Source organism: Streptomyces sp. NPDC088747 (assembly GCF_044751025.1).
Lineage (GTDB): Bacteria > Actinomycetota > Actinomycetes > Streptomycetales > Streptomycetaceae > Streptomyces.
In genome coordinates, this window is sequence record NZ_JBIVKZ010000020.1 from 57,672 (window position 1) to 114,896 (window position 57,225).

General features: G+C 71.3%; 53 protein-coding genes and 1 riboswitch (2 of these 54 running past the window's edge). Of the genes, 46 read left to right on the forward strand and 7 right to left on the reverse strand.

From position 1 onward, the window contains the following. The 4 genes from ACIP79_RS35355 to nusB form a co-directional block, all read left to right on the forward strand. Positions 1-152 carry the final stretch of a Pro-rich N-terminal domain-containing protein gene (locus ACIP79_RS35355; protein WP_401230183.1) on the forward strand. The gene continues 715 nt to the left of window position 1, outside the view, so the window shows 152 of its 867 coding nt (coding positions 716-867); its start codon lies off the left edge, out of view; the stop codon is at positions 150-152. Between the two features lie 72 nt (positions 153-224). Then, positions 225-1,328: a M24 family metallopeptidase gene (locus ACIP79_RS35360; RefSeq protein WP_401230186.1), complete on the forward strand. Its 1,104-nt coding sequence runs from the start codon at positions 225-227 to the stop codon at positions 1,326-1,328. Between the two features lie 59 nt (positions 1,329-1,387). Then, the gene (gene efp, locus ACIP79_RS35365; protein WP_266824751.1) at positions 1,388-1,954 is read left to right on the forward strand and encodes an elongation factor P; all 567 of its coding nucleotides are present in this window, start codon (positions 1,388-1,390) and stop codon (positions 1,952-1,954) included. Positions 1,955-1,956: 2 nt separating this feature from the next. After that, the gene (gene nusB, locus ACIP79_RS35370) at positions 1,957-2,397 is read left to right on the forward strand and encodes a transcription antitermination factor NusB (protein ID WP_383686837.1); all 441 of its coding nucleotides are present in this window, start codon (positions 1,957-1,959) and stop codon (positions 2,395-2,397) included. A 196-nt stretch (positions 2,398-2,593) separates the two neighbouring features. On the opposite strand, the gene bldD is transcribed toward nusB, so the two are convergent. After that, positions 2,594-3,094, reverse strand: coding sequence for a transcriptional regulator BldD (gene bldD, locus ACIP79_RS35375; protein ID WP_067366005.1), 501 nt, complete (start codon positions 3,092-3,094; stop codon positions 2,594-2,596). Between the two features lie 244 nt (positions 3,095-3,338). Between bldD and pyrR the strand changes: the two genes are divergently transcribed. The 14 genes from pyrR (at position 3,339) to ACIP79_RS35445 (ending at position 20,229) form a co-directional block, all read left to right on the forward strand. Beyond that, positions 3,339-3,938, forward strand: a complete 600-nt coding sequence (gene pyrR / locus ACIP79_RS35380) for a bifunctional pyr operon transcriptional regulator/uracil phosphoribosyltransferase PyrR (protein ID WP_401230191.1) — start codon at positions 3,339-3,341, stop codon at positions 3,936-3,938. Positions 3,939-4,030: 92 nt separating this feature from the next. Beyond that, a complete protein-coding gene (locus ACIP79_RS35385; protein ID WP_383688794.1) occupies positions 4,031-5,008 on the forward strand; it encodes an aspartate carbamoyltransferase catalytic subunit in 978 nt (325 codons plus the stop codon). A gap of 4 nt (positions 5,009-5,012) precedes the next feature. Continuing rightward, positions 5,013-6,299: a dihydroorotase gene (locus tag ACIP79_RS35390; protein WP_383688793.1), complete on the forward strand. Its 1,287-nt coding sequence runs from the start codon at positions 5,013-5,015 to the stop codon at positions 6,297-6,299. Beyond that, entirely contained in the window at positions 6,296-6,874 is a 579-nt protein-coding gene (locus ACIP79_RS35395; protein ID WP_401230195.1) for a hypothetical protein, read from the forward strand. The genes ACIP79_RS35390 and ACIP79_RS35395 overlap by 4 nt, the downstream gene beginning before the upstream one ends. Then, on the forward strand, positions 6,871-8,022 hold the full coding sequence (gene carA, locus ACIP79_RS35400) for a glutamine-hydrolyzing carbamoyl-phosphate synthase small subunit (RefSeq protein ID WP_401230197.1): 1,152 nt from the start codon (positions 6,871-6,873) through the stop codon (positions 8,020-8,022). The genes ACIP79_RS35395 and carA overlap by 4 nt, the downstream gene beginning before the upstream one ends. Beyond that, positions 8,015-11,323, forward strand: a complete 3,309-nt coding sequence (gene carB / locus ACIP79_RS35405; RefSeq protein WP_401230200.1) for a carbamoyl-phosphate synthase large subunit — start codon at positions 8,015-8,017, stop codon at positions 11,321-11,323. Before carA ends, carB begins: the two co-directional genes overlap by 8 nt. A gap of 71 nt (positions 11,324-11,394) precedes the next feature. Next, the gene (locus tag ACIP79_RS35410) at positions 11,395-12,501 is read left to right on the forward strand and encodes a quinone-dependent dihydroorotate dehydrogenase (RefSeq protein ID WP_401230425.1); all 1,107 of its coding nucleotides are present in this window, start codon (positions 11,395-11,397) and stop codon (positions 12,499-12,501) included. Continuing rightward, positions 12,498-13,340 carry an orotidine-5'-phosphate decarboxylase gene (gene pyrF / locus ACIP79_RS35415; protein ID WP_401230203.1) on the forward strand — a complete coding sequence of 281 codons (843 nt, stop codon included), beginning with the start codon at positions 12,498-12,500 and terminating at the stop codon, positions 13,338-13,340. The genes ACIP79_RS35410 and pyrF overlap by 4 nt, the downstream gene beginning before the upstream one ends. Positions 13,341-13,912: 572 nt before the next feature. After that, positions 13,913-14,236, forward strand: coding sequence for an integration host factor (locus ACIP79_RS35420; RefSeq protein WP_016638838.1), 324 nt, complete (start codon positions 13,913-13,915; stop codon positions 14,234-14,236). Between the two features lie 37 nt (positions 14,237-14,273). Continuing rightward, positions 14,274-14,831, forward strand: coding sequence for a guanylate kinase (gene gmk, locus ACIP79_RS35425; protein ID WP_383687219.1), 558 nt, complete (start codon positions 14,274-14,276; stop codon positions 14,829-14,831). 36 nt (positions 14,832-14,867) lie between these two features. Continuing rightward, positions 14,868-15,140 (forward strand): DNA-directed RNA polymerase subunit omega, encoded by a 273-nt coding sequence (gene rpoZ, locus ACIP79_RS35430; protein WP_003982715.1) that lies wholly within the window; start codon positions 14,868-14,870, stop codon positions 15,138-15,140. Positions 15,141-15,274: 134 nt separating this feature from the next. Next, entirely contained in the window at positions 15,275-16,477 is a 1,203-nt protein-coding gene (gene coaBC, locus ACIP79_RS35435; protein ID WP_401230207.1) for a bifunctional phosphopantothenoylcysteine decarboxylase/phosphopantothenate--cysteine ligase CoaBC, read from the forward strand. 273 nt (positions 16,478-16,750) lie between these two features. Further along, the gene (gene metK, locus ACIP79_RS35440) at positions 16,751-17,959 is read left to right on the forward strand and encodes a methionine adenosyltransferase (RefSeq protein WP_383687223.1); all 1,209 of its coding nucleotides are present in this window, start codon (positions 16,751-16,753) and stop codon (positions 17,957-17,959) included. 122 nt (positions 17,960-18,081) lie between these two features. Then, positions 18,082-20,229, forward strand: a complete 2,148-nt coding sequence (locus ACIP79_RS35445; protein WP_401230210.1) for a primosomal protein N' — start codon at positions 18,082-18,084, stop codon at positions 20,227-20,229. Positions 20,230-20,363: 134 nt separating this feature from the next. On the opposite strand, the gene ACIP79_RS35450 is transcribed toward ACIP79_RS35445, so the two are convergent. Continuing rightward, positions 20,364-20,912 (reverse strand): hypothetical protein, encoded by a 549-nt coding sequence (locus ACIP79_RS35450; RefSeq protein ID WP_383686072.1) that lies wholly within the window; start codon positions 20,910-20,912, stop codon positions 20,364-20,366. 442 nt (positions 20,913-21,354) lie between these two features. On the opposite strand from ACIP79_RS35450, the gene fmt reads away from it, so the two are divergent. Beyond that, positions 21,355-22,287, forward strand: coding sequence for a methionyl-tRNA formyltransferase (gene fmt, locus ACIP79_RS35455; protein WP_401230213.1), 933 nt, complete (start codon positions 21,355-21,357; stop codon positions 22,285-22,287). 201 nt (positions 22,288-22,488) lie between these two features. Beyond that, on the forward strand, positions 22,489-23,913 hold the full coding sequence (locus tag ACIP79_RS35460; RefSeq protein WP_401230215.1) for an RsmB/NOP family class I SAM-dependent RNA methyltransferase: 1,425 nt from the start codon (positions 22,489-22,491) through the stop codon (positions 23,911-23,913). 56 nt (positions 23,914-23,969) lie between these two features. Here ACIP79_RS35460 and ACIP79_RS35465 read toward each other — a convergent pair whose 3' ends face one another. Next, on the reverse strand, positions 23,970-26,069 hold the full coding sequence (locus tag ACIP79_RS35465; protein WP_401230217.1) for an MMPL family transporter: 2,100 nt from the start codon (positions 26,067-26,069) through the stop codon (positions 23,970-23,972). Between the two features lie 248 nt (positions 26,070-26,317). On the opposite strand from ACIP79_RS35465, the gene rpe reads away from it, so the two are divergent. The 8 genes from rpe to ACIP79_RS35505 all read left to right on the forward strand — a co-directional run bounded on the left by rpe (position 26,318) and on the right by ACIP79_RS35505 (position 33,580). Further along, entirely contained in the window at positions 26,318-27,004 is a 687-nt protein-coding gene (gene rpe / locus ACIP79_RS35470; protein WP_383686064.1) for a ribulose-phosphate 3-epimerase, read from the forward strand. Positions 27,005-27,082: 78 nt separating this feature from the next. Then, positions 27,083-28,126 (forward strand): sugar-binding transcriptional regulator, encoded by a 1,044-nt coding sequence (locus ACIP79_RS35475; RefSeq protein ID WP_383686061.1) that lies wholly within the window; start codon positions 27,083-27,085, stop codon positions 28,124-28,126. 49 nt (positions 28,127-28,175) lie between these two features. After that, positions 28,176-28,604, forward strand: a complete 429-nt coding sequence (locus ACIP79_RS35480; RefSeq protein WP_383686059.1) for a ribonuclease domain-containing protein — start codon at positions 28,176-28,178, stop codon at positions 28,602-28,604. Further along, the gene (locus ACIP79_RS35485) at positions 28,601-29,026 is read left to right on the forward strand and encodes a barstar family protein (RefSeq protein WP_401230222.1); all 426 of its coding nucleotides are present in this window, start codon (positions 28,601-28,603) and stop codon (positions 29,024-29,026) included. Before ACIP79_RS35480 ends, ACIP79_RS35485 begins: the two co-directional genes overlap by 4 nt. Positions 29,027-29,195: 169 nt before the next feature. Continuing rightward, the gene (locus ACIP79_RS35490; protein WP_383686076.1) at positions 29,196-30,638 is read left to right on the forward strand and encodes a GuaB1 family IMP dehydrogenase-related protein; all 1,443 of its coding nucleotides are present in this window, start codon (positions 29,196-29,198) and stop codon (positions 30,636-30,638) included. A gap of 138 nt (positions 30,639-30,776) precedes the next feature. Beyond that, a complete protein-coding gene (locus ACIP79_RS35495; protein WP_401230225.1) occupies positions 30,777-30,956 on the forward strand; it encodes a hypothetical protein in 180 nt (59 codons plus the stop codon). A 694-nt stretch (positions 30,957-31,650) separates the two neighbouring features. Continuing rightward, entirely contained in the window at positions 31,651-33,117 is a 1,467-nt protein-coding gene (locus ACIP79_RS35500; protein ID WP_401230227.1) for an amino acid permease, read from the forward strand. A 10-nt stretch (positions 33,118-33,127) separates the two neighbouring features. Beyond that, entirely contained in the window at positions 33,128-33,580 is a 453-nt protein-coding gene (locus ACIP79_RS35505) for an Lrp/AsnC family transcriptional regulator (protein ID WP_387188058.1), read from the forward strand. Positions 33,581-33,688: 108 nt separating this feature from the next. Here ACIP79_RS35505 and ACIP79_RS35510 read toward each other — a convergent pair whose 3' ends face one another. Further along, positions 33,689-34,429 carry a GntR family transcriptional regulator gene (locus tag ACIP79_RS35510; protein WP_401230230.1) on the reverse strand — a complete coding sequence of 247 codons (741 nt, stop codon included), beginning with the start codon at positions 34,427-34,429 and terminating at the stop codon, positions 33,689-33,691. 210 nt (positions 34,430-34,639) lie between these two features. Here ACIP79_RS35510 and ACIP79_RS35515 point away from each other — a divergent pair, with 210 nt between their 5' ends. From ACIP79_RS35515 to ACIP79_RS35545, 7 genes are all read left to right on the forward strand, one after another. Next, complete coding sequence (locus tag ACIP79_RS35515; protein WP_401230233.1) at positions 34,640-35,794, forward strand: ABC transporter substrate-binding protein; 1,155 nt, start codon at positions 34,640-34,642, stop codon at positions 35,792-35,794. Further along, positions 35,791-36,687 carry an ABC transporter permease gene (locus tag ACIP79_RS35520; protein ID WP_401230236.1) on the forward strand — a complete coding sequence of 299 codons (897 nt, stop codon included), beginning with the start codon at positions 35,791-35,793 and terminating at the stop codon, positions 36,685-36,687. Before ACIP79_RS35515 ends, ACIP79_RS35520 begins: the two co-directional genes overlap by 4 nt. After that, the gene (locus ACIP79_RS35525) at positions 36,675-37,499 is read left to right on the forward strand and encodes an ABC transporter permease (RefSeq protein ID WP_401230239.1); all 825 of its coding nucleotides are present in this window, start codon (positions 36,675-36,677) and stop codon (positions 37,497-37,499) included. The genes ACIP79_RS35520 and ACIP79_RS35525 overlap by 13 nt, the downstream gene beginning before the upstream one ends. Positions 37,500-37,503: 4 nt before the next feature. After that, entirely contained in the window at positions 37,504-38,586 is a 1,083-nt protein-coding gene (locus ACIP79_RS35530; RefSeq protein ID WP_401230242.1) for an ABC transporter ATP-binding protein, read from the forward strand. A gap of 55 nt (positions 38,587-38,641) precedes the next feature. Further along, a complete protein-coding gene (locus ACIP79_RS35535; protein ID WP_401230245.1) occupies positions 38,642-40,117 on the forward strand; it encodes an HAD-IA family hydrolase in 1,476 nt (491 codons plus the stop codon). A gap of 362 nt (positions 40,118-40,479) precedes the next feature. Further along, positions 40,480-41,268: a carbon-nitrogen hydrolase family protein gene (locus tag ACIP79_RS35540; protein WP_401230248.1), complete on the forward strand. Its 789-nt coding sequence runs from the start codon at positions 40,480-40,482 to the stop codon at positions 41,266-41,268. Between the two features lie 93 nt (positions 41,269-41,361). After that, the gene (locus ACIP79_RS35545; protein ID WP_401230251.1) at positions 41,362-43,056 is read left to right on the forward strand and encodes a flavin monoamine oxidase family protein; all 1,695 of its coding nucleotides are present in this window, start codon (positions 41,362-41,364) and stop codon (positions 43,054-43,056) included. Between the two features lie 40 nt (positions 43,057-43,096). Here ACIP79_RS35545 and ACIP79_RS35550 read toward each other — a convergent pair whose 3' ends face one another. Continuing rightward, complete coding sequence (locus ACIP79_RS35550) at positions 43,097-43,771, reverse strand: DUF5995 family protein (RefSeq protein WP_383689190.1); 675 nt, start codon at positions 43,769-43,771, stop codon at positions 43,097-43,099. Positions 43,772-43,943: 172 nt separating this feature from the next. On the opposite strand from ACIP79_RS35550, the gene ACIP79_RS35555 reads away from it, so the two are divergent. Further along, a complete protein-coding gene (locus ACIP79_RS35555; protein ID WP_401230428.1) occupies positions 43,944-45,074 on the forward strand; it encodes a glycoside hydrolase family 6 protein in 1,131 nt (376 codons plus the stop codon). Here ACIP79_RS35555 and ACIP79_RS35560 read toward each other — a convergent pair. Beyond that, positions 45,056-46,447, reverse strand: a complete 1,392-nt coding sequence (locus ACIP79_RS35560; RefSeq protein WP_401230258.1) for a uracil-xanthine permease family protein — start codon at positions 46,445-46,447, stop codon at positions 45,056-45,058. The genes ACIP79_RS35555 and ACIP79_RS35560 overlap by 19 nt on opposite strands. A gap of 121 nt (positions 46,448-46,568) precedes the next feature. Here ACIP79_RS35560 and ACIP79_RS35565 point away from each other — a divergent pair, with 121 nt between their 5' ends. Both ACIP79_RS35565 and ACIP79_RS35570 read left to right on the forward strand, forming a co-directional pair. After that, a complete protein-coding gene (locus ACIP79_RS35565) occupies positions 46,569-47,834 on the forward strand; it encodes an alginate lyase family protein (RefSeq protein WP_401230261.1) in 1,266 nt (421 codons plus the stop codon). Between the two features lie 95 nt (positions 47,835-47,929). Then, positions 47,930-48,388: an acyl-CoA thioesterase gene (locus ACIP79_RS35570; RefSeq protein WP_401230264.1), complete on the forward strand. Its 459-nt coding sequence runs from the start codon at positions 47,930-47,932 to the stop codon at positions 48,386-48,388. On the opposite strand, the gene ACIP79_RS35575 is transcribed toward ACIP79_RS35570, so the two are convergent. Then, positions 48,348-49,559 carry an MFS transporter gene (locus tag ACIP79_RS35575; protein WP_401230267.1) on the reverse strand — a complete coding sequence of 404 codons (1,212 nt, stop codon included), beginning with the start codon at positions 49,557-49,559 and terminating at the stop codon, positions 48,348-48,350. The genes ACIP79_RS35570 and ACIP79_RS35575 overlap by 41 nt on opposite strands. A 138-nt stretch (positions 49,560-49,697) precedes the next feature. On the opposite strand from ACIP79_RS35575, the gene ACIP79_RS35580 reads away from it, so the two are divergent. The 8 genes from ACIP79_RS35580 to ACIP79_RS35615 all read left to right on the forward strand — a co-directional run. Further along, positions 49,698-51,191, forward strand: coding sequence for an ROK family protein (locus tag ACIP79_RS35580; RefSeq protein ID WP_401230270.1), 1,494 nt, complete (start codon positions 49,698-49,700; stop codon positions 51,189-51,191). A gap of 1,196 nt (positions 51,192-52,387) precedes the next feature. Next, positions 52,388-52,518, forward strand: a riboswitch (FMN riboswitch). 153 nt (positions 52,519-52,671) lie between these two features. Next, complete coding sequence (locus tag ACIP79_RS35585) at positions 52,672-53,274, forward strand: riboflavin synthase (RefSeq protein ID WP_401230273.1); 603 nt, start codon at positions 52,672-52,674, stop codon at positions 53,272-53,274. Further along, positions 53,271-53,915, forward strand: a complete 645-nt coding sequence (locus ACIP79_RS35590) for a nicotinamide riboside transporter PnuC (RefSeq protein WP_401230276.1) — start codon at positions 53,271-53,273, stop codon at positions 53,913-53,915. Before ACIP79_RS35585 ends, ACIP79_RS35590 begins: the two co-directional genes overlap by 4 nt. Further along, a complete protein-coding gene (locus ACIP79_RS35595; protein WP_401230279.1) occupies positions 53,912-55,201 on the forward strand; it encodes a bifunctional 3,4-dihydroxy-2-butanone-4-phosphate synthase/GTP cyclohydrolase II in 1,290 nt (429 codons plus the stop codon). Before ACIP79_RS35590 ends, ACIP79_RS35595 begins: the two co-directional genes overlap by 4 nt. Positions 55,202-55,288: 87 nt before the next feature. Beyond that, positions 55,289-55,774 carry a 6,7-dimethyl-8-ribityllumazine synthase gene (gene ribH, locus ACIP79_RS35600; RefSeq protein ID WP_383685832.1) on the forward strand — a complete coding sequence of 162 codons (486 nt, stop codon included), beginning with the start codon at positions 55,289-55,291 and terminating at the stop codon, positions 55,772-55,774. Between the two features lie 34 nt (positions 55,775-55,808). Then, positions 55,809-56,081: a phosphoribosyl-ATP diphosphatase gene (locus tag ACIP79_RS35605; RefSeq protein ID WP_401230281.1), complete on the forward strand. Its 273-nt coding sequence runs from the start codon at positions 55,809-55,811 to the stop codon at positions 56,079-56,081. Between the two features lie 70 nt (positions 56,082-56,151). Next, positions 56,152-57,009, forward strand: a complete 858-nt coding sequence (gene hisG, locus ACIP79_RS35610) for an ATP phosphoribosyltransferase (RefSeq protein WP_401230284.1) — start codon at positions 56,152-56,154, stop codon at positions 57,007-57,009. Positions 57,010-57,022: 13 nt separating this feature from the next. Next, positions 57,023-57,225 carry the beginning of a PH domain-containing protein gene (locus ACIP79_RS35615; RefSeq protein ID WP_401230285.1) on the forward strand. It continues 253 nt past the right edge of the window, so only the first 203 of its 456 coding nucleotides appear in the window; it begins with the start codon at positions 57,023-57,025; the stop codon falls past the right edge of the window.

Genomic DNA, 57,225 nt, shown 5'->3' on the forward strand with positions numbered 1-57,225 from the left:
ACGAGGAAGTCGCCCGCATCCACGGCCGGATGGCCGGGTGGTACGGCTCCGGGCTCCCCATCATCGACAACTCGCAGCTCGACGTGCCGACCACCGCCCGCGTCCTGGACGACGTGCTCGCACGGTCGATCGCCAGCCCGCCCCAGTGGTAGTCCCGCCGGGCCCGCCGCCCGTCCAGCCCCTCTGAACCGGCGCCATCGTCCCGCCGCTCGTACGCTCGGTCTATGTCAGAGGTGTACGCGGCCCGCCGAGAGCGGCTCCGGGAGCGCTGTACGGCGGGCGGCAGTGCCACGGCACTCGTCACCCGCCCGGCCAACGTGAGGTATCTCGCAGGCGCTGCCCCGCGCGGCGCCGTCCTCCTGCTCGGCAGGGGGGAGGATCTGCTGTTCTGCGGCGGCCGGCCGACCGGCGACGAGGAGGGCCGCCCCGACCAGGCGCTGCGGGTGCAGGCGCTGCCGGGCCCCGGCGGTGACCCGGCCGTCGCCGCGGCCGACGTGGCCCTCGCCCAGGGCGCCGAGTCCCTCGCGGTCGAGGAGCACCACCTGACCATGGCCCGGCACCGCGCCATCGGCTCGGTCGCGCCGCGGCTGCGCCTGGCGGACCTGGGCGGCGCGGTGGAGCAGCTGCGGGTCGTCAAGGACGAGGAGGAGATCTCCTGTCTGCGGATCGGCGCCGAGATCGCCGACCAGGCGCTGGGCGAACTCCTCGAATCGATCCTGGTGGGCCGCACCGAACGCCATCTCGCGCTGGAACTGGAACGGCGGCTCGTCGACCACGGCGCCGACGGACCGGCCTTCGCGACCTCGGTCGGCACCGGCCCGAACTCCGGGCGCCGTGGCCACCGGCCCACCGACCGGCGGGTGGAGGAAGGCGATTTCCTCTCCGTCTGCCTCGGCGCCGCCTACCGCGGCTACCGCTGCGAGATCGGCCGAACGTTCGTCATCGGGACCTCTCCCGCCGACTGGCAGATCGAGCTGTACGACCTCGTCTTCGCCGCCCAGCGGGCCGGACGCGAGGCGCTGACACCGGGCGCCGCCTACCGTGACGTGGACCGCGCGGCCCGTCAGGTACTGGACTCCGCGGGGTACACGGAAGGCCTTCCTCCGCTGACCGGGCACGGTGTGGGGCTCGAAATCGACGAGGAGCCGCAGCTCGCCCCCGCGGCCATGGGTAAACTGGACGCTTGCGTGCCGGTCACCGTCGAACCGGGGGTCCACCTCCCGGGCCGGGGCGGTGTCCGGATCGATGACACGCTCGTCGTACGCCCCGAGGCGGACGGCGGACCCGAGCTACTCACCATTACGACCAAGGAACTGCTCGCGCTCTAGCCTTCGAGCTGCGCGTGTGCCCCGGGGTCGTCCACGTCAGTCCAGGAGATTCCGCAACCGTGGCTTCCACGAACGACCTCAAGAACGGCCTGGTGCTCAAGCTCGACGGAGGCCAGCTCTGGTCCGTCGTCGAGTTCCAGCACGTCAAGCCCGGCAAGGGCCCGGCCTTCGTGCGCACCAAGCTGAAGAACGTGCTCTCCGGCAAGGTCGTCGACAAGACGTTCAACGCCGGCGTCAAGGTCGAGACGGCCACGATCGACAAGCGTGACATGCAGTTCTCGTACATGGACGGCGAGTACTTCGTCTTCATGGACATGGACACGTACGACCAGCTGATGGTCGACCGCAAGTCCGTCGGCGACGCCGCCAACTTCCTGATCGAGGGCTTCACCGCCACCGTCGCGCAGCACGAGGGCTCGGTGCTCTTCGTCGAGTTGCCGGCCGCCGTCGAGCTCGTCATCCAGGAGACCGAGCCCGGCGTCCAGGGCGACCGCTCCACCGGTGGCACCAAGCCCGCCACCCTGGAGACCGGCCACCAGATCAACGTGCCGCTCTTCATCACCACCGGTGAGAAGATCAAGGTCGACACCCGCACGAGCGACTACCTCGGCCGGGTGAACAGCTAACCGTGGCTGCCCGCAACACGGCCCGCAAGCGCGCCTTCCAGATCCTCTTCGAGGGTGACCAGCGCGACGCGGACGTCCTGACGGTCCTCGCGGACTGGATCCGGCTCTCCCGGTCCGACACCCGGCAGCCGCCGGTGAGTGAGTTCACGATGCAGCTGGTCGAGGGCTACGCCCCCAGGGCGAGGCGGATCGACGACCTGATCGCGCAGTACTCCGTCGGCTGGACGCTGGACAGGATGCCGGTGGTCGACCGCAACATCCTGCGCCTCGGTGCCTACGAGCTGATCTGGGTCGACGAGACCCCCGACGCCGTGGTGCTCGACGAGGCGGTCCAGCTCGCCAAGGAGTTCTCGACGGACGAGTCGCCCGCGTTCGTGAACGGCCTGCTGGGCCGCTTCAAGGACCTGAAGCCGTCGCTGCGCCGGGACGAGTCCCCGGCGTAGGGAACACCCGTACGTCAGTGACGAGGAACGCGCGAAAGCCAGAAAACGCCGGAGGGCCCGCAGCACGTCCGCTGCGGGCCCTCCGGCGTTCCGGTACCCGGGAGGTCTCCGCGGGCCGCAGAAAGCCGCCGGGGTGGCCGGAACGATGTGTTCCGGCCACCCCGGCGGCACGTTTCTGCTCAAGCGCTGGTTGGGATCAGCCCTCGTCGTGGGAGACCGCGCGACGCGCGTCCGCGTCCAGGACACCCCAGCTGATCAGCTGCTCGGTGAGGACCGAGGGCGACTGGTCGTAGATGACGGCGAGCGTGCGCAGGTCGTCCTGGCGGATCGACAGCACCTTGCCGTTGTAGTCACCGCGCTGCGACTGGATCGTCGCGGCGTAGCGCTGCAGCGGGCCGGCCTTCTCGGCAGGCACGTGGGCCAGCCGCTCCAGGTCCAGGACCAGCTTCGGCGGCGGCTCGGCGGCCCCGCCCGGAGTGGTGCCCGGCAGCAGCTCCTGCACCGGAACCCCGTAGAAGTCCGCGAGCTCGGCAAGACGCTGCACGGTGACGGCGCGGTCTCCGCGCTCGTACGAACCGACCACGACGGCCTTCCAGCGGCCCTGGGACTTCTCCTCGACGCCGTGGAGGGAAAGGCCCTGCTGGGTGCGGATGGCCCGGAGCTTGGCCCCGAGCTGTTTGGCGTATTCGCTGGACATATAGCTCCCCGGACGCTGTATCAACGTGCGGCTCGGCCGCGCGGCTGGTGACTCACTGTGAGGTTACGCAGCGTTACTCTGCCCCGTCAAGCCGAATGGTCCGGACCGGCTCTTCCGCGGGCGTCGCCGACGCCGGCTCGAAGGGGGGTGATCAGGCGCGTTGCGGGGCTGGTAGCGTGGATGGCGCAATTCCGACGTCCTTTAATGATCCGTCCCGTGAGGCGGAGAAGGAGGTCCGTTTCCTATGGACACCGAGCAGGACAAGCAGGACAAGCAGGATTACGAATCCGATGCGCGGCCGGTTCTCGAAGGCCCCGACATCGCGCGGGTGCTGACCCGCATCGCCCACGAGATCGTCGAGCGCGCCAAGGGTGCCGACGACGTGGTGCTCCTCGGCATTCCGACCCGGGGCGTCTTCCTCGCCCGGCGGCTCGCCGTGAAGCTGGCGGAGATCACCGGCCGCGGCATCCCCGTCGGCTCCCTCGACATCACCATGTACCGCGACGACCTGCGCATGCATCCGCCGCGAGCGCTGGCCCGTACGGAGATCCCGGCCGACGGCATCGACGGCCGCCTCGTCGTGCTCGTCGACGACGTGCTCTTCTCCGGCCGGACCATCCGCGCGGCGCTCGACGCGCTGAACGACATCGGCCGTCCGCGCGCGGTGCAGCTGGCGGTCCTGGTCGACCGCGGTCACCGTGAACTGCCCATCCGCGCCGACTACGTCGGCAAGAACCTCCCCACGTCGTTGCGGGAGACGGTCAAGGTCCAACTCGCCGAGGAGGACGGTCGCGACACCGTCCTGCTCGGGGCGAAGCGGACCTCCACGGGCGGCGAGCGGTAGCCACGCGTCGGCGTACGTCCCTGTCGTACGCCCTCGCGCCGCCGCGCGCCCGAATTCTCCCGCGAACTGAACTTCCTTACGGAGCCTGAAAGATGCAGCGTCATCTCATCTCGGCCGCCGACCTCACCCGCGACGACGCCGTCCTGATCCTCGACACCGCCGAGGAGATGGCCCGGGTCGCCGACCGGCCGATCAAGAAACTGCCGACCCTGCGCGGCCGCACCGTCGTCAACCTCTTCTTCGAGGACTCGACCCGCACCCGGATCTCCTTCGAGGCCGCCGAGAAGCGCCTCTCCGCGGACGTCATCAACTTCACCGCCAAGGGGTCGAGCGTCTCCAAGGGCGAGTCGCTCAAGGACACCGCCCAGACCCTGGAGGCCATGGGGGTCGACGCGGTCGTCATCCGGCACGGCGCCTCCGGAGCCCCGTACCGGCTCGCCACCTCCGGGTGGATCGACGCCGTCGTGATCAACGCGGGCGACGGCACCCACCAGCACCCCACGCAGGCCCTGCTCGACGCCTTCACCATGCGGCGCAGGCTGGTCGGCCGGGACGCGGGCATAGGGCAGGACCTGACCGGCAAGCGGATCACGCTCGTCGGCGACATCCTGCACAGCCGGGTCGCGCGCTCCAACGTCGACCTGCTGCACACCCTCGGCGCCGAGGTCACCCTCGTCGCCCCGCCCACCCTGGTGCCGGTCGGCGTGGAGACCTGGCCCTGCGAGGTCTCCTACGACCTCGACCGCACGCTCTCCAAGTCCGACGCCGTGATGCTGCTGCGTGTGCAGCGGGAGCGGATGAACGCGGCGTTCTTCCCCACCGAGCGCGAGTACTCGCGGCGCTACGGCCTCGACGGCGACCGGATGGCGAAGATGCCGGAGCACGCCATCGTGATGCACCCCGGCCCCATGGTGCGCGGGATGGAGATCACCGCCGAGGTGGCCGACTCGGACCGCTGCACCGTCGTCGAGCAGGTCGCCAACGGCGTCTCGATCCGGATGGCCGTCCTCTACCTGCTCCTTGGCGGCAACGAGCCCGCCGTCACCCACACCCGTACCGAGGAGAAGTAAGCACATGAGCAAGATCCTTATCCGTGGTGCGCGGGTGCTCGGCGGCGAGCCGCAGGACGTACTCATCGACGGCACGGTCATCGAGGCCGTCGGCACCGGGCTCTCTGACGAGGGCGCGGAAATCGTCGAGGCCGACGGCAAGGTGCTGCTGCCGGGCCTCGTCGACCTGCACACGCATCTGCGCGAGCCGGGCCGCGAGGACTCCGAGACCGTGCTGACCGGCACCCGGGCGGCGGCGAGCGGCGGCTACACCTCCGTGTTCGCCATGGCCAACACCTTCCCCGTCGCGGACACCGCCGGTGTCGTCGAGCAGGTCTACCGGCTCGGCCAGCAGCACGGCTACTGCGACGTGCAGCCCATCGGCGCCGTCACCGTGGGCCTGGAGGGCAGGAAGCTCGCCGAACTCGGCGCGATGCACGAGTCCGCGGCCGGCGTCACGGTCTTCTCGGACGACGGCAAGTGCGTGGACGACGCCGTGATCATGCGCCGGGCGCTGGAGTACGTGAAGGCCTTCGGCGGGGTCGTCGCGCAGCACGCGCAGGAGCCGCGGCTGACCGAGGGCGCCCAGATGAACGAGGGGGTCGTCTCCGCCGAGCTGGGCCTCGGCGGCTGGCCCGCGGTCGCCGAGGAGTCGATCATCGCCCGCGACGTGCTGCTCGCCGAGCACGTCGGGTCCCGCGTCCACATCTGCCACCTGTCGACCGCCGGGTCCGTCGAGATCGTCCGCTGGGCCAAGTCCCGCGGCATCGACGTCACCGCCGAGGTGACCCCGCACCACCTGCTCCTCACCGACGAACTGGCACGCACGTACAACCCGGTCTACAAGGTCAACCCGCCGCTGCGCACCGAACGTGACGTGCTGGCCCTGCGTCAGGCGCTCGCCGACGGCACGATCGACATCGTCGCCACCGACCACGCCCCGCACCCGCACGAGGACAAGGACTGCGAGTGGGCCGCCGCGGCCATGGGCATGGTGGGCCTGGAGACCGCGCTGTCCGTCGTGCAGCGGACGATGGTCGAGACCGGGCTGCTCGACTGGGCCGGTGTCGCGGACCGCATGTCCGTCAAGCCCGCCGAGATCGGCCGGGCCGTGGGGCACGGCCGTCCCGTCTCGGCAGGTGAGCCCGCCAACCTCACGCTGGTCGACACCGAATACCGTGGAGCCGTGGACCCCGCGGGCTTCGCCTCGCGCAGCCGCAACACCCCCTACGAGGGCCGTGAGCTGCCGGGCCGTGTCACGCACACCTGGCTCCGGGGCAAGGCCACCCTCGTGGACGGGAAGCTCGCGTGACACCTCAGATGATGATCGCCGCCGAACAGAAGTCGGCGGAAGTGACCGACTGGGCCGCCCGCATCGGCTGGCTCGTCGGCCTCGCCCTCTTCGTCGCGCTCCTCTACTGGCTGATGCGCGAGGGCTGGAAGTGGCGCGGGACCCTCCAGGGCGACCTGCCGGAGCTGCCCACCGCGCCGTCCGAGCCCGGTCCGGTGAGACTTGAACTGACCGGCCGCTACCACGGCTCCACCACCGCAGGGCAGTGGCTGGACCGGATCGTCGCGCACGGTCTGGGTACCCGCAGCCGGGTCGCGCTGACGCTGACGGACGCGGGCCTGGACGTCGTACGGCCGGGAGCCGCCGACTTCTTCGTCCCGGTCGCGCAGCTCCGTGAGGCACGGCTCGACAAGGGCATCGCGGGCAAGGTCCTCACCGAGGGCGGACTGCTCGTCGTCACCTGGGCGCACGGCGACAGGCTGATCGACTCGGGGTTCCGCTCCGACCGCGCGGCCGAGCACAACGAATGGGTCGACACCCTGAACAACATGATCGACACGAGTGACCAGAGCATCGACACGGAAGGCGCACGATGACCACCTCCACCCGGGGAGCCGCGAAGGTTCCCGCCGTACTCGTCCTGGAGGACGGCCGGGTCTTCCGCGGCCGTGCGTACGGGGCCGTGGGGGAGACCTTCGGCGAAGCGGTGTTCTCCACCGGCATGACCGGCTACCAGGAGACCCTCACCGACCCGTCGTACCACCGCCAGGTCGTCGTGATGACCTCCCCGCACGTCGGCAACACCGGCGTGAACGACGAGGACCCCGAGTCGAAGCGGATCTGGGTCGCCGGATACGTCGTACGGGATCCCGCGCGCGTGACCTCCAGCTGGCGCTCCCGGCGCTCGCTGGACGAGGAACTGCGCGACCAGGGCGTCGTCGGCATCAGCGGCATCGACACCCGGGCGCTCACCCGGCACCTGCGTGAGCGCGGCGCCATGCGCGTCGGCATCTTCTCCGGCGCGGCGCTGCCCGACGAGGGCACCATGCTGGCCGAGGTCCGCCGGGCGCCCGAGATGAAGGGCGCGAACCTCGCCGCCGAGGTCGCCACCAAGGAGACGTACGTCGTCCCCGCGATCGGCGAGAAGAAGTACACCGTCGCCGCCGTCGACCTGGGCATCAAGGGCATGACCCCGCACCGGATGGCCGAGCGCGGCATCGAGGTGCACGTGCTGCCCGCGACGGCCACCGCCGAGGACGTCTTCGCCGTGAACCCCGACGGGGTGTTCTTCTCGAACGGTCCCGGCGACCCGGCGACCGCCGACGGCCCGGTCTCCGTCATGCGGGAAGTGCTCGCGCGCCGGACGCCGCTCTTCGGCATCTGCTTCGGCAACCAGATCCTGGGCCGCGCGCTCGGCTTCGGCACCTACAAGCTGAAGTACGGCCACCGCGGTATCAACCAGCCGGTGCAGGACCGTACGACCGGCAAGGTCGAGGTCACCGCGCACAACCACGGCTTCGCCGTCGACGCGCCGCTCGACAAGGTGTCCGACACCCCCTACGGCCGCGCCGAGGTCTCCCACGTCTGCCTGAACGACCAGGTCGTCGAGGGGCTTCAGCTGCTCGACCAGCCGGCCTTCAGCGTCCAGTACCACCCCGAGGCGGCGGCGGGCCCGCACGACGCGGCCTACCTGTTCGACCGCTTCGTAGAGCTCATGGCAGAAAAGGGAGCCCAGCGTGCCTAAGCGCACCGATATCCAGTCCGTCCTGGTCATCGGCTCCGGCCCGATCGTCATCGGCCAGGCCGCCGAGTTCGACTACTCCGGCACCCAGGCGTGCCGCGTCCTGCGCGCCGAGGGACTGCGGGTGATCCTGGTCAACTCCAACCCGGCGACGATCATGACCGACCCGGAGATCGCCGACGCCACCTACGTCGAGCCGATCACCCCGGAGTTCGTCGAGAAGATCATCGCCAAGGAGCGGCCGGACGCGCTGCTGCCCACCCTGGGCGGTCAGACGGCGCTGAACACCGCCATCTCCATGCACGAGCAGGGCGTGCTGGAGAAGTACGGCGTCGAGCTGATCGGCGCCAACGTCGAGGCGATCAACAAGGGTGAGGACCGCGACCTCTTCAAGGGTGTCGTCGAGGCCGTCCGCCAGAAGATCGGGCACGGCGAGTCCGCCCGCTCCGTGATCTGCCACTCCATGGACGAGGTCATCGAGGGCGTGGAGACGCTCGGCGGCTATCCGGTCGTCGTCCGCCCCTCCTTCACCATGGGCGGCGCCGGTTCCGGCTTCGCGCACGACGAGGGGGAACTGCGCCGCATCGCCGGGCAGGGCCTTACGCTCTCGCCGACCACCGAGGTGCTCATCGAGGAGTCCATCCTCGGCTGGAAGGAGTACGAGCTGGAGCTGATGCGCGACCGGAACGACAACGTCGTGGTCGTCTGCTCCATCGAGAACTTCGACCCGATGGGCGTGCACACCGGCGACTCGATCACCGTCGCGCCCTCGATGACGCTGACCGACCGCGAGTACCAGCGCCTGCGCGACATCGGCATCGCGATCATCCGCGAGGTCGGCGTCGACACCGGCGGCTGCAACATCCAGTTCGCGGTGAACCCCGAGGACGGCCGGATCATCGTCATCGAGATGAACCCGCGTGTGTCGCGTTCCTCGGCTCTCGCCTCCAAGGCGACCGGCTTCCCGATCGCCAAGATCGCGGCCAAGCTCGCCGTCGGCTACACGCTCGACGAGATCCCGAACGACATCACGGAGAAGACCCCGGCGTCCTTCGAGCCGACGCTCGACTACGTCGTCGTGAAGGCCCCGCGGTTCGCCTTCGAGAAGTTCCCGTCCGCCGACTCGACGCTGACCACGACCATGAAGTCGGTCGGCGAGGCCATGGCGATCGGCCGCAACTTCACCGAGGCGCTGCAGAAGGCGCTGCGCTCGCTGGAGAAGAAGGGCAGCCAGTTCACCTTCGTCGGCGAGCCAGGCGACAAGGCCCTTCTCCTGGAAGAGGCCGTGCGGCCGACCGACGGGCGCATCAACTCCGTCATGCAGGCCATCCGCGCGGGCGCCACGCCCGAGGAGGTCTTCGAGTTCACGAAGATCGACCCGTGGTTCGTCGACCAGCTGTTCCTGATCAAGGAGACCGCGGACGAGCTGGCCGCCGCCGACAAGCTGGACCCCCAACTGCTGGCGGACGCCAAGCGGCACGGGTTCTCCGACGCGCAGATCGCCGAGATCCGCGGGCTCCGCGAGGACGTCGTCCGCGAGGTGCGGCACGCGCTCGGCATCCGCCCGGTCTACAAGACGGTCGACACGTGCGCCGCCGAGTTCGCGGCGAAGACGCCGTACTTCTACTCCTCCTACGACGAGGAGACGGAGGTCGCCCCGCGCGAGAAGCCGGCCGTCATCATCCTGGGCTCGGGACCCAACCGCATCGGCCAGGGCATCGAGTTCGACTACTCCTGCGTCCACGCCTCCTTCGCGCTCAGCGACGCCGGCTACGAGACCGTGATGGTCAACTGCAACCCCGAGACCGTCTCCACGGACTACGACACCTCCGACCGCCTGTACTTCGAGCCGCTGACGCTGGAGGACGTGCTGGAGATCGTCCACGCGGAGACGCTGGCCGGTCCGGTCGCGGGTGTGATCGTGCAGCTCGGCGGCCAGACACCGCTCGGCCTCTCGCAGGCGCTCAAGGACAACGGCGTGCCGGTCGTGGGCACTTCGCCCGAGGCCATCCACGCCGCCGAGGACCGCGGCGCCTTCGGACGGGTCCTCGCGGAGGCCGGCCTGCCCGCGCCCAAGCACGGCACCGCCACCACCTTCGCCGAGGCCAAGGCCATCGCCGACGAGATCGGCTACCCCGTCCTGGTACGTCCCTCGTACGTGCTCGGCGGACGCGGCATGGAGATCGTGTACGACGAGACGCGGCTGTCCTCCTACATCGCCGAGTCGACCGAGATCAGCCCCTCCCGGCCGGTCCTCGTCGACCGGTTCCTGGACGACGCGATCGAGATCGACGTCGACGCGCTGTACGACGGCGAGGAGTTGTACCTCGGCGGCGTCATGGAGCACATCGAGGAGGCCGGGATCCACTCCGGCGACTCGGCGTGCGCGCTGCCGCCGATCACCCTCGGCGGGTTCGACATCAAGAGGCTGCGGGCCTCGACCGAGGCCATCGCCAAGGGCGTCGGCGTACGCGGACTCATCAACATCCAGTTCGCGCTGGCCGGGGACATCCTGTACGTCCTCGAAGCCAACCCGCGCGCCTCGCGCACCGTCCCCTTCACCTCGAAGGCGACCGCGGTGCCGCTGGCCAAGGCCGCCGCCCGCATCTCGCTGGGCGCGACCGTCGCCCAACTGCGGTCCGAGGGGCTGCTCCCGGCCAACGGCGACGGCGGCACGCTGCCGCTCGACGCGCCGATCTCCGTCAAGGAGGCCGTCATGCCGTGGTCGCGCTTCCGCGACATCCACGGCCGCGGCGTCGACACGGTGCTCGGCCCGGAGATGCGCTCCACCGGTGAAGTCATGGGCATCGACTCGGTGTTCGGCACGGCGTACGCCAAGTCCCAGGCGGGGGCGTACGGTCCGCTGCCGACCAAGGGCCGCGCCTTCATCTCCGTCGCCAACCGCGACAAGCGCTCGATGATCTTCCCGGCGCGTGAACTGGTCGCCCACGGCTTCGAGTTGCTCGCCACGTCCGGCACGGCCGAGGTGCTCAGGCGCAACGGCCTCAACGCCACCGTCGTACGCAAGCAGAGCGAGGGCGTGGGTCCCGACGGCGAGAAGACCATCGTCCAGCTCATCCACGACGGCCAGGTCGACCTGATCGTCAACACGCCGTACGGCACCGGCGGCCGGCTCGACGGCTACGAGATCCGTACGGCGGCCGTCGCGCGGTCCGTGCCGTGCCTGACGACGGTTCAGGCGCTCGCCGCCGCCGTCCAGGGCATCGACGCGCTCAACCGCGGTGACGTGGGCGTGCGTTCGCTCCAGGAACACGCCGAGCATCTGACCGCGGCCCGCGACTAGCGGCCTTCGAGGGGGACACCGGAAACGGTGTCCCTCTCTTCGTGAGGACTCCAGTCTTCGTGAGGACACCCATGTACAAGATCTTCTTCAACCTCGTCTTCAAACGCATGGACCCCGAGCGGGCCCACCACCTGGCCTTCCGCTGGATCCGCCTCGCCGCCCGCGTCCCCGTGCTGCGCACCTTCGTCGCGGCCGTGCTCGCTCCCCGCCACGAGGAACTGCGCACCGAGGCGTTCGGCCTGCGGATGCACGGCCCGTTCGGGCTCGCCGCCGGCTTCGACAAGAACGCCGTGGCGATCGACGGGATGTCGATGCTCGGCTTCGACCACGTCGAGATCGGCACCGTCACCGGGGAGCCGCAGCCAGGCAATCCCAGGAAACGGCTGTTCAGGCTCGTGCCGGACCGGGCGCTGATCAACCGCATGGGATTCAACAACGAGGGTTCCGCGGCCGTCTCCGGGCGGCTTGAAGCCCGTACGCCCGTCTTCAGGACCGTCGTGGGCGTCAACATCGGCAAGACCAAGGCCGTACCGGAGGAGGAGGCCGTCGGCGACTACGTGAAGTCGACCGAGCGGCTGGCCCGGCACGCCGACTACCTCGTGGTCAACGTGAGCTCGCCGAACACCCCCGGGCTGCGCAACCTCCAGGCCACACAGGCGCTCAGGCCGCTGCTCAGCGCCGTCCGGGAGGCCGCCGACCGCGCGGTCACCGACCGCCGGGTGCCCCTCCTGGTCAAGATCGCGCCCGACCTCGCCGACGACGACATCGACGCGGTCGCCGACCTCGCCGTGGAACTCGGCCTGGACGGGATCATCGCCACGAACACCACCATCGCGCGCGAGGGGCTGGGTCTGACGTCCCCGCCCTCGCTGGTCAAGGAGGCCGGCGGGCTCTCCGGCGCGCCGCTGAAGGCCCGCTCCCTGGAGGTGCTGCGCCGGCTCTACGCGCGCGTGGGCGACCGGATCACCCTGGTGGGCGTCGGCGGCATCGAGAACGCCGAGGACGCCTGGCAGCGCATCCTGGCCGGCGCCACGCTGGTCCAGGGCTACAGCGCCTTCGTCTACGAGGGCCCGTTCTGGACCCGCGCCATCCACAAGGGGCTGGCCGCCCGCCTCGGCACGAGCCCGTACGCCACCCTCGCCGACGCGGTCGGCGCCGACGTGAGGAAGCCCGTATGACCCCGGAACCCTTTGGCGCGCGCCTGCGCCGTGCGATGGACGAGCGGGGCCCGCTGTGCGTCGGCATCGACCCGCACGCCTCACTGCTCGCCGAGTGGGGCCTCGCCGACGATGTCGCGGGGCTGGAGCGCTTCAGCCGCACGGTCGTGGAGGCGCTGGCCGACCGGGTCGCCGTCCTGAAACCGCAGAGCGCGTTCTTCGAGCGCTTCGGGTCCCGCGGCATCGCCGTACTGGAGGAGTCGGTACGGGAGGCGCGCGAGGCCGGGGCGCTGGTCGTGATGGACGCCAAGCGCGGGGACATCGGCTCGACCATGGCCGCGTACGCGGAGACCTTCCTGCGCGAGGACGCGCCGCTGTTCTCGGACGCGCTGACCGTGTCGCCGTACCTGGGCTACGGCTCGCTGAAGCCGGCGGTCGAGCTGGCCCGTGAGAACGGGGCGGGCCTCTTCGTCCTCGCGCTCACCTCCAACCCGGAGGGCGGCGAGGTGCAGCACGCCGTGCGCGCCGACGGCCGCGATGTCGGGGCGACGATGCTGGCCCACCTCGCCGCCGAGAACGCGCGGGAGACGCCCCTGGGCTCCTTCGGCGCGGTGGTGGGTGCCACGCTGGGCGATCTCTCCTCGTACGACCTGGACATCAACGGGCCGATCCTCGCGCCCGGAATCGGCGCGCAGGGTGCCACCGCGGCCGATCTGGCGGGCGTCTTCGGCGCGGCGGTGCGCAATGTCGTCCCGAACGTCAGCCGGGGTGTTCTACGTCACGGTCCGGACGTCATCGCGCTGCGGGAGGCGGCGGCGGGCTTCGCCGAGGAGATCAGGGTCGCGGTGACGGCCGCCTGAGCCGTCCGGAGGCCCGTGGGAGACCGCCGGCGGTCCGTCGGCGGACCGCGGGCAGCCCTTTCCCGGACCGTCCGCGAGCCTTCACCGGACAGCGGACGGTCCTTCCTCGGACCGTCCGCGGGTCTTCACGGGACAGCCGACGGCCCTTCTGCGGACCGTCTGCGGGCCTTCACCGGACAGCCGACGGTCCTTCCGCGGACCGTCGGCGGCCCATTCCCGGACCGTCTGGGGCCCTTTCCAGGGCCGTCGGTGGCCGCTTCTCGGTCCGTCGGCGCTCTCCGGGAGTCCTTCGGCGGGTGTATTCGGAGGCCCTCGATCCTGGATACATCCTCAAATCCAGGGCAGTTTGTCGGAAATGTCTGGCTCCAGGGAGGCTGACCAGGACTTTTCCGCTGTTCTCGCTGACTCTGGCGCACTTGCCCGCTAGTCTCCGACGAGTGGGGGCCCCTCCCGCCCTGTCAGGGCAGTGGGGGACAACGGGCAAGCGTGTTGCTCGCGGCTCCCCAGGTGTGGGGCGACTAGGTTCCTCACCGGTCCGTATCCGACAGTTCGACATCCGAGGTGACGTAGGCGTGGCTCTTCCGCCCCTTACCCCTGAACAGCGCGCAGCCGCGCTCGAAAAGGCCGCCGCGGCTCGCCGGGAGCGGGCCGAGGTCAAGAATCGACTCAAGCACTCCGGCGCCTCCCTTCACGAGGTCATCAAGCAGGGTCAGGAGAACGACGTCATCGGCAAGATGAAGGTCTCCGCTCTCCTTGAGTCCCTGCCGGGCGTGGGCAAGGTCCGCGCCAAGCAGATCATGGAGCGACTCGGGATCTCCGAAAGCCGTCGTGTACGCGGCCTCGGCTCGAACCAGATCGCCTCCCTGGAGCGTGAGTTCGGCGGCTCGGGCGCCTGAGTTCTGGGCATCCCGGGATTGCTGGAATAATCGCTGCATGAGTGAACGTCCGCGGCTGACCGTGCTCTCCGGCCCCTCAGGGGTCGGCAAGAGCACGGTCGTCGCTCATATGCGCAAGGAACACCCCGAGGTCTGGCTCTCCGTGTCGGCGACGACGCGCAGGCCGCGCCCCGGTGAGAAGCATGGAGTCCACTACTTCTTCGTCAGTGACGAGGAGATGGACAAGCTGATCGCCAACGGCGAGCTCCTGGAGTGGGCCGAATTCGCCGGCAACCGCTACGGGACCCCGCGTGCCGCCGTTCTGGAACACCTGGAGACGGGTGTACCGGTTCTCCTGGAGATCGACCTCCAGGGCGCCCGGCAGGTCCGCGAGTCCATGCCGGAGGCCCTGCTCGTGTTCCTGGCTCCGCCCTCCTGGGAGGAACTGGTGCGCAGGCTCACCGGCCGGGGCACCGAACCGCCCGAGGTGATCGAGCGCCGCCTGGAGGCGGCCAAGATCGAACTGGCGGCCGAGACCGAGTTCGACGTCACCCTTGTCAACACCTCCGTCGAGGATGTAGCACGTGAGCTGCTAGCCTTGATGGAAGTTGTTTGATCTTTCAGGTCTTTTTCCCTTTTCGGAAGGCAGAGCGTGTCCTCTTCCATCACCGCTCCCGAGGGCATCATCAACCCTCCGATCGACGAGCTCCTCGAGGCCACCGACTCGAAGTACAGCCTGGTGATCTACGCGGCCAAGCGCGCCCGTCAGATCAACGCGTACTACTCGCAGCTCGGTGAGGGCCTCCTCGAGTACGTCGGTCCCCTGGTGGACACCCACGTCCACGAGAAGCCGCTCTCTATCGCCCTGCGCGAGATCAACGCGGGTCTGCTGACCTCCGAGGCCGTCGAGGGCCCCGCTCAGTAGGCGCTGCGCTCGTCGTTCTTCGTAGTTCTTCTTCATCCCGGGCCCGGCAGCGCGACTGTCGGGCCTGTGGTGTGTCATGGGACCGTCCGGCCCGGAGTTCTTCGGCGTCGTCGTTTCGAGTGTGGGGAGGCCCGGTGGACAAGCCACAGGTCGTGCTGGGGGTCAGCGGTGGCATCGCCGCCTACAAGGCCTGTGAGCTGCTGCGCCGGCTGACCGAGTCCGGCCATGACGTACGCGTCGTGCCGACGGAGGCCGCCCTGCACTTCGTCGGCGCCGCCACCTGGTCCGCCCTCTCCGGGCACCCGGTCTCCACCGAGGTCTGGACGGACGTCCACGAGGTGCCGCACGTCCGCATCGGCCAGCACGCCGACCTGGTCGTCGTGGCCCCCGCGACGGCCGACATGCTCGCCAAGGCGGCCCACGGCCTCGCCGACGACCTCCTCACCAACACCCTCCTCACCGCCCGCTGTCCCGTCGTCTTCGCGCCCGCCATGCACACCGAGATGTGGGAGCACCCGGCGACACAGGAGAACGTGGCGACGCTGCGCCGCAGGGGCGCCGTCGTCATCGAGCCGGCCGTGGGGCGGCTCACCGGTGTCGACACCGGCAAGGGGCGGTTCCCCGAACCCTCGGAGATCTTCGAGATCTGCCGTCGGGTGCTCGCGCGCGGTGTGGCCGAGCCGGATCTCGCCGGGCGCCACGTCGTCGTGAGCGCGGGCGGCACACGTGAGCCGCTCGACCCCGTCCGCTTCCTCGGCAACCGCTCCTCGGGCAAGCAGGGGTACGCCCTGGCCCGCACAGCTGCCGCGCGGGGCGCCCGGGTCACGCTGATCGCCGCCAACACCGGTATGCCGGACCCGGCGGGCGTCGACGTCGTCCAGGTCGGAACCGCCGTACAACTGCGTGAGGCGGTGCTGAAGGCGGCCCCGGACGCCGACGCGGTGGTCATGGCCGCCGCCGTCGCGGACTTCCGCCCGGCGGCGTACGCGACCGGGAAGATCAAGAAGAGGGACGGCCAGGAGCCGGAACCGGTCGCGCTGGTCCGCAACCCGGACATCCTCGCGGAGATCTCCGCGGAGCGGGCCCGCCCCGGCCAGGTGGTCGTCGGTTTCGCCGCCGAGACCGACGACGTACTCGCCAACGGGCGCGTGAAACTGCGGCGCAAGGGCTGCGACCTCCTGGTGGTGAACGAGGTGGGGGAGCGCAGGACCTTCGGTGCCGAGGAGAACGAGGCCGTGGTGCTCGGCGCCGACGGCAGCGAGACGCCGGTGCCCTACGGCCCGAAGGAGGCGCTGGCCGACACGGTGTGGGACCTCGTGGTTCCCCGGTTCCGGTGAACGTCTCAGTCATGTGAAATCCCGGCGGGCGGGGAATGTCCTGACTGCCCCGGCCGCGGCCTCGGGACCCGCAAGAACGGGCGTGGCGGCCCTGGCGAAAATCTAGCGTCATAGCGCAGAATGCCCGTGCCGCAGGTCACAGGCTTCCGAGAAGCGAGACAGATGGGCCTGCGGGCAAGCGCGACCGATAAACTGTTCGCGGACGACGCCGGGCGCAGCCCCCGGCCGTTCACCAATGATCAGCCAGCAGCCGCTGCAACCTCAGGGAGCGTTGTGTCCCGTCGCCTGTTCACCTCGGAGTCTGTGACCGAGGGTCACCCCGACAAGATCGCTGACCAGATCAGTGACACCATTCTCGACGCGCTTCTGCGGGAGGACCCGAAGTCCCGGGTCGCCGTGGAGACGCTGATCACGACCGGCCTGGTGCACGTGGCCGGAGAGGTCACCACCAAGGCGTACGCGCCGATCGCGCAGCTCGTGCGCGACAAGATCCTCGAGATCGGTTACGACTCCTCGAAGAAGGGCTTCGACGGCGCCTCCTGTGGCGTCTCGGTGTCCATCGGCGCGCAGTCGCCCGACATCGCGCAGGGCGTCGACACGGCGTACGAGAACCGTGTCGAGGGTGACGAGGACGAGCTCGACAAGCAGGGCGCGGGCGACCAGGGCCTGATGTTCGGCTACGCGACGGACGAGACGCCGGCACTGATGCCGCTCCCGATCCACCTCGCCCACCGTCTCTCGCGCCGCCTCTCCGAGGTCCGCAAGAACGGGACCATCCCGTACCTGCGCCCGGACGGCAAGACCCAGGTCACCATCGAGTACGACGGCGACAAGGCGGTCCGCCTGGACACCGTCGTCGTCTCCTCGCAGCACGCCTCGGACATCGACCTGGAGTCGCTCCTGACTCCCGACATCCGCGAGTTCGTGGTCGAGCCCGAGCTGAAGGCTCTCCTGGACGACGGCATCAAGCTGGAGACCGAGGGCTACCGCCTGCTGGTCAACCCGACCGGACGCTTCGAGATCGGCGGCCCGATGGGCGACGCCGGCCTCACCGGCCGCAAGATCATCATCGACACCTACGGCGGCATGGCCCGCCATGGCGGCGGCGCCTTCTCGGGCAAGGACCCGTCCAAGGTCGACCGCTCCGCCGCGTACGCCATGCGCTGGGTCGCCAAGAACGTCGTCGCCGCGGGCCTCGCCACCCGCTGCGAGGTCCAGGTCGCGTACGCCATCGGCAAGGCCGAGCCCGTCGGCCTCTTCGTCGAGACCTTCGGCACCGCCAAGGTCGACGCCGAGAAGATCGAGTCCGCCATCACCGAGGTCTTCGACCTCCGCCCGGCGGCCATCATCCGCGACCTCGACCTGCTCCGCCCGATCTACGCCCAGACCGCCGCGTACGGCCACTTCGGGCGCGAGCTGCCCGACTTCACGTGGGAGCGGACGGACCGCGTGGAGGCGCTGCGCAAGGCTGTCGGCCTGTAGGGCCGGTTGTGAGGTGAGGCCCGGCGCCCTTCGGGGGTGCCGGGCCTCGCTGTTTCCCGCGCGCGACAGCGCCGCCGTGACTTCAGTCGGCGGTGTCGGTGGCCTCTGGTAGGAATGTGGCTGTGAGCAGCGGTGACGGGGATGGTGAGGGTGGGGCGGAGGGTGCGCCGCCTGAGCAGCTTGCGCTGATTCGGGAGAGCGTGCGCAAGGCCAACGTGCCGAAGGCGAAGCCGCGGACGTGGCGGGGGGCCGCGCTCGCCAAGGAACAGCCCGTCGCGCGTGTGCTCGTGGACAAGGGCGTGCTGCATCTGGACCGGTACTTCGACTACGCCGTCCCCGAGGACCTCGACGCGCAGGCACAGCCCGGGGTGCGGGTGCGGGTGCGGTTCGGGGCCGGGCGGCACCGGGTGCGTGAGGGGCGGCGTGAGGGTGGCGGGCTGATCGACGGGTATCTCGTCGAGCGGCTGGCCGAGTCGGACTACGCGGGGCCGTTGGCCGCCCTGGCCCAGGTCGTCTCGCCCGAGCCGGTGCTCAGCGAGGAGCTGCTCGGCCTCGCCCGTGCCGTCGCGGACCGGTACGCGGGCAGTCTTGCCGATGTGCTCCAGTTGGCCGTGCCGCCGCGCAACGCCCGTGCGGAGGGCAAGGCCTCGCCCGCGCCGCTGCCGGTTCCCGGGGTGCCCGATGCGGGGCCCTGGGCGCGGTACGGGCGGGGGGCGGCCTTTCTGGAGTCGCTCGCGTCGGGGGGTGCGCCGCGAGCGGTGTGGAACGCGCTGCCGGGGCCCGGCTGGGCGGAGGAGCTGGCGCGGGCCGTGGGCGCGACGCTCGCCTCGGGGCGGGGCGCCCTCGTGGTCGTGCCGGACGGGCGGGCCGTCTCGCGCGTCGACGCCGCGCTGACCTCGCTGCTGGGGGAGGGGCGGCACGCCGTCCTCACCGCGGAGGCCGGGCCGGAGAAGCGGTACCGGCAGTGGCTCGCCGTACGGCGCGGGTCGGTACGGGCCGTCGTGGGCACCCGGGCCGCCATGTTCGCGCCCGTGCGGGACCTGGGCCTCGTGGCGGTCTGGGACGACGGGGACGGCAGTCACAGCGAGCCGCACGCCCCTCAGCCGCATGCCCGTGAGGTACTGCTGCTGCGGGCCGCTCATGACAAGTGCGCCTTTCTGCTGGGGAGTTGGAGCTGCACGGTGGAGGCGGCGCAGCTGGTCGAGAGCGGCTGGGCGCTGCCGTTGGTCGCCGGGCGAGAGCAGGTGCGGGCGGTCGCGCCGCTGGTGCGGACCGTGGGGGACGGGGACCTCGCCCGGGACGAGGCAGCCAGGGCCGCGCGGCTGCCCACCATCGCCTGGCAGGTGGTGCGGGAAGGCCTGCGGCACGGGCCGGTGCTGGTGCAGGTGCCCCGGCGGGGTTACGTACCGCGGATGGCCTGCGCGCAGTGCCGGGCCGCCGCGCGGTGCCGGCACTGCGCGGGTCCCATCGAGTCGCAGGACGCGGGGACGCTGCGGTGTACGTGGTGCGGGCGGGACGAGCCCGCCTGGCACTGCCCCGAGTGCGGCGGGTTCCGGCTGCGGGCACAGATCGTGGGCGCGCGGCGGACCGCGGAGGAACTGGGGCGGGCGTTTCCGGCGGTTCCCGTGCGGACGTCCGGACGTGAGCAGGTGCTCGACACGGTGCCTGACGCGCCCGCGCTGGTCGTGAGCACACCCGGAGCCGAACCGGTCGCCGACGGCGGGTACGCGGCGGCGCTGCTGCTCGACGGCTGGGCGATGCTCGGGCGCCCCGACCTGCGGGCCGGTGAGGAGGCGCTGCGGCGCTGGATCGGCGCGGCCTCGCTGGTGCGACCGCAGAGCGCCGGGGGGACCGTGGTGGCCGTCGCCGAGCCGACGCTGCGTCCTGTGCAGGCGCTCGTACGGTGGGATCCCGTCGGGCACGCCGTCCGCGAACTCGCCGAGCGTGCCGAGCTCGGGTTTCCCCCCGTGTCGCGGATGGCGGCCGTCTCGGGAGTGCCGCAGGCGCTGGCGGAGTTCCTCGCCGCCGCCGAACTGCCCGGAGACGCCGAGGTGTTGGGGCCCGTGCCGGTGCATGTCACGGAGGCGGGTCGTCCTCGGCGGCCCGGGGCGCCGCCTCCGGGCGAGCACTGGGAGCGGGTCCTCATCCGGGTGCCGCCCGGCAGCGGAGCCGCCCTCGCCGCCGCGTTGAAGACCGCGCAGGCGGCGCGGATGGCGCGTGGGGGGAGCGAGCCCGTACGGATTCGGGTCGATCCGCCGGACATCGGGTGAGGCGTGTGGGGGCGTGGGCCGTGAGGTGCGTGGGTGCGTGGGTGCGTGAGCGGTGAGGCGTGGGGGCCTGGGTGCAGGGCCGCCTCCCGGGCCTGGCGGCGTCGGGAGGCGGACGGGGGGAGGAGGAAGGGAGGTCAGCCGTTGCGCGGCCCCGGGAAGGCGGTGGGCCTCACTTCCTCGCGGAGGGCGGAGCTGCCCGCCGTCGGCTGGGTCGGCATGGAGCGGGCCGCGGGGACCGTCGGCACCGGCATCGTGGGGATACCGGTGTTGACGGCCACGGTGTGGTTGCCCGCCGGCTCCGTGGCGCGCTCCGCCTCCGCCGCCGCCTGCGTGGTGGCCCGGCGGGCTCCGTAGCGGCGGTGCACCGCCTGCTTGGTGACCCCGAGGGCCGAACCCACCGCGTCCCACGAGAATCCCAGCGAGCGGTCGAAGTCCACCGCGGCCGTGACCAGGGTCTCGACGCTGTCTCGCAGCTCCTGGGCGAGGCGGACGGTCGGGGCGGGCGCGCGTCCGTAGACGACGAAGCCCGCGGAGGGGCCGGAGCGGCGCGGGCGGTAGACGTTGCCCAGTTGGGCGGTGAGCGTGCGCAGTGCGTCCACCTGCCGGCGGACCCGCTCGATGTCCCGCACCAGCAAGTGCAGGCTGGCCCGAGCCTGGGCGTCGTGGGTTGCGTGGTCGGCCATGAACAAGCCTCTCGAACCGGCGTTGAAAAGGATCGGGCCGCGATCGCGGCCCGCGTTGGTCAACTCTTTCTTGACCAACGCGTTTACGGGTGAGTGGTCACGCTGCGGGGGCGTAAGGGCATATGCACGGGGCGCGCCGAAGGGCGTACGCCCCCGGCGGAGAGTTGACCCACGGCGGGCTCCCCGGCCCGTACGTTCCCGCCCGCAGCGTCTGTGCGAACCGGCCGTACGACTTGGCTGTGCGAACCGTCTGCGCGAACCGGCCGCCGGCTGTGTGCCTCCCGCGTGGCCGGGCGCCCCGCATCCCCGGCGCCCGCACTCCCGGCGCCCGCGCCCTCGACGCCCCGCCCCGCATAGACTGGTGCGCTGTCCCGCACCCAAGCCGACACCGGCGTGCGCGCGGGGTCTGAAGCGTTCCTTTCCGAGAGGTCAACCGCCACCCATGAAGCTCGTCTTCGCAGGTACCCCCGAGGTCGCCGTTCCCGCTCTGGACGCCCTGATCGCTTCCGGGCGGCACGAGGTGGCCGCTGTCGTGACCCGGCCCGACGCGCCGGCCGGACGCGGGCGGCGGCTCGTCGCGAGCCCGGTCGCGGAGCGGGCGGAGGAGGCCGGCATCGAGGTGCTGAAGCCGGTGAAGCCGCGGGACGAGGAGTTCCTGGCCCGGCTGCGGGAGATCGCGCCCGACTGCTGTCCCGTCGTCGCGTACGGCGCCCTGCTGCCCCGGGTCGCGCTGGACGTCCCGGCGCACGGGTGGGTCAACCTGCACTTCTCGCTGCTGCCCGCCTGGCGCGGCGCGGCACCCGTGCAGCACTCGATCATTGCGGGTGACGAGATCACCGGCGCCTCCACCTTCCTCATCGAGGAAGGGCTCGACTCCGGGCCGGTCTACGGCACCGTCACCGAGGAGATCCGGTCCACGGACACCAGCGGTGACCTGCTCACCCGGCTGGCCTTCGCCGGCTCCGGGCTGCTCGCCGCGACCATGGACGGCATCGAGGACGGCACCCTGAAGGCCGTGCCGCAGCCCGCCGACGGCATCACCCTGGCACCGAAGATCAGCGTCGAGGACGCCCACGTCGACTGGACGGCCCCTGCGCTGCGCGTGGACCGGGTCGTACGAGGGTGCACGCCGGCCCCCGGTTCCTGGACCGTCTTCCGGGGTGAGCGGCTCAAGCTCATCCAGGTCGCCCCGGTGACCGACCGCGACGATCTCGCCCCGGGCGAGCTGGCCGTCGGCAAGAACAACGTCCACGTGGGGACCGGTTCGTACGCCGTCGAGCTGCTGTGGGTCCAGGCCCAGGGCAAGAAGCCGATGCGCGCCGCGGACTGGGCTCGCGGGGTGCGGATCGCCTCGGGGGAGCGGGTCGGGGTCTGACCCGGCGGGGCCCGGGACGCCATGGTCGTCCGGGCGTCCGGGACGTCCCGCCCCGCACTACCACCGTCGGGACACCGATGCGGGCCCGCCCGGCACCTTCGACACCGCTACGAGCCCCCGCCACCGCCGCGAGCCCGGCCTCGGCCTCGCGGCGTAGGCTGACAGACGTACCTTGTTTACCGGATCCGGAGCACCTTTTTCGTGAGTGAGCAGTCCCGTCCGCCGCAGAAGACCGGCAAGCCCCACCGACGTCCCAAGAAGGACCCGGTCCGCATGCTCGCCTTCGAGGTGCTGCGTGCCGTGGACGAGCGGGACGCGTATGCGAACCTCGTGCTGCCGCCACTGCTGCGGAAGGCGCGCGCGAAGGACGACTTCGACGCGCGGGACGCGGCCCTGGCCACCGAGCTGGTGTACGGGACGCTGCGCGGGCAGGGCACGTACGACGCCATCATCGCCGCCTGTGTCGACCGGCCGCTCCGCGAGGTCGATCCGCCGGTGCTCGATGTGCTGAGCCTGGGCGCCCACCAGTTGCTCGGCACCCGCATCCCGACCCACGCCGCGGTCTCCGCCTCCGTCGAGCTCGCCCGCGTGGTGCTCGGCGACGGGCGGGCCAAGTTCGTCAACGCCGTACTGCGCAAGGTGTCGAGGCACGAGCTCGACGAATGGATCGAGCAGGTCGCGCCGCCGTACGAGGACGACCCCGAGGACCATCTCGCCGTCGTCCACTCGCATCCGCGGTGGGTCGTCTCCGCCCTGTGGGACTCCCTCGGCGGCGGTCGCGCCGGGATCGAGGACCTGCTCGAAGCCGACAACGAACGGCCCGAGGTGACACTCGTCGCCCGGCCCGGCCGGGCCCGCGTCGACGAACTCCTCGACGTGCTCGGCGAGGAGTCCGCGCTGCCGGGCCGCTGGTCGCCGTACGCCGTGCGGCTCTCCGAGGGCGGCGAACCGGGTGCCATCGAGGCCGTGCGGGAAGGCCGGGTCGGGGTTCAGGACGAGGGCAGCCAGCTCGTGGCCATCGCGTTGGCCAACGCGCCGCTCGACGGGCCCGACAAGGCGTGGCTGGACGGGTGCGCCGGTCCCGGCGGCAAGGCCGCCATGCTGGCCGGGCTCGCCGCCGAACGCGGCGCCGTGCTGCTCGCCTCCGAGAAGCAGCCGCACCGCGCCAGGCTGGTCGCGAAGGCGCTCGCCGGAAATCCCGGGCCCTACCAGGTCATCGCGGCCGACGGGACCCGTCCGCCGTGGCTGCCCGGCACCTTCGACCGCGTGCTCATGGACGTGCCCTGCACCGGGCTCGGCGCCCTGCGCCGCCGTCCCGAGGCCCGCTGGCGGCGGCGCCCCGAGGACCTGGAGGGCTTCGCCCCGCTCCAGCGCGGACTGTTGCGCACGGCGCTCGAATCCGTACGGGTCGGCGGCGTCGTCGGTTACGCGACCTGCTCGCCGCACATGGCGGAGACCCGGGCCGTGGTGGACGACGTGGTCAAGCAGTACGACGCCGAGCTCATCGACGCCCGCCCTCTCCTGCCCGGCGTACCGGCACTGGGCGACGGTCCCGACGTACAGCTGTGGCCGCATCTGCACGGGACGGACGCGATGTACCTGGCGCTGATCCGCAGGACCGGGTGACCGCACCGGACGACGCGGCCTGATCCGAACGACACCGCTGGGCCGAACAACACCCCCTAGTCCGGGCGTGCGGCGGGTTCCGGGGCCGGGGTCCCGGCCGATGCCGGGGGTGGTTTTCCGCCGTTCTCGTGCGCCAGCCGGTGCGGCCACCACACCTTCGGGCCCACGTCCAGGAACAGCGACGTGACCAGCACCGACCGTACGACGAAGGTGTCGAGCAGGACGCCCAGTGCCACCGCGAAGCCGATCTCCGCGAAGGCGACCATCGGCAGGGTGCCCAGGGCGGCGAAGGTGCCCGCCAGGACCAGTCCGGCCGAGGTGATGACCGCGCCGGTCGCGGCCAGGCCCGTCACCACGCCCCTGCGGGTGCCCTGGTGCGCCGCCTCCTCGCGGATCCGGGTGGTCAGGAAGATGTTGTAGTCGATGCCCAGGGCGACCAGGAACACGAACACGAAGAGCGGGAAGTCCGTCGACTCGCCCGCGTAGTCGAAGAGGTACCTGAAGGCCAGCGCGCTGATGCCGAGCGCCGCCGCGAAGGACAGCACCACCGTCCCGATGAGCAGCAGGGGAGCCACCAGGGCGCGCAGCAGGACGAAGAGGATCAGCAGCACCACGATCAGCACCAGCGGGATGATCAGGATGTTGTCGTGGGTGGTCGCTCTGTCCATGTCGAGCAGGGACGCGGTACCGCCGCCCACCTGGGCGTCGGCGTCCGGGACGGCGTGCACGGCGTCCCTGACCCGCTCCACCGTCTGTTTCGCGGCCTCGCTGTCGGCGGGGGCGCTCATCGTGGCCTCGAAGAGGACCTTGCCCCCGGCCTCGGCCTTCGTGCCGGGCGGCAGGCCGAGCGAGTCGGGTACGACCCCCTGGGTGTCGGCCACCGCCCGGCGGACCTCGTCGGCCTGGCCGCTGTCGCTGACGACGACCAGCGGATCGCCGCTGCCCGCGGGGAAGTAGCGCGCGGACACCTCCTGGCCGACGATCGAGTCGGGTTCGCCGGTGAAGGCGTCGGCGTTGCTGATGCCCTCCGCGCGGAGCTGGATCAGGCCCAGCGAGAGCAGCGCGAGGACGGCCGCAGTCACGCCCCAGATCATCCGCGGGCGACGGGAGAAGGTACGGCCCATGCGGGCCCAGATGCCGTGCTCGGTCGGATCCGCGGAGCCGAAGTGCGGGATGACCGGCCAGAAGATCCAGCGGCCGAAGATCACCAGCAGGGCGGGGAACAGCGTCATCATCGCGACCAGCGCGACCGCGACGCCGATCGCGGCGACCGGGCCGAGGCCGCGCGTCGAGTTCATCTCGGCGGCCAGCAGCACCAGCATGCTGAGGACGACGGTGGCTCCGGAGGCCAGGACGGCGGGGCCCGCGCGGTGCAGCGCCAGCGCCATCGCCTCGTGGCGGTCCTCGTGGCGGCGCAGCTCCTCCCGGTAACGGGCGACCAGGAGCAGGGCGTAGTCGGTCCCCGCGCCGAAGACGAGCACGGTGAGGATGCCCGCGCTCTGCCCGTTCACCGTGAGGCCGGCGTGCTCCGCGAGGAAGTAGATCAACGCCTGCGCGGTGAAGAGCGCGGCGATCACGGCGAGGAGCGGTACGACGATCAGGGTCGGGCTGCGATAGGTGAGCAGCAGCATCACGATGACCACGGCGAGCGCCGAGAGGAGCAGCGTGGAGTCGATGCCCTCGAAGGCCTCGGAGAAGTCCGCGGACGTGCCGCCGGGCCCGGTGACGTGCACCGCGAGCCCTTCGCCGCCCTTGCCGGTCACCTCACGGATCGAGTCGACCGCGGGCGCGATCTCCTCCCAGCCCTTCTCGTCCATTGTGATGGGAACGAGGATCTGGGCCGCGCGCGGGTCGGTCTCCCGGTCGTAGACCGGCCCCCGGGTCTCCGCGCCGCGGATGCCGTGCGCGGTCAGCTGCCCGATCCGCGCCGCGTCCTCGGCGATCTCCGCACGGTCCTGTGCCGTGAGTCCGTCGGCGCGGGCGTACACGACGATCGCCGGGATCTGCTCGGGCCTGAAGTCCTCGGAGATCTGGAGGACTTGGGTGGACTCGGCGGAGCCGGGCAGCCAGGAGGCCGCGTCGTTGTCCTGGGCGTCGGTGAGTTTCTGCGCGAACGGCGCGGTCAGCACCAGCAGCACCAGCCACAGAGCCACCACCGCCCACTTGCTGCGCCGACCGCAGACGAGCCAGGCGATTCCCCGGCGTCGCTCTCCTGGGGCCTGCGGGCCCCCTGGGGCCTTTGGAATCTCTGGGACCTCTGGGACCGTCATGGCCACCCCCGTAGCCGCTCCTGGAGCCGGTGGGCCGCCCAGCATGGCATGACGCGCCGCGCCACGACATCCGCGGAACGGCCCAGGTCCGGACCGAGGAGAGCACCCGGCCCGGGACATGGCAGTCTTGGGGCATGGCCGTGCAGATCAACCCCAGCATCCTGTCCGCCGACTTCTCCCGCCTTGCCGAGGAGGCAAAGGCGGTGGAAGGGGCCGACTGGCTCCACGTCGACGTCATGGACAACCATTTCGTACCGAACCTCACGCTCGGGGTGCCGGTCGTAGAGTCCCTGGCGCGTGCGACGGACACACCGCTGGACTGCCACCTGATGATCGAGGACGCCGATCGGTGGGCGCCCCAGTACGTAGAAGCGGGTGCCGGTTCCGTCACCTTCCACGTGGAGGCCGCCGCCGCGCCGGTGCGGCTCGCCCGTGAGATCCGGGCCAAGGGCGCCCGTGCCTCCATGGCGCTCAAGCCCGCGACGCCCATCGAGCCGTACGAGGATCTGCTCCCCGAACTCGACATGCTGCTGATCATGACCGTCGAGCCGGGGTTCGGCGGCCAGTCCTTCCTCGACATCATGCTCCCCAAGATCCGGCGCACCCGCGAGTTGATCAGCAAGCACGGTCTCGAACTCTGGCTCCAGGTGGACGGCGGAGTTTCGGCGTCCACGATCGAGCGGTGCGCGGACGCCGGAGCCGACGTCTTCGTCGCCGGATCGGCGGTCTACGGGGCATCCGACCCGGCCCAGGCGGTACGTGCACTGCGCACGCAGGCTCAGGAGGTGACGGCCCGGGCGACTTGGGCGTGCGACCACTGACCGAAGGGAACGTGAACGCCGCCCATCCGGGCCGATCAAGTACGCCGGATCTGCAAGGATGAACGGCGAATCCAGAGTGTGAACAGCAGTGAGGAGATCGCCGTGTCGGGTATGTCGACGGGCCGGTCAGCCATGCGGATGGGACCCGCAGAGCTGGTGCAGGCGGCGGCCATGGCCCGCCGCTTCTACCTTGAGGGCAAATCCAAGATCCAGATCGCCGAGGAGTTCGGCGTCAGCCGCTTCAAGGTGGCCAGGGTCCTGGAGACCGCTCTCGAACGGGATCTCGTGAGGATCGAGATTCGCGTCCCCGCGGAGCTGGACGCGGAGCGCTCGGACGCGCTGCGCGCCCGATACGGCCTCAGGCACGCGGTCGTGGTGGAGTCCCCGGTCGAGGCGCGGGAGTCGCCCGATCCCGAGAACCTCGGCGAGGTCGCCGCGGACCTGCTCGGCGAACTGGTGAACGAGGGTGATGTGCTCGGCCTCGCCTGGGGCCGCTCCACCATCCACATGGCGGCGGCCCTCGACCGGCTCCCGCCCTGCACGGTGGTGCAGCTGACGGGGGTGTACGACGCAGGGACCGCCGAGCGCGGTTCGGTGGAGGCGGTACGGCGGGCCGCGCAGGTCTCGGGCGGCGACGCGCACCCGATCTACGCGCCGATGCTGCTGCCCGACGCCGCCACCGCCGCCGCGCTGCGCAACCAGACCGGGATCGCCCGTGCCTTCGAGTACTTCGACAAGGTCACGGTCGCCTGCGTGTCCATCGGCTCCTGGGAGGCGGGCATCTCGACGGTGCACGACATGCTCACCGAGGACGAGCGCTCCCACTACGCCACCCTCGGTGTCGCCGCCGAGATGTCGGCGCACCTCTTCGACGCCGAGGGGCGCCGGGTCGGGCGCGACCTGGGCGAGCGCTGCATCACCGTCGAGGCGGACCGGCTGCGCCGCATCCCCGAGGTCGTCGCGATCGCGGGCGGTCAGCGCAAGGCGGCCGCCATCGACGCGGTGCTGCGATCCGGGCTCGTCACCAGCCTGGTGACGGACACCTCCGCCGCGGACTACCTGATGACGGCGGGCCCGACGCCGCGTCCGGCGCTGAACCGAGCGGATCCGGACGGCCCCTGAGTCCTCGTACGACGCGCCGTGAGGGGGCGGCCGTGGCAGCATCGACATCATGTTGCCGCGGTTCGTCCCCCGTCTGCTCCCGGGCCTGCTTCTCTGCCTGGGAGTGCTGCTGGCGGGCTGCGCGTCGACGGACACCGGTGCCTCCTCCACGGCCACCGGCACCGTCCTGGCGGACGCGGCGGCCCCGTCCTGGGCCGGGGACCTGCCCACCGTCGCCGTCTCTGAGCTCCCGGCCCAGGCCCGCGAGACCCTCGCGCTCATCGACGACGGCGGCCCCTTCCCGTACGCCAGGGACGGCGCCGTCTTCGGGAACTTCGAGCGGGAGCTGCCGCGGCACCAGCGCGGCTACTACCACGAGTACACGGTCAGAACCCCCGGCGAGAGCGACCGGGGAGCACGCCGCATTGTCACCGGGCAGGGCGGCGAGATCTACTACACCGATGATCACTACAAGTCGTTCAGGGCGGTGCTGAGATGACGGACGACCCGCTCACGCCGGTGCTCGGCAGTAGCGCACCCGCCGGTGTCCTCTCCTGGCCCGCCCGGCTGCCCGTGGAGCCCGCGCTCCACGCGGCCCGTAAGGCGGGCTGGGAGACGCCGGTCCTGGACCTCTCGGGCGTCACGGACAAGGCCGGCCTCATGGCGGCCTGCGCCACCGCGCTGCGGCTGCCGGACTATTTCGGCGCCAACTGGGACGCGCTCGCGGACTGCCTCGGCGACCTCGCGTGGTGGCCCGCGCTGAGCGGCCGGCTGCTCCTCGTACAGAACTGGCAGGAGTACGCGGCTGCCTCGCCCGCGGACTGGCGGGTCCTCCAAGAGATCTTCGCCGACGCGGCGGCGCAGTGGCGGGAGACGGACACCCCGCTGGCCGTGGTGATGGTGCTGGCGGAATCCCCTTAGCGCGCGGTTCCGGGCGGGCTGTCGGAGGATGCCACGAACCGGGTGCGCCCCTGTCTGGAGGATCGGCCCGGGCCATACGGACCCGGCGTCGTGGGACAATGAAGTACGTGCTCTTCCCCCTGGCTGACCTGTCCGGGGGCCACCTCTGAACGACCGGGATGTGCAGCACGTGCGTTTCCTCAACGACATCCAGCCCCCGTACGACCTCACGTACGACGACGTCTTCATGGTGCCCAGCCGCAGCGCGGTCGGCTCGCGTCAGGGGGTGGACCTCGCCTCCCCCGACGGCACGGGCACCACGATCCCGCTGGTCGTCGCCAACATGACGGCGATCGCGGGCCGCCGGATGGCCGAGACCGTCGCCCGTCGCGGCGGGCTCGTGGTCATCCCACAGGACATCCCGATCGAGGTCGTCACCGAGGTCGTCTCCTGGGTCAAGGGACGCCACCTGGTGCTCGACACCCCGATCATCCTCGCCCCGCACCAGACCGTCGCCGACGCGCTGGCACTGCTGCCCAAGCGCGCGCACAACGCGGGCGTCGTCGTCGACGAGGAGGGCCGGCCGGTCGGTGTGGTCACCGACGCCGACCTCACCGGCGTCGACCGCTTCACGCAGCTCTCCGAGGTCATGGCCAAGGACCTGCTGCTGCTCGACGCGGATATCGAACCGCGGGACGCCTTCAACAAGCTGGACCAGGCCAACCGCCGGTACGCGCCCGCCGTCGACAAGGACGGCCGGCTCGCGGGCATCCTCACCCGCAAGGGCGCGCTGCGCGCCACGCTCTACACGCCGGCCACCGACGCGGACGGACGGCTGCGCATCGCCGCCGCCGTCGGCATCAACGGCGATGTGGCGGGCAAGGCCAAGCAGCTGCTCGACGCGGGCGTCGACACGCTCGTCATCGACACGGCGCACGGCCACCAGGAGTCGATGATCAGCGCGATCAGGACGGTCCGCGCGATCGACCCGCAGGTGCCGATCGCCGCGGGCAACATCGTGGCCGCCGAGGGCGTGCGCGACCTGATCGAGGCGGGCGCGGACATCATCAAGGTCGGGGTCGGCCCCGGCGCCATGTGCACCACCCGCATGATGACCGGCGTCGGCCGCCCGCAGTTCTCGGCCGTGAAGGAGTGCGCCGCCGAGGCGAAGAAGTACGGCAAGCACGTGTGGGCCGACGGCGGTGTACGGCACCCGCGCGACGTCGCCATGGCGCTGGCCGCGGGCGCGTCCAACGTCATGATCGGCTCCTGGTTCGCCGGTACGTACGAGTCGCCGGGCGACCTCCAGCAGGACGCCAGCGGGCGCCTCTACAAGGAGTCGTTCGGCATGGCGTCCGCCCGTGCGGTCAAGAACCGCACCAGCGACGAGTCGGCGTACGACCGGGCTCGCAAGGCCCTGTTCGAGGAGGGCATCTCCACCTCGCGCATGTTCCTCGACCCGACCCGTCCGGGCGTCGAGGACCTGATCGACTCGATCATCGCGGGCGTCCGCTCCTCCTGCACCTACGCGGGCGCCAACTCCCTGGAGGAGTTCGCCGAGAACGCGATCGTGGGCATCCAGAGCGCGGCCGGCTACGCCGAGGGCAAGCCGCTGCACGCCAGCTGGAGCTGACGGCGCGTATCCCCGTTCTCGTAGGGCCTCGTGCGCCTCGTACGGCCTCCGTGGTGCGACCGCGGGGGCCGTCGCCGTTCGGTGATCGGACCGTCAGGGTGCCTTGACGTCAGGCTGGCCTGACGGGACGCTGGGAGCATGACGACGCCCCAGAGCATCGAGCCGCAGTACACCCTGCTGACCGCCGTGGGCCGCCTCGACGAGCTGCGGGTGCGGGAGTCGCTCGCCGGGGCCGGCAGCGACGCCGAGGCGCTCGACCGGGCCGGCCTGCTGGAGGTGCTCGCGCTGAGCGAGGTGGTGGCCCGCAAGGCGGCGTAAGGGCGTCAGCTCACCGTCCGCGCGGCCCGTGAGGCGGGTGCCTCCTGGTCGCAGATCGGCGCGGCTCTCGGCACCAGCAAGCAGGCCGCCTGGGAGGCCCACAGCCGCTGGATCGACGCGCAGGCGGCGGCGTACGGGCGACCAGGACAGCTGGGCTTCGACGAGGACGACGAGGCGCGGGCGCGGGCGGTCGCCGGAGGGCCGGAGGAGGGGTGACCCGGTTTCGGCCGCTTCGGTGTCTGAGGGGCGCTGTCGGAAGACGACAGGCTGGGCTCGTGGTCGTCGGGGCTCGTGTACGTCGGCTTGGAGGCCGTCCCTTCGGAGGCCGGCTTCTTCTACGTCGCCCGGGGGTTTCTCCGAGCCGGCAGCCAGGGTGTGTGCCGGGCGGTTTCCGGTGTCGCTCGTGGGCGGCGGGGCGGGCTCGCGGGCGTCGGCTTCGGGGGGACGCCCGGGTAGTGGGAGGGTCGTCGCGCAACCATCGGAAGGCCCCGCGCAACGATCTGGCGTCGACACGCGATGAACGCAACGATCTTGCGAGGATGCGCAAGGTTGCTGCATTACGTCCGCGAAGCCGGGACTCGTAGGGTCAGGCGCTGTACTTAGTGTGGCGGGGACTCCGCTCGGCGGGTCCCTGCTGTCAGGGGTGCCGCCGGTTCCCGCCTCCTCCGACCGGCAGCGATGAAGGAGCCGACGCGTGCTCGACCAAGGCGCACCCCCGCAGTCCCGCCCCTCGCCCACCCCGCCGTCCCCGGGCCTCGGCGCGCGTCTCATGCGCCGCAAGCCGGTGGAACGGCTGGTGGCCGAGGGTGGCCAGGGCGAGGGAGGCTCGCTGCGGCGCTCCCTCGGGCTGTGGCAGCTGACCATGATCAGCATCGGTGCCACCCTCGGCACCGGCATCTTCGTGGTCCTCGGCGAGGCCGTCCCCAAGGCCGGCCCCGCGGTCACCCTCTCCTTCGTGATCGCCGGCCTCACCGCCCTGTTCTCCGCGCTCTCCTACGCAGAGCTGGCCGGCACCATCCCGGTCGCCGGATCCTCGTACTCGTACGCGTACGCAACGATGGGCGAGCTGATCGCCTGGATCTGCGGCTGGTGTCTGGTCCTGGAGTACGGCGTCTCGGTCGCCGCCGTGGCCGTCGGCTGGGGCGAGTACCTCAACGAACTGCTCGACGGGACGATCGGCGTCACCATCCCCGTCGCGTTCTCCGCGCCGCCCGGCGACGGGGGCTTCTTCAACCTGCCCGCGCTGATCGTCGTCCTGCTCGCGATGGCCTTCCTGCTCGGCGGTGCCCGGGAGTCGGCGCGCGCCAACACGATCATGGTCGTGGTGAAGGTCGCCGCGCTGCTGATGTTCTGCGCGATCGGCGTCCAGGGCTTCCGCTCCGGCAACTACGAGAACTTCATGCCGCTCGGCATGGCGGGCGTCAGCGCCGCCGGGGCCACGCTCTTCTTCTCGTACATCGGCTTCGACGCCGCCTCCACGGCCGGTGAGGAGGCGAAGAACGCGCAGCGCGACCTGCCCCGCGCGATCATGCTCTCGCTGGTCATCGTCACGGCGCTGTACGTCCTCGTCGCGGCCGTCGCCGTCGGCGCGCTGCCCTGGCAACGGTTCACCGACTCGGAGGCCGCGCTCTCCGGGATCATGGAGGACGTCACGGGCGACGCCGTCTGGGGCACACTCCTCGCCGCGGGCGCCGTCATCGCCATCGCCAGTGTGGTGCTGACCGTGCTCTACGGCCAGACACGCATCCTCTTCGCCATGTCCCGCGACGGACTGGTGCCCAAGGTGTTCTCGCGGGTTCACCCCAGGAGCGGGGTGCCGCGCGTCAACACCGTCATCGTGTCGGTGTTCTGCGGAGTGCTCGCAGCCGCGGTCCCGCTCGGCCGGCTCGCCGACGCCACCAGCATCGGCACTCTCTTCGCCTTCGCGTTGGTCAACATCGCCGTCGTGGTGCTGCGCCGGACGCGTCCGGAGATGCCCCGGACTTTCCGGGTACCGCTGTCGCCGGTGCTGCCCGCGCTGGGCTTCGCGTTCTGCGTCTGGATGATGGGCAGCCTCGACACCGTGACCTGGGTGGTCTTCGGGGTCTGGATGGCCGTCGGGCTCGTGTTCTACTTCAGTTACGGCTTCCGCCGGTCCCGTGTCGCCACCGTAGAAAAGTGAACCACCCGTAGTGCTGAACGATCTCGACGAACGCATCGTGCACGCCCTCGCCGAGGATGCGCGGCGCTCCTATGCCGACATCGGGCAACAGATCGGCCTGTCCGCGCCCGCCGTGAAGCGGCGGGTGGACCGGCTGCGTTCCAGTGGCGCCATCACCGGCTTCACCGTGCGGGTGGATCCGGCCGCGCTGGGCTGGGAGACCGAGGGGTTCGTCGAGATCTACTGCCGGCGCAACACCTCGCCGGAGACCATTCAGCGAGGTCTTGAGCGCTATCAGGAGGTCGTGGCCGCGTCTACCGTCACCGGGGACGCGGACGCGGTCGTGCAGGTCTTCGCCTCGGACATGCGGCACTTCGAGCGGGTGCTGGAGCGGATCGCGGGGGAGTCGTTCGTGGAGCGGACGAAGTCGGTGCTGGTTCTGTCGCCCTTGCTGCGCCGGTTCTCTTCCGGGTCGCCCACGTAGGTACGGCTGCTGCGCCGGTTCTCCTCGGGGTCGCGCCTGTTGGTACGGCTGCTCCGCCGGTCGCCCAGGCGGGTGCGGCTGCTCCGCCGGTCGCCTGCGCCGGTGCGGCTACTCCGCCGTCTTTCTCGCCAGCGCGTTGTTCCCTATCGAGTTGTGGACGCTGAAGCTCACGGCGTCCGAGCGGTAGCGGTCGTCGGACCGCTCCACCGGGCGGCCCTCGCGGGTGGTCGTGACGCGGCGGACCCGCAGGAGCGGGCTGGTGCGGCGGACGCCGAGGAGTTCGGCGTCCTGGGCGCTCGCCGCCACCGCGTCGATGACGTGCTCGCCGTAGGCGAAGACCAACCCCGTTTCCTCCAGCAGGTGTTGGGTGACCGAGGGGCAGTCGGGCTCGATGGCCTCGACGGCGGGGGAGATCCAGTCCGCGTACACGGTCCGCTCCAGCAGGACCGGCTCGCCGTCCAGGCCGCGGACCCGCAGTACGTGCAACACGGCGGTCTCCTCCGGCAGTTGGAGACGCACCGCGTCCTCCGCCGACGCCGGGCGGTACTCCTGGGCCACCACCCGGCCGGTCGCCTCCCGTCCCATCGCGCGCGCCCACTGGGCGAAGCTGCGCAGTTCGGCGAAGCTCTGGCTGCGGCGGCCGGCCAGCACCACTCGGCGGGCGCCCTGGCGTGAGCCGATGAGCCCCTCGGCGGTCAGGCTCGCGAACGCCTGGCGGACCGTGCCGCGCGAGACGGCGTACCGCGCCGCGACCTCGGTCTCCGCCGGAAGCAGACTGCCGACGGTGTACTCCTCGCGGTCGATCGCCCGCCGCAACTCCTCGGCGATCTCCTCGTGTCGGGCCGGCATGCTTCCCCTCTGACCAGTTGGTTGTGCACAGAGTGAGCAGCCTAGTCGAGGTGCGGAGCGGCCGGCGCGGGTGAGGATTGTCCAGGGAAACAGGGCTCAGGGTTTCGCCGGTGTTTACGAAGACGACATCGAAGGCGGGCCTACTGAGGGCAACTTGTTCAGACAAGTTTCCGTCCCGCCACACCCTCGCCCGTAATTCCTGGAGAGACCGTGTCCGTGTTCCTGCCGAGGACCGCAGTCCTCACCGGCGGCCTCGCCGTCGTCGCCGCACTGACCCTGAGCGCCTGTGGCGCGGCCCCCGAAGAGTCGACCACCGCCAACGGCAAGAGCGCTGCCACCGCGACCTCCGCCGAGGACTTCGGCGGTCTCGACGCCCTGGTGACGGCCGCCAAGAAGGAGGGCAAGCTGTCGGCGATAGCGCTGCCCCCGGACTGGGCCAACTACGGCGCCCTGATCGCCGGTTTCGAGAAGAAGTACGGCATCAAGATCTCCGTCGAGGCCCCGGACGGATCCAGCCAGGACGAGATCAACGCCGTCACCTCCCGCAAGGGCCAGGACCGTGCCCCCGACGTCCTGGACCTCGGCAGCTCATTCGCACTGAGCGCCGCCCAGCAGGGACTGCTCGCGCCCTACAAGGTCGCGGCCTTCGGTGACATCCCCGAGGGCCAGAAGGACCCGAAGGGCCAGTGGTTCAACGACTACGGCGGCTACATCTCCATCGGCTGCGACGCCAAGGCCGTCAAGACCTGCCCGACCACCTTCAAGGATCTGCTGAAGCCGGAGTACAAGGGCCAGGTCGCCCTCAACGGCAACCCCACCAAGTCCGGTTCGGCCTTCGGTGGCGTGTACGCGGCGGCCCTGGCGAACGGCGGCTCCTTCGACGACATCCAGCCCGGCCTGGACTTCTTCGCCGAGCTGAAGAAGAACGGCAACTACACCCCCGTCGAGTCCACCCCGGCCACGGTCGAGAAGGGCGAGACACCGATCAGCATCGACTGGGACTACCTGAACGCCGGTTATGCCGAGGAGTTCCAGTCCAAGGGCCTCGACTGGAAGGTCTCGGTCCCGGAGGACGGCAAGTTCTCCCAGTACTACTCCCAGGCGATCAACAAGGACGCCCCGCACCCGGCCGCCGCCCGCCTGTGGCAGGAGTACCTCTACAGCGCCGAGGGCCAGAACCTCTGGCTCAAGGGCTACGCCCGTCCGGTCCTGATGACCGCCATGGAGAAGGCCGGCACGCTCGACAAGACCGCCGCCGCCAAGCTCCCCGAGGTCTCCGGCACGCCGAGCTTCCCGACCGAGGACCAGCAGAGCAAGGCCAAGGAAGTCCTGTCCCAGGGCTGGGGCAAGGCCGTCTCCGGATGACCGCCACCCTCCCCGCGGTCGACGTGGTGCCCGTCGCTTCCCACAAGCGCGGGCGCCGCGTCGCCGGCTGGCTCCCCGTGGCCCCGCTCCTCGTCTTCGTGGCGATCGCCTTCGGGATCCCCGCCCTGGCCATGCTGAACGGCGCCTTCACGGTGAAGGACCAGGCCACCGGCGCCACTTCGTACAGCGCGGCCAACCTGACCGACTCGCTCCAGGGCGCCTACCTCACCGCCCTGATCGGCAGCGTCAAGCTGTCCGCCGTCTCCGCCTGCATCGCGACCGTCCTCGGACTGCCGCTCGCCCAGGCCGTGGTGACCTCGCGCTTCCGCGCGCTGCGCGAGGCCGTCCTCACCGCGTCCGGCGTCCTCGCCAACTTCGGCGGCGTCCCGCTGGCCTTCGCCTTCGTCGCCACCCTCGGCAACGCGGGCGTGCTGACAAGGCAGTTCGGCCTCGCCGACAAGGGCTGGAACCTCTACAGCTTCTGGGGCCTGGTCATCGTCTACCTGTACTTCCTGATCCCGCTGATGGTCCTCACCATCACGCCCGCCCTCGACGGGCTCCGCTCCCAGTGGCGCGAGGCCGCGCGGAACAACGGCGCCACCTCCGCGCAGTACTGGCGGCACGTCGCCCTCCCCGTGCTCGCGCCCTCGCTGCTCGGGGGACTCGTACTCCTCTTCGGCAGCGCCTTCGCCGCGTACGCCACGGCCGCGGCCATGGTCGGCAGCGCGGTCCCGCTGGTCACCCTCCAGATCGCCGACGCCATCTCCGGCAACGTCCTGGTCGGCCAGGAGAACGTGGCGCTCGCCCTCAGCCTCGACATGGTCCTGATCGCGGGCGTGGTGATGGCCGTGTACCTGCCCCTGCAACGACGGAGCGCGCGATGGCTCGCCTGAACCTCTGGCGGTGGGCCGTACTGGCCCTCGCCGGGCTGTACTTCCTGGTGCCGCTGGCCGCGTCCGTGATCTTCACCGTGGACGTGCCGGGGCAGGGGATCACCTTCGACGCGTACAGCGAGATCGTCTCCACCGAGGGCTTCACCACCAGCCTGGTGCTCTCGCTGGAGCTGGCCCTCGCCACCATCGCCGTGGTGCTGCTCCTGATGGTGCCCGCGATGGTCGCGCTGCGGCTGGGCGCGCCCCGGCTGCGGCCGGTCGTCGAGGTGGTGTGCTCGCTGCCGCTGGTCGTCCCGCCGATCGCGTTCGTCGCCGGGATCTCCACCGTCCTGCGGTGGGGCCCCGAACACCTCTCCCGCACACCGCTGTTCCAGACCTTCGTGGCGATCCAGAACCCGGACTTCCCCTTCATCCTGGTCCTCGCCTACGTCGTGATGGCCCTCCCGTTCGTGTACCGGGCACTGGACGCCGGGCTGCGCGCCGTCGACGTACGCACACTCGTCGAGGCCGCCCGAAGCTGCGGCGCCCCCTGGCCGCAGGCGCTTCTCCGGGTCGTGCTGCCCAACCTGCGCGGCGCGCTGCTCAACGCCTCCTTCCTCACACTGGCGCTGGTGCTCGGCGAGTTCACCGTCGCACAGCTGCTCGGCTTCCAGCCGTTCGCCGTGTGGATCTACAGCGTCGGCGGCTCGCAGGCGCAGCTGTCCGTCGCGGTGTCCGTGCTCAGCCTGCTCCTCACGTGGGCGCTGCTTCTCTCGCTCGCCGTGTTCGGCGGGCGCACCCGTACAGCACCCGCTTCGGCCTCCCGGGGATGAACCCATGACTGCCACCACGCTCCAGAAGACGGCCGAGAAGGCCGCCACCGTCGAATTCCGTGGCCTGCGACGCGAGTTCGGGACGACCGTCGCGCTCGACGGGCTCGACCTCACCGTGCGGCCCGGCGAACTCCTCGCCCTGCTCGGCCCGTCCGGCTGCGGCAAGACCACCGCGCTGCGGATGCTCGCCGGCTTCGAGCACCCCGACTCCGGCGAGGTGCTGGTCGACGGCGCCGACGTCACGCGCGTGCCCGCGCACCGCAGGGACGCGGGGATGGTCTTCCAGTCCTACAGCCTCTTCCCGCATCTCAGCGCCCTCGACAACGTCGCCTTCGGCATGCGGATGCGTAAGGTCCGTACGGCCGAACGCAGCTCTCGTGCAGCCGAGTTGCTCGACCTGGTAGGACTCGCCGACAAGGGCGGGAGCTACCCCCACCAGCTCTCCGGCGGCCAGCAGCAGCGGGTCGCGCTGGCGCGGGCGCTGGCCCTGCGCCCGCGCGTACTGCTGCTCGACGAACCTCTCTCCGCCCTCGACGCCAAGGTGCGGCTCGGTCTCCGCGAGGAGATCCGCCGGCTTCAGCAGGAACTCGGCATCACCACGCTGTTCGTGACGCACGATCAGGAGGAGGCCCTGTCCATGGCGGACAGGGTCGCCGTGATGCGTGCCGGGCGGCTCGAACAGTGCGCCGCGCCCGCCGAGTTGTACGGCAGGCCGGCCACCCCGTTCGTCGCCGAGTTCGTCGGCACGATGAGCCGGATCCCGGGCCGGCTGAGCGGCGGCCTCGCCGAGGTGCTCGGGCAGCGCCTGCCGGTCGACGGAGAGGCGCCCGTCGTGGCGGAGGGAGAGGTGGTGGACGTACTCGTACGCCCCGAGGCCGTACGGGTGCGGGCCGACGGCGCCGGTGACGCCCGGGTCGTCGCCACCGCGTTCCTCGGCGCGGCCACCCGGGTCACCGTGCGGCTCGCCGACGCCACCGAGGTCAAGGCGGACCTGCCGACGCACGAGGCCGCGACGCTCGGATCGGGGGCCGCCGTGACGGTGAGCCTGCCCGAGCGGCCGGTGCTGGTCGCCGCCCGCGCCAACTGAACCACCCCCGGTCGTGCCCTCCCCCGCGGGCCCCTGTCAATCGAAAGAGAGTTCCGTGACCCACCGCACCACCCCCCGCCCCATCCTCCAGGCCGTCCTGTTCGACATGGACGGCACGCTCGTGGACACCGAGCGACTGTGGTGGGAGGCGGTGGAACAGGTGGCCGGCGGACTCGGAAGGCGGCTGACGGGGGCCGACCAGCCGGACGTGCTCGGACGCCCGGTCGAGCACACCGCGGCCTGGCTCGGCGGGATCACCGGGACCCCGGTGGAGCGGGTCGCGGGCGAGCTGCACCGGGAGTTCGCCGACCGCGTCCGCACCGGCGTCGTGCCCCGCCCCGGCGCGCTCGCGCTGCTCGACTCCCTCGCCCGGGACGGCGTACCCACCGCGCTGGTGACCGCGTCGCCGCGAGCCGTCGCCGACACCGTCCTGGCGGCCCTCGGCGCCGGCCGCTTCGCCGTCTCCGTCACCGCCGACGACACCGAGCGCACCAAGCCGGCCCCCGATCCCTACCTCGCGGCCTGCCGCGCCCTCGGCGTCGACCCCGCCGGGTGCGTCGCCGTCGAGGACACCCAGACGGGCGTCAGTTCCGCCGAGGCCGCGGGCTGCGCCGTGCTCGCCGTGCCCTCGCTCGCGCCGATCGCCCCCGCCCCCGGGCGGACCGTCCTCGGCAGCCTGCGGGAGGTGACCCCGGCGCGGCTGCGGGCCATGGTCGCGCCGCGCGAGCTGCGGGTGATGAGCTGGAACCTCTGGTACGGCGGTACGAAGGTCGACGACCACCGGGAGAAGCAGCTCAAGATCATCACGGAGACCGGCGTCGACGTGGTCGCGCTCCAGGAGACGTACGGCACCGCGGCGCGGGAGCTCGGCGAGGCGCTCGGCTGGTACCACCACCGGGCCGGCGACAACCTCGGCGTCATCAGCCGGTACCCCATCACCGCGCGCCTCGGCGATCCCGACGTCGGCTTCTACGGCGGTACCGGGGTGCGGATCCGGCTGGACGGGGGCGGGTCGGTCGACGTGTGGAGCGTCCACCTCGACTACACGCCGTACGGGCCCTACGAGGCGCGCTTCGACGGGCTTCCGGCGGCCGGACTGGTCGACCACGAGGGGGTGCGGCTCGGTCAGATGCGGGAGATCCTGCGGCGGATCGCCGAGTCCGCGGACGACGGTACGCCCGTTCTGCTGCTCGGGGATTTCAACGCTCCCTCGCATCTGGACTGGGCCGGTGTCGAGTGGCCCGTCACGAAGGCGGCGGAGGAGGCGGGGTTGCGGGACTCGTATCGCGAGGCGCATCCCGATCCGGCCGCGGATCCTGGGCACACCTGGTCTCCGGTTCATGTCGAGCACGAGGACGGGAGCGGGCGGTCCGAGCCGCAGGACCGGATCGACTACGTCCTGTACCGGGGGCTGCGGGTGCTCGACTCCCGCACCTTCGTGAGCGGGGTGCCTCGGGTGTGGCCCGATGTGGCCGGGAACGAGTGGCCTTCGGATCATGCGGCGGTGATCACGACGTTCGGGGTGGGGTAGGGGTTTTTCGCCCCCTCCGCCCCTTCCCGTCCCGTCTCTCGGGGGCTCCGCCCCCGAACCCCCGCTCCTCAAACGCCGGAGGGGCTGAAATTTTCAGCCCGTCCGGCGTTTGAGGACGAGCGCGTCAGCGCGATGCGGGGGTCTGGGGGCGGCAGCCCCCAGGAACGGGACGGGAAGGGGCGGAGGGGCGAAAAACCCCTCGGATCCGGCCGCGCAACGAATCTCCGCCCGCCCCCCACCCCACGCAACGAATCGTCCGCGCACGCGCAACAGGTCCGCCTTGTTCCGCCGGGGCGGGCGCCCGTAGCGTCTACCTGGGTGTAACCGCCCCCCAAACCCCTCCGTACCGGCAAGGAACACGCATGCGCACAGCCCTGCTCCAGAGCTCCGGCCACCCCGGCTCGGTCGCCGGGAACCTCCGGGTTCTCGACGAGGCCGCGGGCCACGCCGCCGCCGCGGGCGCCGGGCTGATCGTGGCGCCGGAGATGTTCCTCACCGGCTACGCGATCGGCGACGAGACCGGCCGCCTCGCCGAACCGGCCGACGGCGACTCCGCCGACGCGGTCGCCAAGATCGCGTGCCGGCACGGCGTGGCCGTCGCCTACGGCTACCCGGAGCGCTCCGGGGACGCGGTCTTCAACTCCGCGCAGCTGATCTCCGCCGACGGCACCCGGCTCGCGAACTACCGCAAGACCCACCTCTTCGGCTGCTTCGAGCAGGACCACTTCACGCCGGGGGAGCAGCCGGTGGTGCAGGCGGAGCTCGGCGGGCTGCGGGTCGGGATGATGATCTGTTACGACGTGGAGTTCCCGGAGAACGTCAGGGCGCACGCCCTCGCCGGCACCGACCTCCTGCTCGTGCCCACCGCGCAGATGCACCCGTTCCAGTTCGTCGCCGAGTCGGTCGTGCCGGTGCGCGCGTTCGAGAACCAGCTGTACGTCGCGTACGTCAACCGCACCGGCCAGGAAGGGGAGTTCGAGTTCGTCGGGCTCTCCACGCTGGCCGGCCCCGACGGGGTGGCCAGGGTCCGTGCGGGCAGGGGCGAGCAACTGGTCCTCGCCGACGCCGACCCCGCCTTCCTCGCGGCCTCGCGCGAGGCGAACCCGTATCTGAAGGACCGCCGCCCCGGCCTCTACGGGTCCCTGGTCTGACCTGGTCTGACCCGCGCCGCCCGTCCCGACAGAGCCTTCCCCCGAGCCTGCCTGCCTGCCTGCAAGAGCTTCACCGCTAGGAGTCCGTACCCCATGACGTCCACCGTGCCCAACGCCGTCCAGCACGCCGACGTGCAGCAGCCGCCGATCACCATGTTCGGGCCGGACTTCCCGTACGCGTACGACGATTTCCTCGCGCACCCCGCGGGGCTCGGCCAGATACCCGCGACCGAGCACGGCACGGAGGTGGCGGTCATCGGCGGCGGCCTCTCCGGCATCGTGACGGCATACGAGCTGATGAAGATGGGGCTCAAGCCCGTCGTGTACGAGGCGGACCGGATCGGCGGCCGGCTGCGGACCGTCGGTTTCGACGGGTGCGACCCCTCGCTCACCGCCGAGATGGGCGCGATGCGGTTCCCGCCCTCCTCCACGGCCCTCCAGCACTACATCGACCTGGTGGGCCTGGAGACCCGGCCGTTCCCCAACCCCCTCGCGGAGACCACTCCTTCGACGGTCGTCGACCTCAAGGGCGAGTCGCACTACGCCGAGACGGTGGAGGACCTTCCGCAGGTCTACCGTGACGTCGCCGCCGCCTGGAACGCCTGCCTGGAGGACGGCGCCGACTTCTCCGACATGAACCAGGCCATGCGCGAGCGCGACGTCCCGCGCATCCGCGAGATCTGGTCGAAGCTCGTGGAGAAGCTCGACAACCAGACCTTCTACGGCTTCCTCTGCGACTCGGAGTCCTTCAGGTCCTTCCGGCACCGCGAGATCTTCGGCCAGGTCGGCTTCGGCACGGGCGGCTGGGACACCGACTTCCCGAACTCCATCCTGGAGATCCTGCGCGTCGTCTACACCGAGGCCGACGACCACCACCGCGGCATCGTCGGCGGCTCCCAGCAACTGCCGCTGCGCCTGTGGGAGCGCGAGCCGGAGAAGATCGTGCACTGGCCGTACGGCACCTCGCTGGCCTCGCTGCACGACGGGACCCCGCGCCCGGCCGTGACCCGGCTGAACCGCACGTCCGGCGACCGGATCACCGTGACGGACGCGAACGGCGACATCCGCACCTACCGGGCGGCGGTCTTCACGGCCCAGTCCTGGCTGCTGCTCTCGAAGATCGCCTGTGACGACTCGCTCTTCCCGATCGACCACTGGACGGCGATGGAGCGGACCCACTACATGGAGAGCTCGAAGCTGTTCGTGCCGGTCGACCGGCCCTTCTGGCTGGACAAGGACGAGGACACCGGGCGTGACGTGATGTCGATGACGCTCACCGACCGTATGACGCGCGGGACCTATCTCCTGGACGACGGCCCCGACAGGCCCGCCGTCATCTGCCTCTCCTACACCTGGTGCGACGACAGCCTCAAGTGGCTCCCGCTGTCCGCGAACGAGCGGATGGAGGTCATGCTGAAGTCGCTCGGCGAGATCTACCCGAAGGTCGACATCAGGAAGCACGTCATCGGCAACCCGGTGACCGTGTCCTGGGAGAACGAGCCCTACTTCATGGGCGCGTTCAAGGCGAACCTGCCCGGCCACTACCGCTACCAGCGGCGCCTGTTCACCCACTTCATGCAGGACTCCCTGCCCGAGGACAAGCGGAGCATCTACCTCGCGGGCGACGACATCTCCTGGACCGCGGGCTGGGCGGAGGGCGCCGTCCAGACCGCGCTGAACGCCGTCTGGGGCGTCATGCACCAGCTCGGTGGCACCACCGACCCGACCAACCCCGGCCCCGGCGACGTCTACGACGAGATCGCGCCGGTGGAACTGCCGGAGGACTGAGCCCGCCGTACGAGGCAGGCACAGGGCCGGTCGCGGGGTGTCAGTCCGGCATCGGCGTCAGAAGCATGCGGCCCGCGAAGCCGACCGCGCCGTCCAGCCGGTCGGTGAACTCCTCGGCGAGGTCCGGCAGTCGGCGCAGCGCCCACAGCGCGCGGGCCGCGGACCAGGTCGCGTCACGAGCCCGGTCCAGGCTCCACGCGCCCAGCAGATGCGTCAGCGGATCGGCGATCTGGAGGAGATCGGGGCCGGGCATCAGCTCCTCGCGGATGTGCTCCTCCAGCGAGACGAGCAGATCGCCCACCCGGTCGAACTCGTCCTCCAGTTCGGCCGGTTCGCAGCCGAGCGTACGACAGGCGTCCACGACCGCCAGCGCCAGGTCGTGTCCGATGTGCGCGTTGATGCCCGCGAGCGCGAACTGAAGCGGGCGTACCCCGGGATGCCGCCGGAACTGGAACAGCGGCCGCCAGCAGGCGGGCGGACACCCCTCCTCGGCCACCCGCAGGTAGCGCTCCGCGAACCGGACGTCCAGCGTGATCGCGGCCGCCGGATCGGTGAAGTCCCCTGCGTGCAGGCGCCTGCCGACCTCCTCGGTGACGGCGAGGTAGACGCGGTTGAACACCGCGATCCCGTCCCGCTCGGGGAGGGTCGCGTCCAGGGTGCGCATACGGGAGACCACGGTGTCTACGGGAGTGGTGAAGTGTTCCAACAGCGCCATGGGGGCAGCGTCCCAGTCCTAGGCTGGCCGCAGTGCCGCCGGGCCGGACGCTTCCCCAGAACGGGGGAACCGTGCGCGGCGGGAGTGGGGGGAACAGTACGTGTCAGGCTCACGTGCCCAGCGGGCGGCCGAACGCAGGGCCGATCGCGGGAGGGCGGCCCGGCGCGGTGCCATGGTCGCCGCGGCCTCGGTCGTGGTCGCGGTCGGCAGCGTCACGGGGATGATGTCCGCGCTGGGCGACGGGCGCCCGTCCGACGACGCCAGACCCCTGGTGACGGGCGCGCCCAGCCTGCTGCCGCTGCCCGCCGTACCGACCCCGTCGCCAACCAAAACCTCGGCCGCGCCGTCCCCGTCGAAGTCGCCCTCGTCCACCGCCCCTTCGCGCCGGCCGAGCCCCGAGCCCTCCGTCAGGGCGGAGAAACCGGCGGTCCTGGCCGCCTCCACCCGGCTCTACCGTCACCCCGAGTCCCAGGTGCTCGACTGGGTCGCGGCCAACCCGGGTGACTCCCGGCGCCCGGTGATCGAGTCCCGGATCGCCGACCGCCCGGCCGCGGTCTGGTTCGCCGACTACACGCCGTCCAACATCACCTCCCGGGTCAGGGCGGTCACGTCGGGCGGCGCCACCCAGGGCCGGGTTCCGGTCGTCGTGGCGTACACGATCCCGGGGCGCGACTGCGGCGGCGCGTCGGAGGGCGGTGCCCCCGACCTCGCCTCTTACGACAGCTGGATCGACAACTTCGCGGCGGGGCTCGGCTCCCGCGAGGTCATCGTCGTCCTTGAGCCCGATTCGCTCGCCCAGGCCAACTGCCTGTCCGCCTCCCAACGGGCGGGCCGTTTCGCCTCGTTGGCCCGCGCCGGACGCGTCCTCAAGGCCGCGAACCCCCGGGCCCGCGTCTACTACGACGCCGGCCACTCCGCCTGGAACCCGCCCGCCACCCAGGCGGGGTTCCTCCGACAGGCGGGCGCGGCCTCGGCCGCCTCCTCCGACGGCGTCTTCACCAACGTGTCCAACTTCCACCGTACGAGCACGGAGGCCGACTACGCCCGACAGGTGCTGTCCGCGCTCGGCGGCCCCGCGAGCCTGGGCGCCGTCATCGACACCAGCCGCAACGGCAACGGCGCCCCGCCCGACGGCGAATGGTGCGATCCGTCCGGACGGAAGATCGGACAGGCGCCGACCCTGAACACCGGAGAGGCCCGGATCGACGCCTATCTGTGGGTGAAGCTGCCGGGCGAGTCGGACGGCTGCAAGGGCACGCCGGGCACCTTCTCACCGTCGTACGCCTACGAGTTGGCGCGCTGAGAGTCCTCGTCGTAGGACGAGGTGCCCTCGTCGAGCAGCGGTTCGCGCGTCTTGAGGTGGGCCGGGGCCAGCGCCCGCAGTGCGTGGTATCCGACGATCACCACCAGGGTGCCGAGCGCGATACCGCTCAGCGAGAAGGTGTCCGTGAACGTGAGGGTCACGTTCCCGACCCCGATGATGATGCCCGCGGCGGCCGGCACCAGGTTCAGCGGATTGCGCAGGTCCACCCGGGCGTTGAGCCAGATCTGGGCGCCGAGCAGGCCGATCATGCCGTACAGGATGACGGTGATGCCGCCGAGCACACCGCCGGGGATCGCCGCCACGACCGCGCCGAACTTGGGGCAGAGGCCGAAGAGGAGAGCGAAACCGGCGGCGGCCCAGTAGGCGGCCGTCGAGTAGACGCGGGTCGCGGCCATCACGCCGATGTTCTCGGAGTACGTGGTGTTGGGCGGGCCGCCGACCGCCGTGGAGATCATCGACGCGACGCCGTCGGCGGAGATCGCGGTGCCCAGCCTGTCGTCCAGCGGGTCGCCGGTCATCTCGCCGACCGCCTTGACGTGGCCCGCGTTCTCGGCGACCAGCGCGATGACGACGGGCAGCGCGACGAGGATCGCCGACCACTGGAAGGACGGCCCGTGGAAGGCGGGCAGACCGACCCAGTCGGCCTTGCCGACCCCGGAGAGGTCGAGCCGCCAGTGGTCGGTGACCTTGCCGCTCGCGTCCACCGAGTGGATCCGGCCGAAGATCCGGTCGAAGGCCCAGGAGATCCCGTACCCGAACAGCAGGCCCAGGAAGATCGCGATCCGTGACCAGAAACCACGCAGGCAGACGACGGCCAGACCGGTGAGCGCCATCACCAGCAGCGCCGTCCACTGGTCCTGGGGCCAGTAGGTGGACGCGGTCACCGGTGCCAGGTTGAAGCCGATCAGCATGACGACCGCGCCGGTCACGATCGGCGGCATCGCGGCGTGGATGATCCGCGCGCCGAAGCGCTGCACGGCCAAGCCCACCAGGAACAGCGCCACGCCGACGACGAACACCGCGCCCGTGACCGTCGCACTGCTGCCGCCCTGCGCCCGGATCACCGCGGCGACGCCCACGAAGGAGAGCGAGCAGCCGAGGTAACTGGGCACCCGGCCGCGGGTCGCCAGCAGGAAGATGACGGTCGCGACGCCGGACATCATGATCGCGAGGTTCGGATCCAGGCCCATCAGGACGGGGGCGACGAAGGAGGCCCCGAACATGGCCACGACGTGCTGGGCGCCGAGCCCGGCGGTGCGTGGCCAGGAGAGTCGTTCGTCGGGGCGGACGACCGCTCCGGGGGCGGGCGTGCGCCCGTCGCCGTGCAGTTTCCAGCGCACACCGAGGTCCATGGTGAGGCTTCGCTTTCTCTGTACGTGAATGTGTCCGGACCATTGTCAGGGTCAGCCAGCGGTCCTACGCTCGCACGGTTCCACTCCTGAACTGCGTTCATATGTCTGATCGGAGTGTCTGATGAGTGCAAGCCCGCGACTGGGCGTCCTTCTCGCGGCCGTGGTCACCCTGGCGGCCGTCGTCGTCCCCTCCACCGCGGCGCAGGCCGCGCCGAAGGCCCCGAGGACCGCGGTCCTCGACGGCGCCGCGCTGCGCGACGCCAAGGCCCGGCTGGACCGCGGCGACCGCCAACTGGGCCGCACCCTCACCCACTTGACGGCCCGCGCCGACAACTGGCTGAGCCAGGGCCCCTGGACGGTCGTCGACAAGCCGAGACCCGCCCCCGGCGGCGACGTGCACGACTACCTCAGCCAGGCCCCGTACTGGTGGCCCTCCCAGCCCAAGACCGCCGAGAACCCCTGGGGTTGTCCCTACGTCCAGCGTGACGGCCAGCGCAATCCCGAGGTCGACACCGGCACCGACCGCCAGGACGTCGAGAAGGTCTTCGACTCGGCGTACGACCTCTCCCTGGCCTGGTACTACACCGGCGAGAAGAAGTACTCCGAGAAGGCCGCCTCGGTCCTGCGCACCTGGTTCCTCGACCCCGGCACCCGGATGAACCCGAACCTGGACCACGGGCAGTTCATCCCCTGCAAGTACGACGGCCGGGCCATCGGCATCATCGACTTCTCGCAGTCCTACACCAGCGTGCTGGACGCCATCGCCATCCTCGACACCGGCGCCCCCGGCTGGTCGAGGGCCGACCGCGCCGACATGCTCGACTGGAACATCGACTTCCGCGACTGGCTGGCCGACAGCCCCTTCGGCAAGGAGGAGGGCGCCGCCAAGAACAACCACGGCACCTTCTACGACATGCTGCTCGCCGGCCTGGCGTACGCGACCGGCGACAAAGGCCTCGCGCGGCGGACCGTCCTGGACGCGCGGGTCAAGCGCATCGACCCGCAGATCGCCGCCGACGGCAGCCAGCCCCAGGAGCTCGCCCGCACCCGTAGTTGGCACTACTCGACCTTCGACCTGGTCGCCTACACCCGGCTCGCGGCCATCGGCCGGCACGTCGGCGTGAACCTGTGGTCCTACGAAGGACCGGCCGGCCAGAGCCTGTTCAAGGCGGTCCGCTATCTGCTGCCCGCCGCGACCGGGGCCGAGCCCTGGACGTATCCGGAGCTGGAGTTCCACCGGTTCGCGGCGAGCGACGTCGTACACGCGGCCGCCGACGCGGGCGACCGGGCGGCGCGGGCCGCGGTGCCGAAGCTGGAGACGCCGCCGGGCGGCGACCTGTGGGCCCTGCGGCCCGCAGCCGAGCAACTGGACTCGATAGCGGGCTGAGGTCCACAGAGAGGGGCTTCTGAGCGTTTGCTTAGGATGGGGGTGTCGTTTCAGCCATTCATGCCCCGTCCCCGTACGTCTCAGGAGCCCCGCCCGTGACCGCCGAAGCCCCGCTCGCCCCCGCTCTCGCGTACGGCCGGCTCGTCCCGGTCGCGGTCCACTTCGACGACCTCGACGCGCTCGGGCTGCTGCACAACGCCCGCTACCCGGTGCTGGTGGAGCGTGCCTGGACCGCGCTGTGGACCGAGCGCGGCTTCGGTTTCGAAGGGGCCTGGGCGGCGGCGGGCGACTTCTGCAACGCGGTCAAGGAGCTGCGGATCAGCTACGAGGCTCCGGTGAACCGACCGGGCGCGTACGCCGTACACCTCTGGCTGGAAAGGCTCGGCACCACCGGACTGACGTACGGCTTCCGCTTCTGCTCAGGCGACGGCGCCCTGACGTACGCGCACGGCACGCGGGTCCTCGTCAGGCTGGACGCCGGGACGCTGCGCCCGACGCCCTGGAGCGACCGGTTCAGGGCCGTGGGCCGGGAACTGCTGCGCTCGGCGGGCTGACCTTCGCCGGCGTCCGGTCGCCCGCGCGCAGCACGCTCGCGAAGGCGGCGACACCGCACGCCAGCACCGTCACCAAGCCGAACGACACCATCAGGCTGGTCGCCTGCGCCAGCGTGCCGATCGCGCTCGGCGCGACCAGACCCGAGGTGTACGTGATGGTGGCGACGCCCGCGATCGCCTGGCTGGGGTTGGGGCCGCTGCGACCCGCCGCCGCGAAGCACAGCGGGACCACGACCGCGATGCCGAGGCCGAGCAGCGCGAAGCCGCCCATCGCGAGCGCGGGATGGTCCGCGACGACGATGAGCAGCCCGCCCAGTACCGCCAGGACACCGCCCACCCGCACCGTGCGTACCGCGCCGAAGCGGTTCACCACTGTGTCGCCCACAAGCCGGGCCACCGCCATGGTCAGCATGAAGCCGGTCGTCGAGGCCGCCGCGAGACCGGCCGAGCTGCCCAGTTCGTCCTGGAGGTAGACGGCCGACCAGTCCAGGCTGGCGCCCTCCGCGAACACCGCGCAGAACCCGACCGCGCCGATCAGCAGCGCCGACCTGGGCGGCAGCGCGAACCGGGGCGGCGGCTCCTCGTCCTCGGTGGGCTGGAGATCGAGCACCCAACGGCAGGCGAGCAGTCCGAGGACCGTGAGGGTCGCCGCCGCCAGGCAGTGGTGGAGGCGCGCGTCCGAGCCCAGGTGTGCGGCGACCGTACCCGCCGCCGAGCCGGCCAGGGCGCCCGCGCTCCACATGCCGTGCAGCCCGGACATGATCGACTTGTCGAGGCGGCGCTCGACCTCCACGCCCAGCGCGTTCATGGCGACGTCGGCCATGCCCGCCGTGGCGCCGTACGTGAACATCGCCAGACAGAGGCTGAGCAGGTTGGGCGCCATGGCGGGGAGGACCAGCGACAGCGTCCACAGCGCCAGCAGGCCGCGCAGCGCGGCGCGGGAACCGAAACGGTGGCTGATCCGGCCGGCCACCGGCATCGAGACGGACGCGCCGAACGCCGTGAAGGCGAGCGCGAGACCGAGCTGGCCCGTGCTGATCCCGGCGTGGTCCTGGATCCACGGCACCCGGGTCGCGAAGGACCCGGTGACCGCGCCGTGCACGGCGAAGACGGCGGCCACGGCGTACCGCGCGCGCTTCAACTCACGTATGTCGTAGACCACTTCACTCATGGTGCCGCTGCCCTCCCGGACGTCCTCCCCGCATTGCCGACGTAAACTATCAGGAACCCTGCCTGATAAATAGATAATTTACGGCCGGGGGACCCGACCGAGGACTCCGTGCCCGCACCGATCTGGAAGGATCCCGGCATGCCCGCATCTCCGAGCACCGCCCGGGCCATCAACGACCGGCTCGCCCTGCGTCTCATGCAGCGGGAAGGCCCCTTGACGGCAGGGCAGTTGAAGCAGCTCACCGGACTGTCCCGGCCCACCGTCGCCGACCTCGTCGAACGTCTCACCGCCGCCGGGCTGATCACGGTGACGGGGGAGTCGGGGTCGCGGCGGCGCGGCCCGAACGCCCGGCTGTACGGGATCGTCGCCGACCGCGCTCACCTGGCGGCCCTCGACGTCCGCACCGAGGGGGTCGCCGTCGTGGTCTCCGACCTCCTGGGCGCCGAGCTCGCGCGGGCGTCGGTGCCGATCGCGGACGACGCGGGTACCGGGCCCGCCGTCGAGCGGGCGGTCGCGCTGGTGGAGCGGACCGCCAAGGAGGCGGGAGCCGAGCGGCTGCACACCGTCGGCATCGGCGCACCCGGCCTCATCGACCCCGCGACCGGCGAACTCCGCGACTCCTCCGGCCTTCCCGCCTGGCACCGCAGGTTCGTCGCGGCCCTCCAGGAGCGTCTCCCGGACGCCCGTGTCCTGGTCGAGAACGAGACCAACCTCGCGGCCCTCGCCGAACAACGCGAGGGTGCCGCCCGTGACCGCGACACCTTCGTCCTGCTCTGGCTCGGCCACGGCGCAGGCGCGGCCGTCGTCCTGGACGGCGTCCTGCGCCGGGGCGCCTCCGGCGGCACCGGCGAGATCGGCTTCCTCCCCGTACCGGGCACCACCAAGCTGCCGTCGGCCACGGACTGCGAGGGCGGTTTCCACTCCCTCGCCGGGTCCGCGGCGATCGCGAGACTCGCGGCGCAGTACGGCGTAGCCGCGGAAGGTGCACCGCACGAGCCGTACGCGGCGGCGCTGGTCCGGGAGGCGGTGCGGGCGGAGACGGAGGAGGCGGTTCGGAGGGGAACGAGGACGGCGGTAGGCCGGGGAGTCGAGGGGGCAGCCGTGGCTCAGGGGGGCGGAGTGGAGACGGACGCGGAGTCGACGGTGGATCGGACGGGCACGAAGGCGGCGGTACGCCGGGGAGCCGAGGGGGTCGCAGTGGAAGCAGCCCCGGGGGCGGCGGGGGATCAGCGGGCCGCGAAGACGGCGTTCACTCAGGGAGTCGTAGCGGCGGCGGGCGCGGTGGTGGATCGGCGGGACGCGGAGGCGCCGGTGGCCGATCGGAGCGCCGTGGGGGCGGACGCTGCAGTCAGGGCGTCCCTGTTCCTCGACGCGCTCGCCGACCGGGTCGCCATCGGCGCCGCGTCCGTCGTGGCCGTGCTCGACCCCGGCTGCGTGGTCCTGGGCGGCGAGATCGGGCAGGCCGGTGGGGACGCGCTCGCCGACCGGGTCGGGGAGCGGCTCGGGCGGATGTCGCCGCTGCCCGTGGAGATGCGCGCGAGTCTGCTGGGCGGAAGCGCGGTGCTGCGCGGCGCGCTGCTCACCGCGCGCGAGGGCGCACAGGACGAACTGTTCGCGCCACCGGCCAGGTAGGCCCGCCCGCGCCGTGCCCGGACCGGATCGCAGGGCGTCGCGCCGCGGGTCCCCGTCGGCCCGCTCGAAGGCCCGATCCCGGGGGCATCTCGCCCCCGGCCACTGTCCTGCGGTTACTTGCCGTAGGCCCCGGGAGCCGGTTAGAGGCCCGGCGGCGGGGCATGGGCCTCGGTCACCGTCGCCGGGCCGCTAGGGCCGCCGGTGCTGGGCCCGGATCCGGATCGCGGGTCACCGCGCTGCGGGCCCCGGGGGCCCGGCCGAAGCCCCGATCCCGGGGGTATTTCGCCGCAGCCCCCCGGCGCGCGATTGCTCGACTCATGCCCCGGCGGCGGGGCAAGGGCCTCGGTCACCGTCGCCGGGCCGTTAGGTCCGCCCGTGCTGGGCCCGGATCCGGATCGCAGGGCGTCGCGTCGCGGGTCCCCGTCGGCCCGCTCGAAGGCCCGATCCCGGGGGCATCTCGCCCCCGGCCACTGTCCCGCGGTTACTTGCCGTAGGCCCCGGAGCCGGTTAGAGGCCCGGCGGCGGGGCAAGGGCCTCGGCCACCGCCGCTGGCCCGCCAGGTCCGCCCGCGCCGGGCCCGGATCCGGATCGCGGGTCACCGCGCCGCGGGCCCCCGGCGACCCGGCCGAAGCCCCGATCCCGGGGGCATCTCGCCGCAGCCTCCCGGCGCGCGGTTGCTCGCCGCATGCCCCGGCGGCGGGGCAAGGGCCTCGGTCACCGCCGCCGGCCCGCCAGGTCCGCCCATGCCGGGCCCGGGCCCGAATCGCCGGGCATCGCGCCGCCAGGTAACCCGCGGCCCGGCCAAAGCCCAGACCCCGGGGGCATCTCGCCCCCGGCCACCGTCCCCGCTTGCTCGCCGCAGGCCCCCGCGTCGGTTGAAGGCCCGGCGGCGGGGCAAGGGCCTCCGTCACCGCCGCCGGGCCGATCGGGGGCGGGCGCGACAGTCACTGGTCGTCCGGGCGGTGTGCGCCGGAGTCATGATCGCGACCTTAAGAGGACTAGACCAGAGTGGTCAATAGGTATGGACCAGCGACGGTCCCGGGGGTGTCCCACAGGCCCAGGTGGGGGCGGTGGCACGGGAGTTGACCGGCTGTGCGGTGGAGCGCGGGTGGAGTCCCGCGGTCTGTGAGCCAGCCCACAGACCTTCGCCCGCATGGCCGTCGATCAGGCGTGGCACACTGGCCATGTACCAGAAGCAGCGCACTCCGGGGTCGGTGAAAGTCCGAACCGGCGGTTACAGTCCGCGACCCGGTCGCTTCCAGCGGCCGGTTGACCAGGTGAAATTCCTGGACCGACGGTTAAAGTCCGGATGGGAGGCAGTGCGCGGCGGGCGGGCATTCGTGCGCGCTGCCGATTGTTTCGACTTGTCCCGACGGGACGAGTCCTCGTCGGCATCGTTCCCGGTGCCGTAGCCCGTTTCACTCTGTCGTCATCGACAGGCCCCGGAGTCCGTGCCCCATGAGGCAGGAGGACCCGGGAAGTGTTCACCGGAATCGTCGAAGAGCTGGGTGAGATCACCGCCGTCGAGAACCTCGGCGACGCCTCACGTTTCCGACTTCGTGGCCCCGTGGTCACCGAAGGTGCGCAGCACGGCGACTCCATTGCCGTCAACGGCGTCTGTCTCACCGTCGTGGAGCACGAGGGCGACGAGTTCACCGCGGACGTCATGGCGGAGACCCTGGACCGTTCCAGCCTCGGCGCCCTGGCCGTCGGCTCCCGCGTCAACCTGGAGCGGCCCACCGCGGTCGGCGCGCGTCTCGGCGGACACATCGTGCAGGGCCACGTCGACGGCACGGGCGCGGTCATCGCCCGGACGCCGTCCGAGAACTGGGAGATCGTCAAGATCTCGCTCCCCGAGAACCTCGCCCGGTACGTGGTCGAGAAGGGCTCCATCACCGTCGACGGCATCAGCCTGACCGTCGTCGAGGCGGCGGCCGGCCACTTCACCGTCAGCCTCATCCCCACCACCCTCGCGCTGACCACGCTCGGCCTCAAGCTGCCCGGCGACCCGGTCAACCTCGAAGTCGACATCATCGCCAAGTACGTCGAGCGCCTCCTCGGCAGCACGGGGGCCAAGCCGTGAACTGGCTCAACTCCGAGGCCTTCACCCTCTTCGACCAGCACATCAAGTGGTCCGACATGATCGGCAACACGATCGGTCTGATCGCCCTCGCGCTCGGCTGGCGCCGCTCCATCTGGACCTGGCCCGCCCAGTTCCTGTCCGGCGCCATCCTCCTCGCCGCCTTCGCCACCGCCCACCTGTCCGGCAGCGCCGGCAAGCAGGTCGTCGTCATGGTCGTCGCCGCCTGGGGCTGGTGGCAGTGGAACCGCGGCCAGGGCCGGGCGCAGGACGGCTCCATCGCCGTACGGTTCGCCACCTGGCGCGAACGCGCCTGCCTGGTGGGCGCGGCGGCGGTCGGCACCCTTGCCGTCGGCGGCCTGTTCACCGCCTTCCCCACCCTGTCGTGGGACCCGTGGCCGGACGCCTACATCTTCGTCGGCACGGTCGTCGCCATGTACGCCCAGGCACGCGGAATGGTCGAGTTCTGGTTCGCCTGGCTCCTCGTCGACCTGGTGGGCGTGCCCCTCAACTTCGCCAACGGTTTCGCCTTCTCCGGTTTCGTCTACGTCGTGTACGGCGCGCTCGTCCTGTGGGGCATGCGCGACTGGTGGCTGCGCTCCCGCAAGGCCGGGCAGCCCGTCCTGGAAGGAGCCCCGGTATGACAACAGCGCCGGTCTGGTACAGCAGGGACAACATCGAGGACTTCGCGCTCGACCCCGTCGAGAAGGCGATCGCCGACATCGCGGCCGGCCGCCCGGTCGTGGTTGTCGACGACGAGGACCGGGAGAACGAGGGCGACCTCGTCATCGCCGCCGAGAAGGCGACCCCCGAGATCGTCGCCTTCATGATGAGCGAGTGCCGCGGCCTGATCTGCGCCCCCATGGAGGGTGACGAACTCGACCGGCTCAGGCTCCCGCAGATGGTCGACGACAACACCGAGTCGATGAAGACGGCGTTCACCGTCTCCGTCGACGCCTCCGGAGCGCACGGGGTGACCACCGGCATCTCGGCCGCCGACCGCGCCACCACCCTCGCGCTCCTCGCGGACGGCGGTGCCCACGCGGAGGACTTCGTCCGCCCGGGCCACATCTTCCCGCTGCGCGCCAGGCCCGGCGGCGTCCTGGTCCGCAACGGCCACACCGAGGCGGCCGTCGACCTGGCCCGCCTCGCCGGCCTGCGCCCGGCCGGCGCGATCGTGGAGATCGCCGGCGAGGACGGCCGCATGCTGCGCCTCCCCGAACTGATCCCCTTCGCCCGCAAGCACGGCCTGACGATCATCTCCATCGAGGACCTGATCGCCTACCGCCGCACCGCCGAGCCCACCGTGCGCCGCGAGGCGAAGACACAACTGCCCACGGCCTTCGGCGAGTTCACGGCGTACGGCTACCGCTCCACCGTCGACGGTGTCGAGCACGTCGCCCTGGTGCACGGCGACATCGGCGACGGAGAGGACGTCCTGGTCCGCGTCCACTCCGAGTGCCTCACCGGCGACGTCTTCCACTCCCTGCGCTGCGACTGCGGCCCCCAGCTCCAGACCTCCATGGAACGCATCCAGGCCGAGGGCCGGGGCGTAGTGGTCTACCTGCGCGGCCACGAGGGACGCGGCATCGGCCTGCTGTCCAAGCTGCGCGCGTACGAGCTCCAGGAGCGCGGCCGGGACACCCTCGACGCCAACCTGGAGCTGGGCCTGCCCGCCGACGCCCGTGACTACGGCGCGAGCGCGCAGATCCTGGAGGACCTCGGGGTCACCAGCGTCCGTCTGATGACCAACAACCCCGACAAGACCGACGCGCTCGTCCGGCACGGCCTCAGGGTCACCGGCCGGGAGCCGATGCCCGTGCAGGCGGGCGAGCACAACCTCCACTACCTGCGCACCAAGCGGGACCGGATGGGCCACGACCTGCCCTGGCTCGACAACGCCACCGTGTCGGCCTGCGGCAACCAGTAAGAGCACAGGAACAGCAGCAAGAACAGCAACAAGAGCAGCAACAAGAACAGCAACAAAAGCAACACGAGAGCAGCACTGAGGAGAGACGTGAGCGGCAAGGGTGCACCCGAACTGTCCGTACGCAACTGCGGCGACCTGCGGGTCGCGGTGATCGCGGCACAGTGGCACGAAAAGGTGATGGACGGCCTCGTCGACGGCGCGCTGCGCGCCCTGCGCGAGCTGGGGATCGACGAGCCGACCCTCCTGCGGGTCCCCGGCAGCTTCGAGCTCCCGGTCGTCGCGAAGGTCCTCGCGGGCCGCGGATACGACGCCATCGTCGCGCTCGGCGTCGTCATCCGCGGCGGCACCCCGCACTTCGAGTACGTGTGCCAGGGCGTCACCCAGGGCCTCACCCAGGTCTCCATCGACACCGGTGTCCCCATCGGCTTCGGTGTGCTGACCTGCGACACCGAGGAGCAGGCCCTGGACCGCGCGGGCATCGAGGGCTCCCACGAGGACAAGGGACACGAGGCGGTGACGGCCGCCGTGGCGACCGCGGCCACCCTCCGCTCGGTATCCGAACCCTGGCACTGAGAGGTGCGGCCGAGCGCGTAGGGTGAGGACCACCATGTCCAAGAAGACTTTCGAGGAGCTCTTCACCGAGCTCCAGCACAAGGCCGCCACCGGCGATCCCGCCACTTCGCGCACCGCCGAGCTGGTCGGCAAGGGCGTCCATGCCATCGGCAAGAAGGTCGTCGAAGAGGCCGCCGAGGTATGGATGGCCGCCGAGTACGAGGGCAAGGAAGCCACCGCCGAGGAGATCTCGCAACTGCTCTACCACGTCCAGGTGATGATGGTCGCGCGCGGAATCTCCCTCGACGACGTGTACGCCCATCTGTAGAGACGTGTACGCCCCCAGGTAAGACAGCCCGTTCCGCGGAACACCCCTTCACGCAAAGGAAGCCGACCTCATGTTGCGCATCGCCGTCCCCAACAAGGGTTCCCTGTCAGGACCTGCGGCGGAGATGCTGCATGAGGCCGGCTACCAGCAGCGCCGGGAGTCCAAGGAACTGCGGATCGTCGACCCGGAGAACGAGGTCGAGTTCTTCTACCTCCGCCCCCGGGACATCGCGATCTACGTCTCCTCCGGCCGCCTCGACATCGGCGTCACCGGCCGCGACCTGCTCATCGACTCCGGGGCGCACGCCGAGGAGATCCTCCCGCTCGGCTTCGCCCGCTCCACCTTCCGCTTCGCCACCAAGCCCGGCACCGCCAAGGCCGTCGAGGACCTGGCCGGCCTGACGGTCGCCACCTCCTACGAGGGCATCGTCGCCAAGTACCTCGCCGACCGCGGACTCGACACCTCCGTCGTCCACCTCGACGGCGCCGTCGAGACGGCCATCGAACTGGGCGTCGCCGAGGTCATCGCGGACGTCGTCGAGACCGGCACCTCCCTGCGCAACGCGGGCCTGGAGGTGTTCGGCGACCCGATCATGAAGTCCGAGGCCGTCGTCATCCGCCGCGTCGGGGCCGACTCCGCCGAGGAGGCCGAGCCCAAGATCGCGCAGTTCCTGCGCCGCCTCCAGGGCGTCCTGGTGGCACGGACGTACGTGATGATGGACTACGACTGCCGCGCCGAGCACCTGGAGAAGGCCGTCGCGCTCACGCCGGGTCTTGAGTCGCCGACCATCTCGCCGCTGCACAACGAGGGGTGGGTCGCCGTCCGCGCGATGGTGCCGTCCAAGGAGGCGCAGCGGATCATGGACGACCTGTACGAGCTCGGCGCGCGGGCCATCCTGACCACGGCCATCCACGCCTGCCGGCTCTGAGGGATCTCACACCATGTCCGAACTTCCCGCTCTGCCCGTCACTTTCCGGCCGGGGAGGACCAGGGCCGTCCTGGTGAGCACCGGTGTCGCGATCTTTGTGGTACTCACCACAATCGTGATGCTCCTGGAGCAACTGGGTCCCGGGGAAAAACTCAGCTTCGTCTTCACCGGCGCCCTGATCTTCGGGGTGCTCCTGATGCTGGCCCGGCCCAAGGT

What these genes read in the sequence shown, in the direction of transcription:
- ACIP79_RS35360 (WP_401230186.1), top strand. Translation starts at nt 225, where the DNA reads ATGTCAGAGGTGTACGCGGCCCGCCGAGAGCGGCTCCGGGAGCGCTGT.
- bldD (WP_067366005.1), bottom strand. Translation starts at nt 3,094, where the DNA reads ATGTCCAGCGAATACGCCAAACAGCTCGGGGCCAAGCTCCGGGCCATC.
- pyrR (WP_401230191.1), top strand. Translation starts at nt 3,339, where the DNA reads ATGGACACCGAGCAGGACAAGCAGGACAAGCAGGATTACGAATCCGAT.
- ACIP79_RS35385 (WP_383688794.1), top strand. Translation starts at nt 4,031, where the DNA reads ATGCAGCGTCATCTCATCTCGGCCGCCGACCTCACCCGCGACGACGCC.
- ACIP79_RS35390 (WP_383688793.1), top strand. Translation starts at nt 5,013, where the DNA reads ATGAGCAAGATCCTTATCCGTGGTGCGCGGGTGCTCGGCGGCGAGCCG.
- carA (WP_401230197.1), top strand. Translation starts at nt 6,871, where the DNA reads ATGACCACCTCCACCCGGGGAGCCGCGAAGGTTCCCGCCGTACTCGTC.
- ACIP79_RS35410 (WP_401230425.1), top strand. Translation starts at nt 11,395, where the DNA reads ATGTACAAGATCTTCTTCAACCTCGTCTTCAAACGCATGGACCCCGAG.
- pyrF (WP_401230203.1), top strand. Translation starts at nt 12,498, where the DNA reads ATGACCCCGGAACCCTTTGGCGCGCGCCTGCGCCGTGCGATGGACGAG.
- gmk (WP_383687219.1), top strand. Translation starts at nt 14,274, where the DNA reads ATGAGTGAACGTCCGCGGCTGACCGTGCTCTCCGGCCCCTCAGGGGTC.
- ACIP79_RS35450 (WP_383686072.1), bottom strand. Translation starts at nt 20,912, where the DNA reads ATGGCCGACCACGCAACCCACGACGCCCAGGCTCGGGCCAGCCTGCAC.
- fmt (WP_401230213.1), top strand. Translation starts at nt 21,355, where the DNA reads ATGAAGCTCGTCTTCGCAGGTACCCCCGAGGTCGCCGTTCCCGCTCTG.
- rpe (WP_383686064.1), top strand. Translation starts at nt 26,318, where the DNA reads ATGGCCGTGCAGATCAACCCCAGCATCCTGTCCGCCGACTTCTCCCGC.
- ACIP79_RS35480 (WP_383686059.1), top strand. Translation starts at nt 28,176, where the DNA reads ATGTTGCCGCGGTTCGTCCCCCGTCTGCTCCCGGGCCTGCTTCTCTGC.
- ACIP79_RS35485 (WP_401230222.1), top strand. Translation starts at nt 28,601, where the DNA reads ATGACGGACGACCCGCTCACGCCGGTGCTCGGCAGTAGCGCACCCGCC.
- ACIP79_RS35495 (WP_401230225.1), top strand. Translation starts at nt 30,777, where the DNA reads ATGACGACGCCCCAGAGCATCGAGCCGCAGTACACCCTGCTGACCGCC.
- ACIP79_RS35510 (WP_401230230.1), bottom strand. Translation starts at nt 34,429, where the DNA reads ATGCCGGCCCGACACGAGGAGATCGCCGAGGAGTTGCGGCGGGCGATC.
- ACIP79_RS35520 (WP_401230236.1), top strand. Translation starts at nt 35,791, where the DNA reads ATGACCGCCACCCTCCCCGCGGTCGACGTGGTGCCCGTCGCTTCCCAC.
- ACIP79_RS35525 (WP_401230239.1), top strand. Translation starts at nt 36,675, where the DNA reads ATGGCTCGCCTGAACCTCTGGCGGTGGGCCGTACTGGCCCTCGCCGGG.
- ACIP79_RS35530 (WP_401230242.1), top strand. Translation starts at nt 37,504, where the DNA reads ATGACTGCCACCACGCTCCAGAAGACGGCCGAGAAGGCCGCCACCGTC.
- ACIP79_RS35540 (WP_401230248.1), top strand. Translation starts at nt 40,480, where the DNA reads ATGCGCACAGCCCTGCTCCAGAGCTCCGGCCACCCCGGCTCGGTCGCC.
- ACIP79_RS35545 (WP_401230251.1), top strand. Translation starts at nt 41,362, where the DNA reads ATGACGTCCACCGTGCCCAACGCCGTCCAGCACGCCGACGTGCAGCAG.
- ACIP79_RS35550 (WP_383689190.1), bottom strand. Translation starts at nt 43,771, where the DNA reads ATGGCGCTGTTGGAACACTTCACCACTCCCGTAGACACCGTGGTCTCC.
- ACIP79_RS35555 (WP_401230428.1), top strand. Translation starts at nt 43,944, where the DNA reads ATGGTCGCCGCGGCCTCGGTCGTGGTCGCGGTCGGCAGCGTCACGGGG.
- ACIP79_RS35560 (WP_401230258.1), bottom strand. Translation starts at nt 46,447, where the DNA reads ATGGACCTCGGTGTGCGCTGGAAACTGCACGGCGACGGGCGCACGCCC.
- ACIP79_RS35565 (WP_401230261.1), top strand. Translation starts at nt 46,569, where the DNA reads ATGAGTGCAAGCCCGCGACTGGGCGTCCTTCTCGCGGCCGTGGTCACC.
- ACIP79_RS35575 (WP_401230267.1), bottom strand. Translation starts at nt 49,559, where the DNA reads ATGAGTGAAGTGGTCTACGACATACGTGAGTTGAAGCGCGCGCGGTAC.
- ACIP79_RS35580 (WP_401230270.1), top strand. Translation starts at nt 49,698, where the DNA reads ATGCCCGCATCTCCGAGCACCGCCCGGGCCATCAACGACCGGCTCGCC.
- ACIP79_RS35595 (WP_401230279.1), top strand. Translation starts at nt 53,912, where the DNA reads ATGACAACAGCGCCGGTCTGGTACAGCAGGGACAACATCGAGGACTTC.
- ACIP79_RS35605 (WP_401230281.1), top strand. Translation starts at nt 55,809, where the DNA reads ATGTCCAAGAAGACTTTCGAGGAGCTCTTCACCGAGCTCCAGCACAAG.
- hisG (WP_401230284.1), top strand. Translation starts at nt 56,152, where the DNA reads ATGTTGCGCATCGCCGTCCCCAACAAGGGTTCCCTGTCAGGACCTGCG.